Raw genomic sequence first — 55,728 nt, 5'->3', positions numbered from 1 at the left:
GGGCAGTAGGTATAGCCGAAGAACAGCAACGACCACTTGCCCTTGAGCTGGTCCAACACCAGCGGCTGGCCGTTCTGGTCGGTCATGGTCACGTCCGGCACGGTGCGGCTCTGCGGCAGCAGGATGATGCCGGCGTCGATCAGCTCGGTGGGATTCAACTGACCACGGTCGTTGAGCACCTTGTTGACGGTCAGGCCCATGATCAGCGCGACCAGGGCAACGAGGATGAAGACGGTTTTCTGGGTTCGGGTCATAGGTTCAGCAACAGGTAGTGGTCTACGAGCAACGCGATGAACAAGGCGAACAGGTAGCCGATAGAGTACTTGAACGTCTTGATCGCCGCGTGCGGCCGGGTGCCACGGTACAACACCCAGGCCCAGTGCAGGAAGCGCAAGCCCAGGACCATGGCACAGGCCAGGTACAACGGTCCGCTCATGTGGATGGCATAGGGCAACAGGCTCACCGCCAGCAATATCAAGGTGTAGAGCAGGATGTGCAGGGCCGTGTAGCGCTCGCCGTGGGTAACGGGGAGCATGGGAATATCAGCTTTTGCGTACTCCTCCTTGCGATGAATCGCCAGGGCCCAGAAGTGCGGTGGCGTCCAGGCGAAGATGATCAGCACCAGCAGCAGTGGTTCGGCGCCCAGGTGCCCGCTGACCGCCACCCAGCCCAGCAACGGCGGAGCCGCTCCGGCCAGGCCACCGATCACGATGTTCTGCGGCGTGGCACGCTTGAGAAAGCCGGTATAGAGCACCGCGTAACCGAGCAGCGAAGCCAGGGTGAGCCAGGCGGTGAGGGGGTTGGTGAAGGCCAGCAGCAGGGCCATCCCCGCCACGGCCAACAGCAAGGCGAACAGCAAGGCCGGCAAGGGCGCGACCCGGCCCTGGGCCAGCGGGCGCTTGTGGGTGCGGGCCATCAGTGCATCGACGCGGCGGTCGACCACGTGGTTGACCGCCGCCGCGGCCCCCGCGCACAAGCCAATCCCCAGGTTGCCGAACAGCAGGACGCTCCAGGCCACCCCCGCGCGGGTGGCAAGAAACATCCCCACCAACGAGGTGATCAGCATCAGCACCACCACCTTCGGCTTGGTCAGCTCCATGTAGTCGCGCCATCCGGCGCGCTGGCGTTCCGTGCTCAGAAGCGTCGCCACGAATCGTTCCTCATTTGATGGGAAAGGTGCACGCCGGTCACCGGCGTCAGGCGCCAGCCGTGGCCCACACGGACCTTGTCGACCACGCGGATGCGGTAGTTGACCAGTACCATGCACATCAGCAGCAAGGCGCCACCAGCGTTGTGCGCGACAGCCACGCCCAGGGGCAGGTGGAACAGCACGTTGCTGATGCCCAGGCCCAGTTGCAGCGCCAGCGCCAGCAACACCAGGCGAGCCAGGCCACCCAGGCCGTGGCGGTGCAGCTTCCAGCTCAGGGTCAGCAACACCAGCATGACCAGCAGCGCGCCCAGGCGATGGCTGATATGAATCGCGGTGCGCGCGTCACTGTCCAGTTGCCCACCGAGGTAATTGGGGCCGACGTGCTGGGTCAGGTGGAAGCCGTTGCTGAAGTCGGCCGCAGGCCACCACTGGCCATGGCAGGTGGGCAGGTCGATGCAGGCAACGGCGGCGTAGTTGGCGCTGACCCAGCCCCCCAGGGCGATCTGGCCGATGACCACCAGCAGCGCCAGCGCGGCGATGCGGCGCAGGCTCAGCGGCAGTTTCGGCAATGGCGCAAAGGCCCGGGATAGACGCAGGGAAAGCAGGAAAAGCAGGCTCACGGTGGTGAATCCGCCGAGCAGGTGCGCGGTGACTACCTGGGGCCAAAGCTTCAAGGTAACCGTCCACATGCCGAACGCCGCCTGGGCCAGCACCACGCCCAGCAGCAACACCGGCAGGCGGTAGGGCTGGCCGTCGCGGGCATGCCGGCGCACGGCCTGGAAGGCGAGCAGGGCGATCACCAGCGCCAGGGTGCCGGCGAAATAGCGATGGACCATCTCGGCCCAGCCCTTGGCTTCTTCCACCGGGTGCTCGGGGAAGTGCAGCTCGGCATGGGCCAGCTGGGCATCGGTCTTGGGCACGCTGATGAAGCCATAGCACCCCGGCCAGTCGGGGCAGCCCAGGCCGGCATGGGTCAGCCGGGTATAGGCGCCGAGCAGCACCACCAGCAGCGCCAGCAGGGTGGCGAACACAGCGAGACGGAATCCGGGTCTGGCCATGGCGGCCTCCTAGCCGATGTTGGACAGCTTGAGCAGGTGACGCAGGTCGTCCAGCACATGCTTGCCGTTGACCTTGGCGTCGTAGCGCAGCACCAGGTTGCCGTGGGGGTCGACGATCCACAGCTGCGGGCCCACTTCGCCGACCTTCTGGACATAACGCTGAACATCCAGCGGGTAGCGCCGCAACTGCGGGTATTCGCGGCCCAGCAGGGCCTGGTAGTCGGCGGTCAGCGGTTGGGCCGCCGCCAGGGCATGGCTGGCGCGGCTGGCGTCGCGACCCAGGCCGACCTGGATCTGCCGGGCCAGGTACACCAGTTGCCGGCACTCCTCGGCGCAGGCCTCGGGGGCGCTGACCAGCAGCTGCCAGCGCTCGTCCTGGGCATCGATGCCGATGTCCGCGCGGCCCTCGCCATTGCCGATCATCACGCCGTGATAGCTACGCCCTTCCGGCACCCAGAACTTGAGCTTGTACATGAAGGTGGCAAGGATCATCGGCCCGAGCACGACGAACAGGATCAGCAACAGTTGCATACGCCCCCGGGGCTTGCGGTGGTCAGGCGCGTCCAGTGGACTCGTGGCGGCGGCCATGGCGGTTCTCCTTGTCGTTGTGATGCCAGCCGAAGTACAGGTAGAGCAGCACCAGCGTGGTGGCCAGGGCGAACCACTGCACGGCATAGCCCTGGTGCTTTTCCGGCCCCATGGCGACCACCGGCCAGTCCAGGCGGTAGGCGGCCGGACCGGGCTGCAGGCGCAGTTCCTGGGCGAAGCCTTCGCGGCCCAGCTGCTGCCAGAGCCCGGCCGGGTCGATGGCCGTCAGCAGTTGCGGCCAGCGGCCATCCGGATTGTCCGGGTGCAGTTGGAAGGTCTTGCCCGGCGCCACGTATACCGTGGTGTCCAGCGCCAGGGCCTGGTCCGGGGTGTCGAAACGCACCGGCACCCGACGGTCGGGCCAGGGCAGCCAGCCGCGGTTGACCAGCAGCCACAGCCCGCTGGCCTGGTCGTGGAAAGGTTGCAGCAACTCGACGCCGGCCTTGCCGTCGCGCATCTGGTTGTCCAGCAGCAGGCTGTGGGTGGCGTCGAAGCGGCCATACAAATGCACGGGATAGAACGCCGGATCCGGCAGCTGGCGCAGTTGATCGACAGCGACCGGCGCCTCGATCTGGCGCTCGGTGTACGCGGCGAGCAGGTCGCGCTTCTCATCGGCGCGGCGCAGTTGCCAGCAGCCGAGCGCGATCAGGCCCGGCAGCAGCGCGAGCACCACCAGGGTCGGCAACAGGCCGGGGCGAAACGGCCTCACCAGGGCCTCGTCAGGTCGAGCGCTATACTTGTACTCATCACCGCATCCCCCTGGAGTTACGCCATGCTCAAGGCCGCGATTGTCCTGATGCTGCTGGCCACCATCGCCAGCCTGTTCAGTGGCCTGGTGTTCCTGGTCAAGGACGACGACCAGTCGACCCGCCTGCTCAAGGCCCTTACCGTACGTGTCGCCCTCGCCACCCTGACCATCGCGCTGGTGGCCTGGGGCTTTATCAGCGGGCAGTTGGTCTCCCACGCGCCGTTCTGAATTACCTCGATCCCTGTAGGAGCGCGCCGCCCTTCAAAGCACATACACGAATATGAACAACCCCACCCACACCACATCCACGAAGTGCCAGTACCAGCTCGCCGCCTCGAAACCGAAGTGCTTGTCCGGCTCGAAGTGCCCGCGCATCACCCGGCAGAACATCACGAACAGGATCAATGTCCCCAGCGTCACGTGCGCGCCGTGAAAGCCGGTGAGCATGAAGAACGTCGCGCCATAGATCCCCGACCCCAGGGTCAGCCCCAGCTTGTTATAGGCCTCGTGGTACTCGTAGGCCTGCAGCGCAAGGAACCCCAGCCCCAGCAGGATGGTCAGCCCCAACCACAGTTTCAGCGGGCCACGATGGCCTTTGCGCAGGGCATGGTGGGCGATGGTCACGGTCACACTGGAGCTAACCAGCAGAATGGTGTTGATCAGCGGCAGGTGCCACGGGTCGATCACTTCCTTCGGCGGCGGGAACAGTTTCGGGTCCGGTGTGTGCAGCAGCGGCCAGACGAACTCGAAGTTGGGCCAGAGCATGTGCGCCACGCCCTTGGCTCCATCGCCCCCCAGCCACGGCCCGGCCAGCACCCGCACGTAGAACAGCGCGCCGAAAAAGGCCAGGAAGAACATCACCTCGGAGAAAATGAACCAGCTCATGCCCCAGCGGAAGGAACGGTCCATCTGCGCGCTGTATAGGCCGGCATGGCTCTCCTTGACCACCGCGCCGAACCAGCCGAACAGCATGTACGCCAGGAACAGCCCCCCGATGAAGAAGATCAGCGGCCCGTGGGACTCCGGGTGGCCGGCCTTGAGATCGTTGAACCAGGTGCCCAGGCCGAACACGGTGATGAACATGCCGATCGTGGCGATGATCGGCCACTTGCTCTGCGCCGGGACGTAGTAGTGCTCGTGGCTTGCCATGCTTGATCTCCTTCCCTCAACGGGCGGCCTCGGTCGCGACATGGGCGACTGGCGGGTGGCGAGCGGTGATGTCGAACAGGGTGTAGGCCAGGGTCAGGTGCTTCACCGACTCCGGCAGGTCGCGGTCGACGATGAAGCGCACCGGCATTTCGATGCGCTCGCCCGGCTGCAGCACCTGCTGGGTGAAGCAGAAGCACTCGGTCTTGTGGAAGTACGCCGCAGCCTCGGCCGGGGTGATGCTGGGGATGGCCTGGGCGCTCATCGGCTGGTTGGTCGGATTGCGGGCGATGAAGATCATCTGGTTCACCGCCCCCGGGTTGACCTCGATCTGGTCGGCGGTGGAATGAAATTCCCAGCTCATGTCGCCTGCGTTGGTGGACATGAACTGCACCCGCACCGAACGCGACGGGTCGCTCACCTGGGTGCCCGCGTACTGCCCGCCGGTCTTGCCGTTGATGCCGAAAGCCTTGCACATCACATCGTAGATCGGCACCAGGGCGAAGCCGAAGGCGAACATCACCACGGTCAGCATCAGCAAGCGGCTGACCAGGCGTTTGAGCGACAGGCCGTCCATGGGCAGGCTCCTACTTCACTTCCGGCGGGGTCTGGAAGGTGTGGTAGGGCGCCGGCGAAGGAATCGACCACTCCAGGCCCTCGGCGCCGTCCCAAGGCTTGGCCGGTGCCGGCGCGCCACCGCGGATGCACTTGATGACGATGAACAGGAAGAAGATCTGCGTGGCGCCGAACATGAACGCGCCGATCGACGAGACCATGTTGAAGTCGGCGAACTGCAGGTTGTAGTCCGGGATCCGGCGTGGCATGCCAGCCAGGCCGACGAAGTGCATGGGGAAGAAGGCCAGGTTCATGCCAACGAACGACAGCCAGAAGTGCAATTTGCCGAGGGTTTCGTCATACATGTGGCCGGTCCACTTCGGCAGCCAGTAGTAGGCCGAGGCAAAGATGCCGAAGATCGCCCCGGGCACCAGTACGTAGTGGAAGTGGGCGACCACGAAGTAGGTGTCGTGGTACTGGAAGTCCGCAGGCGCAATGGCCAGCATCAGGCCGGAGAAGCCACCGATGGTGAACAGGATGACGAAGGCGATGGCGAACAGCATCGGTGTCTCGAAGGTCAGCGAGCCTTCCCACATGGTGCTGACCCAGTTGAACACCTTCACCCCGGTGGGCACGGCGATGAGCATGGTCGCATACATGAAGAACAGCTCGCCTACCACCGGGATGCCGACCACGAACATGTGGTGGGCCCAGACGATGAACGACAAGAAGGCGATGGCCCCGGTGGCGTAGACCATCGAGGTGTAGCCGAACAGCGGCTTGCGCGAGAACGCCGGGATGATCGAGCTGACCGCGCCGAAGGCCGGCAGGATCATGATGTACACCTCGGGGTGGCCGAAGAACCAGAACACGTGCTGGAACAAGACCGGGTCGCCACCGCCGGCGGCGCTGAAGAAGCTGGTGCCGAAGTGAATGTCCATCAGCATCATGGTCACCACGCCGGCCAGCACCGGCATCACCGCGATCAGCAGGAACGCGGTGATCAGCCAGGTCCAGACGAACAGCGGCATCTTCATCAGGGTCATGCCCGGGGCGCGCAGGTTGAGGATGGTGGCGATCACGTTGATCGCGCCCATGATCGAGCTGATGCCCATCAGGTGGATGGCGAAGATGAAGAAGGTCACGCTCGCCGGGGCGTAGGTGGTCGACAGCGGGGCGTAGAAGGTCCAGCCGAAGTTCGGACCGCCACCGGGGCTGAACAGGGTCGAGACCAGCAGCAGGAACGCCGCCGGCAGCAACCAGAAGCTGAAGTTGTTCATCCGCGGCAGGGCCATGTCCGGGGCACCGATCATCAGCGGGATCATCCAGTTGGCCAGGCCGACGAACGCCGGCATCACCGCGCCGAACACCATGATCAGCCCGTGCATGGTGGTCATCTGGTTGAAGAACGCCGGCTCCACGATCTGCAGGCCGGGCTGGAACAGCTCGGCGCGGATCACCATGGCGAACGAGCCGCCGAGCAGGAACATGGTGAAGGCGAACCACAGGTACATCGTGCCGATGTCCTTGTGGTTGGTGGTCAGCACCCAGCGCATCAGGCCTTTGGCCGGGCCGTGGGCGTGTTCATGACCGTGGGCGTGGTCGTCGATCACTGCACTCATGTCCTGTCTCCTGCAACCCTAAGGCACCGGTTCATTTGCTTTCCGCCTGCTTGAGCGCCAGCACGTCCTTCGGCGTGACCATGTCGCCCTTGTTGTTGCCCCAGGCGTTGCGTTCGTAGGTGACCACGGCGGCGATATCGACTTCCGAGAGTTGCTTGCCGAACGCCGCCATGGCGGTGCCGGGCTTGCCGTGGAAGACGATGCCCAGGTGGGCTTCCTTGGGCCCGGTGGCGATCTTCGAGCCCTTGAGCGCCGGGAACATCGGCGGCAGGCCCTGGCCTTCGGCCTGGTGACAGGCCACGCAGGTGGTGTGGTAGACCTTGTCGCCGCGTGCCACCAGCTCTTCGAGGGTCCAGTCCTTGCTGGTCAGCTCCTTGAGCTTGGCCGCCTCGGCCTTGCGCTCGCCAAGCCAGGTGTCGTAGTCGGCCTTGGACTTCACCTCGACCACCACCGGCATGAAGCCGTGGTCCTTGCCGCACAGCTCGGTGCACTGGCCACGGTAGATGCCCGGCTTCTCGACCCGGGTCCAGGCCTCGTTGACGAAACCGGGGATGGCGTCGCGCTTGACCGCGAAGGCCGGCACCCACCAGGAGTGAATGACGTCGGCGGCGGTCACCAAAAAGCGCACCTTGGCGCCCACCGGCAGCACCAGCGGCTGGTCGACCTCGAGCAGGTAGTGCTCATCCTTCGGCGATTTGTTGTGGATCTGCTCGGCGGGGGTGGCCAGGTTGCTGAAGAACTCGACGTCCTGGCCCAGGTACTTGTAGTGCCACTTCCACTGGTAGCCGGTGACCTGGATGTCGATGTCCGAGTCGCTGGCGTCGTAGATGTCGATCAGGGTCTTGGTGGCCGGAATGGCCATGGCCACCAGGATCAGGAAGGGAACCACTGTCCAGAGGATCTCGACCCAGGTGTGCTCGTGGAAGTGCGCGGCCTGCTGCCCGGTCGAGCGGCGGTGGATGACCATCGACCAGAACATCGCGCCGAACACCACGATGCCGATGATCACGCAGATCCAGAAGATGGTCATGTGCAGGTCGAACACTGCGTGGGAGACTTCCGTCGCCCCGGGCGCCATGTTCACCGTCCATGCTGCCTGTGCCTGACCGAACAACGACCACAGCAACAGGCCCATCCAGACATGTGGATGTCGCATCATTGCGGGTTCCCCTTATCGTTCTTGTAGTCCCGGAGGCGTGGACGACCTGCTACGACAAAGGGGGGAACGGTGGCCAAGACTGCCTGGCTTCGACGACCGAGCCCCCTGCTTAAGGCAGTCGGGCCTCATCAACGAATCACGTTTCACCCGGAGTATAGACACCGACCAATGGTGCGCAACGCAGCACTTGAAATGATCTTGGCTCAACCAAACGTTTGCTCTGAAAGCCTCATGAATACTGGGCCGGGACACAATAATGGCACTTTGATATAGCCAATTTCCTACACGCACGTGAGAGATATAACAAATGCGTCTTAGCCATTCTCGTAAGCAAGCTAACTTAGTGTCTTCCGTTTGTAACGCCATGTCCCTGGAGTTGTCATGAACATCGCTGCTGTACGCGAGCAGATCGAAAATGCCCATCAACATGAGAGCCGTACAGGCCAACTGAAAGCCCGCCTCGAACTGCAACTGCCACACCTGCATCCATCGATCCAACTACCCCAGCAGGATGCCCAGGGTACCCTGGCGCGCTTTGTCGGCGCCTACATCAACGAGGTTCCGGAACTGCTCGAAGCCGCGCACAACGTGGCGCTCGAAGCCGGCATCGAGACGCAGATCAAACCGGTACTGAAAATTGCCGAGGCCTACTTCCTGCAGCCGCCGAGCGTGATGGCGGGGCAGGTCGGGCTGGACTGCCTGCTGGACGAGGCCTACCTGGCGCATCGCCTGGTCGAGGAGGTCAACGACCTGTATATCCGCCATTTCCAGCAGCCGCTGATTCCGGTGGATACCACGGTCGCCAACCTGATCGCCCATCAGCTGATCGGCGAGACGTTTGCCAACCAGCTGGATGAGGTGGTGCATCATTCGGTGGATGAGATGCTTGATGACGAGAGCTTTGCCGTGGAATCGGTGGAGGCCTACCGCGACAAGCTGTCGAGCCCGGAAACTGGCGCCGCGTGGAAACGCTGGCCGTGCCTTTCGCGCCAGCTTGGTGTGGAGCTGGGGCAATCGGCCTGAGCAAACCTCAAAATTGCCGGGGCCGCTTTGCGGCCCTTTCGCGACACAAGGCCGCTCCCACAGGTTCAGTGCATGATTCAATTTCTGCGCTGTATCTGTGGGAGCGGCCTTGTGTCGCGAAAGGGCTGCGCAGCAGCCCCAGGATCCTCAGATCAGACTAGGCCCCAACCCCCGCCGTAGTCCGCAGCCGTCCCTCGACCCGCCGCTTCAAACGCCGCTGCTCCAGCACCAGCCGCGAGCCCTTGGCCGCGCCACTGCGCCCCCAGTCCTCCAGCAGTTCCAGGCAGGAATGGTCGATATAATTCAGGTTGCCCAGCGGCACATGCAACGTGGTCCCTTCCGGTACCGTGTCCAGCACCTGGGTCAGCGCCGGCACCTTGAGGAAGGTCGCCGCCCCGCTCAGGCGCAGCTCCATGTGCCCCGGCACGTCCAGCGCCACCAGGTTGATCTTCAAACGCGCCGCCTTGAACGCCAGCTTCAGCAGGGTGAGGGCAAAGCCCAGCAACACGCCGGTCAACAGGTCAGTAAAGATGATTGCCAGTGCAGTCGCCGCATAGGTGAACATCGGCATCCGTCCATAGCGGCCAAGACCACGGAACGCCCTGAAGTCCACCAGCTTGACGCCGGTATAGACCAACACCCCAGCCAGGCTGGCCACCGGGATCTGCTGCAGCACGCTGCTCAGCGCCACCACGAAGGCCAGCAGCCAGATACCGTGGAAGATCGCCGAGGCCCGTGTCTGCGCGCCGGCCTGGACGTTGGCCGAGCTGCGCACGATCACCCCGGTCATCGGCAGCGCACCAAGCACCCCGCAGAGCATGTTGCCAACACCTTGCGCCGACAACTCACGGTCGAAGTCCGAACGCTGGCCGCTGTGCATGCGGTCGACGGCTGCGGCGGACAGCAAGGTCTCGGCACTGGCGATGAAGGCCAGGGCGAAAGCCGCCACCAGCAGGGTCGGGTCGGCCAACTTGAGCAGGTCATCCGGACGCAACCAGTCGATGGCCTCGGACAGATCGGCCGGCACCTGAACGCGGTTGACCGGCAGCGCCAGCCACAGGCTGACGGCCGTCATCGTCGCCACCCCAAGCAGGGCACCGGGGATGAAGCGCAGCCGCTGCGGGCGCAGGCGCTCCCAGCCCCACATGATGGCGATCGTGCCCAGCCCGAGCGCGCCGGCTTGCCAGCCGTTGCCCGCGCTTTCCAGCGGCAGGGCCGAAGCCAGCGTCGCCGGGAAGCCCAGCAGGTTGTCCACGCCCGAGGGTTGTGGCGCCGTGTCGAACATCACATGCACCTGGGACAGCACGATCAGCACGCCGATCCCGGCGAGCATGCCGTACACCACCGCCGGCGCCGTGACCCGGAACCAACAGCCCAGGCGTAGGCGCCCGGCCAGCAGTTGCAGCAGGCCGGCCAGCAGCAGGATCGGCCCGAGCATCGCCACGCCATGCTGGCGCACCAGTTCGAACACCAGCACTGCCAGCCCCGCCGCCGGGCCGCTGACCTGCAATGGCGAGCCGGCAAGAAAACCCACCACGATACCGCCAATGATGCCGGTGATCAGTCCTTTGGCCGGTGGCATGCCCGAGGCGATGGCAATGCCCATGCACAACGGCAGGGCGACCAGGAAAACCACCACCGAAGCCAGCAACTCGCGCGGCAGGGCCGCCTTTATCTGTGTCATGTTCACCATGTAGCTCCTTTCTAGATTCACGGCCATTCCGCTGGCCGCCAGCACGGGGAACCCTGAATGACGCGCAGGCGCGAGCCGCCAGCAGGTCTGCCGGCAAGGCATTCAGGGAGATTCAAGGCAGGCGAAGGCCGCGCCGCACCCGTTGGGTGCAGCCGGCAATCAAGGCTTGTTCAGCGTGTTCGGGTCGCTTAGTAGCGGCCTCTCGGTGTGGCAGAGGGGATCGGCTCGCCGGCGGTCAGCGGCAGGAAGCGATCGCTGGCGGCATCGTAGGCTTCGATCTGGCTGGTTTCGATGTCGTAGATCCAGCCATGGATGTGCAGCTGTCCGGCGGCCAGGCGCGAAGCGACCGACGGATGGGTACGCAGGTGGTGCAGCTGGGCGATGACGTTTTCCTTGGTCACCAACTGCATGCTTTCGTGCTCGCTGCCGCAGGAGCAGTTGTCCTCGATCACGGTCCGCGCCACTTCGGCATGGCGCAACCAGGCGGAAACGGTCGGCATCTTGCTCAGCGACTGTGGGTTGAGCACCGCGCGCATGGCGCCGCAGTCGGAATGACCGCAGACGATGATGTGGTGCACGCCCAGCGCCAGCACCGCGTATTCAATGGCGCTCGACACACCGCCGTTCATCTGGCCATACGGCGGCACGACGTTGCCGACGTTACGGGTGACGAACAGGTCGCCCGGCGAGCTCTGGGTAATCAGCTCAGGCACGATGCGCGAGTCGGCGCAGGTGATGAACATGGCGCGCGGCTTCTGCGCGGTGGCCAGTTTCTTGAACAGCTCTTGCTGCTCGGGGAAGACTTCGGTGTGGAACCGCAGGAAGCCGTCGACGATATGCTTGAGGGCGGCATCGGCGCTTTCGGCGGGTGCGGCCGGGACAACCTTGGATGGGTCCTTGACGGGCATGATTCATCCTCTTGACGGTTTGAAAGTGAATGCCATGTTACCGGGGAAAGATTGGGGTGACGCGGGGATTTAGATGACGCGCACGGGTAAATAATCACAGTCACTGCTGACTCATGACTCACGCTAGCGTAGGAAACTTAACTGAAACTTAATTGCGCAGGCTCTAGAACGGGCGTTCTAGATGAGCGAGGGGAGTGCTGGATAATAGCAAAAAAGCATCAGATGCCAAGGGTCATGAGTGAAATTACAGGGTTGTTTTAGTTGCGCTGATGCAGTGCATGCCGTGCCAGGCGCCTAGCCGCGTGGGAAATGCAGTCAAAAACCCAAGGAGACGCTCTACTGCGAGCTTTCTGACAACATTCATGTCGCTCTTCCGATTTTTTAGAGGCACTTCGCCAGTATAGGATGCGCGTCCTTCGTCACCGCCAGACACGGACCGTCATGCGCCTCCGCAATACCTTGATCCACACCACCTTCCTGGCAGGCCTGATCTTGTGCACGCCATTGCTTGCCGAGCCGCAACGCGCCGAACTGCTGCAGGTCTATCAACACGCCGTCGAACAGGATGCGCGTCTGAGCGCCGCCCGCCACGAGTTCCAGGCACTCAGCGAACGCGTGCCGCAAGCACGGGCGGGGCTGCTGCCAACCCTCAATGCCGGCGCCACCTTCGAAAGCACCCGCCTGCAGCGCGACGAGCCCGCGCTCACCCGTACCCGCAGCGGCATGGTCTACCAGGCCAACCTCAACCAACCGCTGCTGCGCCTGGATCGCTGGTACGCCCTCAAGGCCGCCGAGGCCGGTACGGCGCAGGCCGGCCTGGACCTCGCCGCAAAGGAACAGTCGCTCATCCTGCAAACCGCAGAGGCCTACTTCGATACCCTGCGCGCGCTCGATGCGCTGGCCGCGGCCAAGGCCGAAGCCAAGGCCCTCAAGCGCCAGCAGGAACAGGCCCAGGGACGTCTGGCCAACGGCGCCTCCAGCATCACCGATGTGCTCGATGCCCAGGCAGCCTACGACAACGCCAGCGCCAACCGCCAACTGGCGCAACGCAAGGTCGACGACGCCTTCGAGACGCTGTACCGCCTGACCCGCCAGGACTATGCGCAGATCGCCGGCATCGCCCACCAGCTGCCGGTCCAGGCGCCGGTGCCCAACGATGCCAGCACCTGGGTCGAGCAGGCGGTGCAGAGCAACCTCAGCCTGCTGTCCAGCGGACACGCCGTTGATGCCGCCATGCAGGCCAATCGCCAACGCAAGGCCGGACATGCTCCCACCCTGGATGCCGTCGCGTCCTATCGCAAGGGCGACAACGACCGTTTCGGCTACAGCAACCCGACCGACTTCGGCCGCAACGGCTACCGCGACGACATTGCGCAGGGCACCTTGGGGCTGGAGCTGAACATTCCACTGTACGCAGGTGGATTGACCAACTCGCAGGTCCGTGAGGCAGGCGAACGCCTGGCCCAGAGCGAAGACGAACATGAGGATCGCCGCCGCGAGGTGGTGCTGCAGACCCGCAACCTGCACCGCGCGGTCAACGCCGATGTGGAACAGGTCCAGGCCCGCCAGCAAAGCATCCGCTCCAGCCAGGCGTCGCTCAAGGCCAACCTGGTGGGCAGGGCACTCGGCTCACGCAACACCGCTGATGTGCTCAATGCCGAACGCCAGTTGTACCGCGCCGTGCGCGAATACAACGACGCCCGCTACGACTACATCATCGACTCGCTGAAGCTCAAACAGGCCGCCGGCAGCCTGGCCCCCCAGGACCTGCTTGAGCTGTCCCACTACTTGAGCCGGGACTACGACCCGGATCGCGACTTCCTGCCGCCAGAGGCCAGGCGGCCTGTCGCCGGCTAAACAATCGAATGAAATAACAATCATCTGATGATGGCAAAATGATTACAAAGTTTTGCAAAACTTCGCTAACCTATTGAAATAGGTGGCTTTACCAGGCCATACCAGCCTGCATGGACGCGTTATGAGTGAACACCAAACAGGCACCCCGGACACCGGGCTGATCTGCCTGCTGATGCTGGCCCGTTTCCACAACGTGGCAGCCTCCGGCGAACAGCTGGCCCACGAATTCACCGATGGCCAGCAAGCCTTCACCACCCCGCAAATACTGCTGGCTGCGCGCAAGCTCGGGCTCAAGGCCAAACGCGTCGAGAGCCGCGCAGAGCGCCTGACGCAGACGCCACTGCCGGCGATCGCCGCCGACCGTGAGGGCGGCTTCTTCATCATCGCCCGCATGGACCAGGGCAAGGTGCTGATCCAGGATCCGCGTGCCGAGCGACCCGAGGTCATCGACCTGGCCACCCTCGAGCAACGCTGGAGCGGCGAGTTGCTGCTGATGCGCAGCGAAGCACTGGCCCCCGGCGAATCCTCGCGCTTCGACTTCACCTGGTTCATCCCGGCCATCGTCAAGCACCGCAAGCTGCTCGGCGAAGTGACCCTGGTGTCCTTCGTGCTGCAGATCTTCGCCCTGCTGACACCGCTGTTCTTCCAGGTGGTGATGGACAAGGTGCTGGTGCACCACGGCCTGACCACCCTGGACGTGATCGCCATCGGCCTGCTCGGCATCATGCTGTTCGAAACTGCCTTGAGCGGCCTGCGCAGCTTCGTCTTCGCCCACACCGCCAGCCGCATCGACGTCGAACTGGGCTCACGCCTGTTCCACCACCTGATCCACCTGCCGCTGGCCTACTTCCAGGCGCGCCGGGTCGGCGACTCGGTGGCGCGGGTGCGCGAGCTGGAGAACATCCGCAACTTCCTCACCGGCAACGCCATCACGCTGGTGATGGACGTGTTGTTCTCGGTGGTGTTCATCGCCGTGATGTTCTACTACAGCGGCTGGCTGACCTTGGTGGTGGTGGCTTCGCTGCCGCTCTACGCGCTGGTTTCGCTGCTGATCACACCGGTGCTGCGCCAGCGCCTGCAGGACAGCTTCAACCGTGGCGCCGAGAACCAGGCGTTCCTGGTCGAGACGGTCAACGGCATCGACACCCTCAAGTCGATGGCCGTCGAGCCGCAAGTCCTGCGGCGCTGGGACAACCAGCTGGCGGCCTATGTCGCCGCGGGCTTCAAGACCCAGACCCTGTCGACCCTGGCCAACGAAAGCGTCGGCCTGATCGGCAAGCTGGTGACCGTCGCCACCCTCTGGCTCGGCGCACGCCTGGTGATCGACGGCCAGCTCACGGTCGGCGAGCTGATCGCCTTCAACATGCTGGCCGGGCGCGTGGCCCAGCCGATCATGCGCCTGGCCCAGCTGTGGACCAGCTTCCAGCAGACCGGCGTGTCGGTGCAGCGCCTGGGCGACATCCTCAATACCCGCACCGAACTGTCGTCCTCGGCCCGCAGCGCACTGCCGCCGTTGCAAGGTGGCATCGAGTTCGACCAGGTGCATTTCCGCTACCGTGCCGACGGCTCGGAGATCTTGCGCGGGGTCAGCCTGCGTATCGCGCCGGGCGAAGTGATCGGCGTGGTCGGCCGCTCCGGCTCCGGCAAGAGCACCCTGACCCGCCTGCTGCAGCGGTTGTATGTGCCCGAACGCGGCCGGGTGCTGGTAGACGGCATGGACCTGGCCCTGGCCGATGCCTCTTCGCTGCGCCGGCAGATCGGCGTGGTGCAGCAGGACAACCTGCTGTTCAACCGCAGCATCCGCGAGAACATCGCCCTGGCCGACCCCGGCACCCCGTTGGAAACCGTGATGCAGGCGGCGCGCCTGGCCGGTGCCCACGACTTCATCCTCGAACTCGCCGAAGGCTACGACACGATGGTGGGCGAGCACGGCGCCTCGCTCTCGGGCGGGCAACGCCAGCGCATCGCCATTGCCCGGGCGCTGATCGGCGACCCGCGCATCCTGATCTTCGACGAAGCCACCAGCGCGCTGGACTACGAGTCCGAACGCATCATCCAGCAGAACATGCGTTCGATCTGCCAGGGGCGCACGGTGATCATCATCGCCCACCGCCTGTCCGCCGTGCGCGATGCCAACCGCATCGTCGTGGTGGACCGTGGGCAGATCGTCGAACAAGGCAGCCACGCCGAACTGCTCGCGCACCAGGCCGGGCACTACGCCAGGCTGCACCGCCTGCAACAGGGCTGATCCTCTCACCACCTCATACCAAGGAGAGGCCATGTCCGCCTATTCCAGCCTCTGGCAGCGCTACCGCGAGGCCTGGCAGCACGCCTGGCGCCAACGCAAGGCGCTCGACGCGCCCCTGCGCGCCGCCCACGAAATCGAGTTCCTGCCCGCCGCCCTGGCCCTGCAAGAGCGTCCACCGCACCCGGCGCCGCGGGTGTTCGTCTGGAGCATCATGGGCTTTGCCGCCCTGGCCCTGCTGTGGGCCTGCCTCGGTCATATCGACGTGGTCGCGGTGGCCTCGGGCAAGGTGGTGCCGAGCGGGCGCACCAAGCTGGTCCAGCCCAGCGAGACCGCGGTGGTCAAGGCCATCCACGTCAGCGATGGCCAGCGCGTGAAGGCCGGCGAGTTGCTGCTCGAACTCGACCCGACCACCGCCGACGCCGATGTGCGTCGCAGCGAAAGCGAACTGTTGGCCGCGCGCATCGACGTGGCACGCAGCAGCGCGATGCTCCAGGCCATCGCCAGCGGCCAGCCTCCGCAGGGGCTGCAAGGCGACATCGAGCATGCCGACGCGCTGCAGGTGCAGGATGCCGAACGCTGGCTGCAGGGGCAGTACCAGGAATACCGCAACAACCTCGACCAGGTCGATGCCGAGATCCAGCAGCGCGGCGCCGAGATCCAGGCCGCACAGGTGCAGGTGGCGAGCCTGCGCAAGACCCTGCCGATCGCCACGCAGCTGGCCCGGGACTACCAGAACCTGCTGGAGCAGCAGTACGTGGCCCGCCACGAATACCTCGACAAGGAACAGGCCCGCCTCGACCTGGAGCGCCAGCTGCAGGTGCAGCAAGCCAGCGTGCTGCAGTCGACCGCCGCGCAGTCCGAGGCCCGCCGCCGCCGCGAGGGCGTGGTGGCCCAGGCCCGGCGCAGCCTGCTCGACCTGCAGCAGACCGCCGGGCAGAAAGTCGCCAGCCTGCGCCAGGAACTGGCCAAGGCGCGCTACCAGGAAGCCCGCACGCAACTGCTGGCCCCGGTCGACGGCACCGTCCAGCAGCTGGCGGTGCACACCGTCGGCGGCGTGGTCACCCCGGCCCAGGCGTTGATGGTCATCGTGCCCGGTGACCAGCCGGTGGAGGTCGAGGCACTGCTGGAGAACAAGGACGTCGGCTTCGTCCAGGTCGGGCAGGCAGTCACGGTCAAGGTCGAGACCTTCACCTACACCCGCTACGGCACGGTACAGGGCGAAGTGCTGAGCGTGTCGCGCGACGCCATCGAGGACGAACGCCGCGGGTTGGTGTACAGCAGCCGCATCCGCCTGGCCAGCGACCACCTGCAGGTCAATGGCCAGGCCGTGGCGCTGACGCCGGGCATGGCGGTGAGCGCCGAGATCAAGACCGATCAGCGGACGGTGATCGATTACTTCCTGAGTCCGTTGCAACAGCATGCGCAAGAAAGTTTGCGGGAACGATAACGCTTGAGACCTGGGCTGGCTTATCCAGAATTCGAGCACATCCATTAAACATCCAAGTACGCCGAATATGGCAACCCAGGAATCACTCCAATGACGCCGGCTCGATTAATCCCAATAGTTTTCTTGTATCTGTTTTCCAGTGCCAGCATCGCCTGTACGTTTCGTGACACTCGTAACAATGCCGTCTACGAGTTGAATCTGTCAGAGGCTGAATGCCGTACGATCTCGTATATTGATGGGCCCATCATCCCGATGCGCCTCAGCTATCCGGAAGGTAAAGTCGTTGACTCGGCATGGCGGGGGGAGACCATTCACCTCCTTCTATACCATGTCGACTCGACGCATCGGTTAGATCGCATGCTTGACGGGGCCTCTTACATCCGAAGCATCGGCGACCTGGATGTCTATAAAGACTCGAGCGAAGAATTTTATCTGCTCAGGGGTAGTGATAGCGCGCGCATTGTTATCAAAGAACGCGGCTATACGTGGCTTGCGAAGCGCATGTATAGCGGGGTGTTGATCCAGTATCAATACGACCGCCGACTCACGAACTTTGCAACAATTGACAATCTCATAATGGCTGCGCTCGAGCACATGCTCGGGCGCCAGGGTGAACAATGATTAGGCTCAAGTCATACCGCCGCCCCAGCATTCTAAATCCAGTTTGTTTTTTGCTGGCGGCTTGTCTACCCCTTACTGTTATCGCCGACTGCAGGCCAAACGTGGGTCCTGCGCCGTCCCGCTTGGCGCACCTTGAGCTGAGTGATCAAGAGTGCAGGACACTCGAACGAATGGGATCGCCACAAATTTTTATGACATTGGACTTCCCAACGGGCGAAGTCGTTGAGCAAACCCCGCGTAACCGAAAGATCAGAGTCCGCATTCGTGAGGCCGGTCCATATTTCAATTTGATGGCCGCGTTCGCAACACTTAAGCCAACACGCGAGGAACCTGGCATTACGATATATGGCAGCGATGACGATGCCACCTATCTTCTGACGGGGTCCGACGGTGAAAAATTTTACGTGACAGCCATCGTGGAGACCTGGGTAGCCCATAGGACTTACAAGGGGCTCGACGTGAACTATCAATACAGTCGAAACATAAAAAACTTTAAACAAATGGACGATGCGGTGCTCAAGCTTCTGAACAGAGTTTTCATCAAAACCCAGGAGTAGAAAACACACATAACATGATTAGGCTTCTTTTCGCCGATCAGGGAGCGCGCCAGCGCAAACTCACTCATCTGCGAGAATCCTCTCGTACGCACTCAAATTAAGGTTAAAGGATGAACATGATAAACATGACAGCTGAGCAGCTGTCAGAACTCACACGCCTGCGCGATAGCAAACGCTACCCCGACATGTATCGCTATATGCTCGAGGTCGTGACTGCGCAAAAAACTATCACTCACGATGCTCAAGCGCTAGACGATTTGACTACTGCTCAGACGTGGTTGAATGTAGCTATCAGCGTCAACTCGAATGATGGTCAGTTTCCAAACCAGATGGTCCGCGGGTCAATGCAGTTCGCGGCGGCAAGTAAAGGTAAACCTCTTTCCGACACTGAATTTCAAAAAGGCTCCGATAAGCTCGCCTGGAATATTGCGGACAGTATCATAAAAAATGGTGGTTTCCCCCCGATCAACGACATCATGAAGGATGATCGGGATATGACTGTCGATGCGTTTGGCCTCGAATCATGGCAATGGCCTGGCACCATCGCCGATACCTTCCCCCCTCTGCTGGGAGGTCTCAACCGCGAGGTTTCGACCATCCCGGGCCAAGGCGAAACCTACGCAAAGCACCTCAGGCTCGCTGTCATGCAGAACCTCGCCGGGGTCAGTCGGTACATTTCCAGCTTCACCGAATTGGACATGCTTCCCGCATGGAAATATGCCAATGAGCTAAGGCGCTTCGCTGCGGACAACACCTACAAGATGTTCCAGTGGTTCGGTGCCGGTGACGACACTCCCGTCCAGCCCGATACCAACCAGTCGATCCAGATCCACATCGACGCCTCGCCCAAGCCACAGCAGCACATCCAGGGCGAAGACCAGGCACGCCAGGACGTGAGCAACGGCTATGTGCAGAACGCCGCGACCCACAACGTGTTCGCCCTCGGCGGTATTCTCAACAAGACCGACTTCGCCTCCACGCAGATGGCCAGCCTGACCTCGGGCGGCATCCGCCCTGGCGAAATGCAACTGGACCCGAACGCCCGCCCCAACAGCCACCTGTCGAAGTTCTACCTCGACCAGCCGAGCACCAGCGGTTTCGATTTCAGCCTGCGCAACGCGGTGACCCTCAACGGCCTGTCGGCCATGACCACCCGCAACACCTACGTCGACCCACTGCTGCTCGACCTGGGCGGCGAAGGCGTGCGCATGACCGACCTGAGCGACGCCGTGCTGTTCGACACCGACCACAGCGGCACGCTCAAGCGCAGCGCCTGGGCCGACCGCAAGACCGGCATGCTGGTGATCGACGATGGCAGCGGCCAGGTCAAGGACGTCAGCCAGATGTTCTCCGAGTACTACAAGGGCAAGGCCGGCGTGAACGGTGCGGCCGGCGAGGCCCGTTTCAAGGATGGCTTCGCCGCGCTGGCCAGCGAGGATGGCAACGGCGATGGCATCATCGATGCCCGTGACCCAATCTGGAACCGGCTGCGTGTGTGGGTGGATGCCAGCCATGACGCCCGTGTCGACGGCGGTGAGCTGAAGACCCTGGCCGAACTGGGCATCACCCAGATCAACGTGCGCGCCGCTGGCACGCCGGGCGAGATCCGCGATGGCAGCCGTGTGCTGGCCCGGGGTTCGTTCACGATCGGCGGCGCCAGCCGGGAAGCGCTGGCCGTGGACTTCCTGGGCGACCCGGTAAGCAGCACCACCACCCGCCAGGGCGATGGCATCCGCGTGGTATCAAACAGCGACGGCGCCACCACCATCGCCTACAGCAGCACCAGCAACCAGGGCGAACAGCTGGACGCTACGACCCTTGGGGTGAACAACCTGTATGGCGGCAGCGGCAACGACCAACTCACTGCTACGGCCAGCGGCAGCTGGCTGGTCGGCGGTGCTGGCAGCAATACCTACATCGGTGGTGCCGGCGACGATGTCTTTGTCATCAGCGCCAGCGACGACCCACAGAACATCCACGGCAACGGTGGCCGCGACACGGCGCTGATCGTTGGAGACCAGGGCGTAGAGCTGAACATGGCCAAGGCCGGGCTGACCATTGCCCAGGGCGGTCGCGGCGACGATGTGATCCGTAGCGGCGGTGGCGCCGGCGTGTTCATCAAGGGTGGGGAGGGCAGTGCCACCCTGATCGGCGGCGCCGGCAACGATGTACTGGTCGGCGGTAGCGGCCACAACACGCTCATCGGCGGCAGTGGCAAGGCGGTGATCTATGCAGGGCCCAACGGCGACCTGATCTACGCGTCCGCAGGCGGCAGCATCATCCACGCCGGTGGCGGCAACGATGTCATCCACGGCGGTGCGGCCGACGATGTGATCGAGGTCGGTCACGGCAACGCACAGATCGACGGCGGTGGCGGCACCAACCTGGTCACCCTGCACGGCAAGTACGGTGAGTACCGCATCACCCATACCAGCAACGGCTACCAGGTAGCCGACAACGTGACCGGTCGCGACGGTACCGTGCAACTGCGCAATATCCAGAAGCTCAACTTCGCCGATATTTCCGCCGTCGACCTGTCCAACCCCAACGCCATGCCGGTGGCCGATGTGCTGCGCCTGGACAAGGACGGCCAGCGTTTCGACCGCCAGCGCACGCACCTGATCGCCGCCTCCAGCCTGCTGGCTAACGACCTGCTGCTCGACAGCAAGGGCGGCCTGCGCATCGACAACGTCGGCGATGCCACCGGCGGCTCGGTCAGCCTCACCGCCCAAGGTGACGTGCTGTTCACCCCGCTGGCCGGCTACACCGGCATGATGGGTTTCAAGTACGGCATCATCGACGCCCAGGGCAACAAGTCGGCCTCGGTGGTCGACCTGGGCAGCGGCCAGACCGCGCCGATGCGCGCCAGCGTGACCCTGCTCGACGCCGGCATGCCAAACGACCCGCTGGCCGCGCAGCAGTGGTACCTGAGCGACACCAACGTGCTGCCGGTATGGCAGGACTACACCGGCAAGGGCGTGCGCATCGCCATGTTCGAACCGGGCGGCGAGTTCGCCACGGCGCCGGAAATCTTCGACATCCAGCACCCGGACCTGGCCGCCAACGTCGACCAGGCCTGGCTCAAGACCCAGCGCGACAAGGGCGTGCTGCCAGAGCTGGCCTCCAACCACGCGACCATGGTCGCCGGGGTGATGGTGGCCGGGCGCAACGACCAGGGCGGCGTGGGCGTGGCCTATGACGCCAAGCTCAGCGGTTTCTACCTGGCCAACAAGGGCGACGACCTGACTGGCCTGGGCAACATGGTCAACTATGACGTCGCCAACCACAGCTGGGGCTTCCAGAACGACTTCGCCATCAGCAACCTACAGAACGGCGCCATCGACACCGCCAGCGCCCTGGCGGCAAACGCCCGCTATGCCGCGCACAACGGTCGCGGTGGCCTGGGCACGGTGATCGTCACCGCCGGCGGCAACCAGCGCGCCCACGGCGGCAGCGCCCAAGGCTCGCTGACCAACAACAACCGCTTCTCGATCGAGGTCGGGGCGATCAACGCCCAGGGCGACCTGTCGACCCTGCAGATCGGTTCGACGCCGTTCTCCAACCCCGGCGCCAGCCTGCTGGTCTCGGCCCCGGGCAGCAACGTGCTGTCCACCAGCCGCCTGGTGGAGACCGAGCGCGGCTCGACCTTCGGCAACGACTACACGAGCATGCAAGGCACCAGCTTCGCCGCGCCGATCGTCTCCGGCGTGGCCGCGCTGATGCTCGAAGCCAACCCCAACCTGGGCTACCGCGACGTGCAGCAGATCCTTGCGCTGTCGGCCCGCCGGGTCAACGACAGTGCCACCCGCTGGGACGACAACGGCGCGCGCAACTGGAACGGCGGCGGCATGCACACCAGCCACGACTACGGCTTCGGCGAAGTGGACGCCCGCGCGGCCGTACGCCTGGCCGAAAGCTGGATGACCCGCAGCACCGGTGCCGACGAAAGCGTGTTCAGCGCCAGCAGCGGCGCCCTGGGCAAGACCCTGAGCGGCGGTGGCAGCCTGAGCACCTCGCTGCAGATGGACGCCGGGCTGAACGTCGAGCACGTGGAGATCGACCTGGACGCCAGCGTCGGCCGCCTCGGCGACCTGACCGTCACCCTGGTCTCGCCCGATGGCACCCGCAGCATCCTGCTCGACCGCACCGGCAAGGTGCCGCAGGGGATGGCCGGCGCCAGCGACGCCGACATGGGCAGCACGCGCTCCGGGCCCTTCAAGTACAGCTTCATGAGCACCCGTGACTGGGGCGAACGCTCGGCCGGCACCTGGACCCTCGAGGTCAAGGACGCCAGCAACGGCCAACCGGTGACCCTCAACAACTGGGCCCTGCGCCTGTATGGCAGCAAGGCCGGTGCGGACGACACCTACTTCTACACCGACGAGTACCTCAAGGCGGTGCAGGGCCAGGCCAGCCGCGGCGTGCTGGATGACGCCGGCAACGGCACCGCGGGCGGGCGCAATACGCTCAACGCAGCGGCGGTCAGCGGTGATGTCCAAGTCAACCTGGCCACCGGCGTGGCCAGCATCGGCGGCGCGGCGCTGACCTTGCGCAACCCGAACGGCGTGCACAACCTCATCAGCGGTGACGGCAACGACACCCTGGTGGCCGGCAACGCCGATGCCCTGCTCGACGGTGGCCGAGGCAACAACAGCCTGACCGGCGGCAACGGCAAGGACTTCTTCGTGGTCCATCGCCGCGAGGGCGGCCAGGACACCGTGCACCGCTTCGAAGCGGCAAAAGGGGAGGTCATCGACCTGGTCGGTTTCACTGGCAAGACCTTCGCCGACCTGACCCTGCAGCAGCAGGGCGCGGATGTCCGCGTCGACCTGGGCAACGGCCAGCACATCCTGCTGAGCGGACAGTCGCTGGGCAACATCAGCGCGGCGAACTTCCAGTTCCAGGACCGCTTCGTCGCCCCGGCCAACTATGTCGACAGTAGCCGACCAAACGTGGACACCGGCACCGTCGCCGGCACCGTGGTGCTCAGCGGCGGTGGCGAGGGCGTAAGCTTCAGCAGCGGCGCCGACGGCCAACTGATCGCCGCGCTGGCGGGCAAGGTGTACAGCCACGACAGCGCCACCTCGGACCGCTTCATCATCAGTCACCAGCTCAATGCCAGTGACTACCACAATGCCTTGCGCGGCTTCCGTCATGGCATCGACAAGATCGACCTGAGCCAGGTCGGTGTCACCCGTTTCGAAGAGCTGAGCATCGTCCAGAAGAACCGCGGCACCATCAATGGCCTGTCGCAGATCCATGGCGTTGAACTGAGCACCAACGTGCTGCGCGGCGCGAATCAGCCGGTCAACCTGGCTTACCTCGACGCCATCGAAGTGGCCCAGCTCGATGCCGGCGACTTCATCTTCGCCAGCGCCCATCTGCCGGTGGAAACCGGCCAGCCCCCGCTGCCGCCGACCCGCCTGCCGGGGATCGACCTGTCGCTGCCGGACCGGGTCAAGCCCATCGAGATCCCCGACCGGCTCACGCCGATCGTCGAGCGTCCCGACATCAAGATTCCCGATGTCCGGGTTCCGGACTTCAGCATTCCGGATCACCGGATCCCGGATCTGAACGACCTGCTCAATCGCGGCACGGACGACTGGCGCAAGCGCTTCGATGACCATCCGGGCGTACCGACGCGGCCTGTCGAGATTCCTGACATCCGGCCATCGCCCATCGAGATCCCGGAAATCAGAATCCCTGACCGACCTACGGTCGACCTGCGTCCAAGTACCGATATCAACTCGATCCTCGAAGAAGCGAGGCGTCGACACGAGCAGATCATGGAGGAAAGCAACCGCCGCACGGACGAATTGCTCAAGCCGACCGGACCTGTCGAAATCCCCGACTTTCGGCCAACGCTCATCGAAATCGCTGATCGACCTGCGGTCGACCTGCACACAAGCACTGATGTCGACTCGATCGTCGAAGAAGCAAGGCGCCGGCACAAGCAGATCATGGAGGAGGTCCACAACGACCGGTTCGAGCACAAGCCGGTGACACTGCCGGACATCAATGCCAGCGACTACCTCAAACACCCCACGTCCTCCGACGCCACCCCGGCATCGAAGCCACAGGCCAGCACCTCACCAGCGCAGGCCTATCAGTTGATCGTCGCCGGTCAGGCCTGGAGCGCTGGCTCCTTGAGCGGGCTATTCGGCATGGCGCTCAAGGACCAGGCACCGGTTTACCAGGTCAGCCTTGCCGACGGCTCGCCGCTGCCAGCCTGGATGAGCTTCGACTCGGCTCAGGCGTCGCTGGCAGGGATACCTGAGGCCGGTCTCGCCGGCACCTTCGATATCAAGGTGAATGCCGGCAGCCAAACTAGTGCCGTGCTGCACCTGATGGTCCAACCGACGGTGATGACCGTGCCGATGTTCAGCAGCGTCACCCTGGCAGACGACCAGTACGCGGTGAACCTAAGCAATTCGTTCACCAAGGTCACCGCCAGCGGCGGCCGTCATCTGGCACTGCTCGGCAGCGGGGCCAAAGCCACCCTGCTGGGCAGGGACGACCAGCAGGTCTTTGCCACTGGCTCGCGGGCAGAGGTAACCCTGGGTGATGGTAACAACACGGTCAAGGGAGGGGTCGGCACGCTGGTAGCCGGTCATGGTGACAACCTCATCGAAACGACCGGATCGTCTACCAACCTCACGCTGGGCAACGGCCACAACACCATCAAGGGTAGTCTCGACAAGCTGGTGGCCGGCAATGGCGACAACTTCATCGAAACCACCGGCTCATCCGCCGACGTCACGCTGGGCGATGGCCGCAATACCATCAACGGCAGGCTCGACAAACTGGTTGCCGGTAATGGCGACAACCATGTCGAAAGCTCGGGCTCGTTCGCCGAGATCACCCTGGGCAATGGCGGCAACTCGATCAAAGGCGAATTCCGCAAGCTGGTGGTCGGCGATGGCGACAACCGCATCGAGACGTCATCGTCGTTCACCAAGATCAAGCTGGGCAAAGGCCACAACAACGTCGTGGTCGAAGGCAGCATGGCCGATGTGGAAGTCGGTGAAGGTCATACCGAGGTTGCATTCCGGGGTTCCATGAGCACCTTGAACTTCGGCAAGCCCGTACTGCCCGAACAGCTGTGGTTCCAGCACCAGGGCGATGACCTGCTGATCAGCCGTATCGGCAGTGCGCAGCAGGTCACCCTGCATGACTGGTATGCCAGCTCGCCAGCCCGGGTCCGCGACATCGTTGCCGGTAACGGTCAGCACTTGTCGGACCGCAATGTCGAGCAACTGGTCCAGGCCATGGCGGCGTTCGCGCCGCCCGGCGCGGCTGCTACCAGCTTCGACGCGGCGCAGGCGCAAGCCTTGCAGCCGGTCCTCGCCGCCAACTGGCGCTAACGCCTGGCACCTGGAGGCTTGCGAGCCTCCAGGTGACGGCATCCTGATCAAAACAACGCCATCTGCCCGCCCGGCGGGCAGAATGCGCTGCAGTCCAGCGCCAACACCTCCCGCCCTTCGAACCCCAGCCGCCTGGCCGCCTTGCGAAAGCGCTGCGCCAGCAATTCGGCGAACACGCCTTCACCGCGCATCCGCGCACCGAAGCGGCTGTCATACAACTCGCCCCCCCGGCTCTGGCGAATCAGGCTCAGCACATGCGCGGCCCGCTGTGGGTAGTGATCCTGCAGCCACTGCTCGAACAACGGTGCGACCTCCAGCGGTAGGCGCAGCATCATGTAAGCCGCGCTCTGCGCACCGGCTTCCTTCGCCGCCTCCAGCAGGTGCTCCAGCTCACTGTCGTTGATCATCGGGATCATCGGCGAACACAGCACGCCCACGGGAACGCCGGCCTCACGCAGCACGCGGATCGTCCGCAGGCGCGCCTTGGGTGCGGCCGCACGGGGTTCGAGGGTGCGCTTTAGCTCATCGTCGAGAGTGGTGAGGCTGATCATTACCCGCACCAGACGCTGGCTGGCCAGTTCGCTGATCAGATCAAGGTCGCGCAGTATCAGCGAGCCCTTGGTGACGATGGTCACCGGGTGGCGGTAGCGCAGTAGCACTTCGAGCAAGCGTCTGGTGAGCTGATGCTCGCGCTCGATGGGCTGGTAGGGATCGGTGTTGGAACCCAGATTGATTGGCGCACATACGTAACCGGGCTTGCTCAATTGCTGTTCAAGTATCTCGGCGGCATTGGTCTTGGCAATCAGCTTGGTTTCGAAATCGAGGCCGGGGGAGAGGTCCCAGTAGGCATGGCTAGGACGGGCGTAGCAGTAGATGCAGCCGTGCTCGCAACCGCGGTAGGGGTTGATGGAGCGGTCGAAGGGCAGGTCGGGGGAGGTGTTGCGGGCGATGATGGTCTTGGCCGTCTCGATCCGCACCTCGGTGCCCTGGGTGAGTGGGACTTCCTGGTACCAGCCATCGTCCTCGACCACTGAAACGCTCGGGGCGAAGCGGTTGTGGGGGTTATCGGCGGTGCCGCGGCCACGAATGGGGGCTGGTTTCATGATGAGAACCCGGATTACTGTACATGCATACAGTAATCCGGGTTCAGCAGGATAGCTACAACCGATTATCGCGGGGCAAGCCCGCTCCCACGCTTGCCGCGTGATTTACCTTCAATCCTGCGGCTTCTTCAGCTTCGGATTGGGGAAGAACTGCACGGTCTGCACCTTGGCCGGCGCCGCCTTGGGCGCCAGGTGGTTGACCCGGGTGCCGAGCTCGCTGGGTACCGACAGGCCTTGTTCGTTCAAGGTGTCAGTGAACCCGCAGGCCACGCACTCTCGGTGCGGCACGCCGTCCTCGTTCCACATCATCAGCTTGTCCATCTCGCTGCATGCCGGGCAGACCGCCCCGGCGATGAAACGTCGTTTGCTCGTGCTCACGGCTACCTCGCTCATGCCGCCGCGTCCTCGGTAAGGCCACTGTGGCGCAGCAATGCATCGATGGAAGGCTCACGGCCCCGGAAGTCGACGAACAGCACCATCGGCTCGCGGGAACCACCACGGGCCAGGATGGCTTCGCGGAAGGCGCGGCCCGTCTCGGCGTTCAGCACACCTTCTTCCTCGAAGCGCGAGAAGGCGTCGGCCGACAGCACTTCGGCCCACTTGTAACTGTAGTAACCCGCCGCGTAGCCGCCGGCGAAGATGTGCGCGAAGCTGTTGGGGAAGCGGTTGTAGGCCGGCGGACGCATCACCGAGACCTCGTCGCGCACGCCTTCGAGCACCTGCAGCACGCTGCGGCCGTCGCCGTGGGTGGCGTGCAGCTCGAAGTCGAACAGCGAGAACTCCAGCTGGCGCACCATCATCATGCCGGATTGGAAGTTCTTCGCCGCCAGCATCTTGTCCAGCAGGTCCTGGGGCAGCGGTTCGCCGGTCTCGTAGTGGCCGGAAATCAGCGCCAGGCCCTCGGGCTCCCAGCACCAGTTCTCCATGAACTGGCTCGGCAGCTCCACCGCGTCCCAGGCCACGCCGTTGATGCCGGACACACCGGCATGCTCGATGCGGGTCAACAGGTGGTGCAGGCCGTGCCCGAACTCATGGAACAGGGTGGTGACTTCGTCGTGGGTCAGCAGCGCCGGTTTGCCGGGCGTGGCCGGAGTGAAGTTGCACACCAGGTTGGCCACCGGGCTCTGCAGCGCGCCAGCGGCGGTGCGGCGATGGTCGCGGGCACCGTCCATCCAGGCGCCGCCACGCTTGTTGGCACGGGCATAGAGGTCGAAGAAGAAGCGACCGACGTGCTGGCCGTCTTCCTTGATCTCGAACAGGCGCACGTCCGGGTGCCAGCTGTCGAAGCCCCTGAGCTCGGCGATCTCGATGCCGTACAGGCGCTGGACGATGGCGAACAGGCCGGAGAGCACCTTGTCGATCGGGAAGTAGGCGCGCAGGGCTTCCTGCGACACGCTGTAGCGCTGTTCGCGCAGCTTTTCGCCGAAATAGCCGGCGTCCCAGCTGGCCAGCTCCGGAGTGCCCTGCTCGGCGGCGAAGGCCTTCAGCTGCTCCAGGTCCTGGGCGGCGAACGGCTTGGAACGCTTGGCCAGGTCACGCAGGAAGCTCAGCACCTGGTCGCTGGACTCAGCCATCTTGGTGGCCAGGCTCAGTTCGGCGAAGTTCGGGTAGCCCAGCAGCTTGGCCAGCTCCTGGCGCAGGTCGAGGATCTCTTCCATCACCGGGCCGTTGTCGAACTGGCCGGCGTTCGGGCCCTGGTCGGAGGCGCGGGTGCAGTAGGCGGCGTACAGTTCTTCGCGCAGGGCGCGGTCGTCGGCGTAGGTCATCACCGCGTAGTAGCTGGGGAATTCCAGGGTGATCAGCCAGCCGTCGAGGCCCTTGGCCTGGGCGGCGGCGGCCATCTGCGCCTTGGCCGAGTCGGTCAGGCCGGCGAGGGCGGCCTCGTCGGTGACGTGCTTGGTCCAGGCCTGGGTGGCATCGAGCAACTGGTTGGAGAAGCGGCTGCCCAGCTCGCTGAGCTTGCTCTGCACTTCGGCATAGCGCTGCTGCTTGTCGGCCGGCAGGTCGATGCCCGACAGGCGGAAATCGCGCAGGGCGTGATCGATGATGGTCTTCTGCGCCACATCGAAGCCGGCAGCCTCGGGGCTGGCGGCCAGGGCTTCATAGGCTTCGAACAGGGCACGGTTCTGGCCCAGCTCGGTGGAATAGGCGCTCAGGGCTGGCAGGCACGACTCGTAGGCCTCGCGCAGTTCCTGGCTGTTGCACACCGCGTTGAGGTGGCTGACCGGGCTCCAGGCGGCGCCCAGGCGGTCGTTGAGTTCGTCCATCGCCAGCACCAGGCCGGCCCAGGTCGGGTTCTTGCCCTGCTTTTCGAGGATCTCGGCGATGGCCTTGCGGTTGTCGGCGAGGATCTGCTCGATCGCCGGCAGCACATGCTCGGCACGGATTGCCGAGAAGGGCGGCAGATCATGGGACTGCAGCAGCGGGTTGTTCGCACTCACGGTTCGGGTACCTTGGCAGGAGAAACACGGGACCATCTTAATTACAATCGACGCCGACCGCAGCAGGCAGCCTGCCTATCGGCATTGCAGAGGAACACTATCATGGCCCTCCGGACCTTCCAGCAACACACGCCGAAAGTGGGAGCACGGGCCTTCGTCGACCGCTCGGCGGTGGTCATCGGCGACGTCGAGATCGGCGAGGACAGCTCGATCTGGCCGCTGACCGTGGTGCGCGGCGACATGCACCGCATCCGCATCGGCGCGCGCACCAGCGTGCAGGACGGCAGCGTGCTGCACATTACCCACGCCGGGCCGTTCAACCCCGACGGTTTTCCGCTGATCATCGGCGACGAGGTGACCATCGGTCACAAAGTCATGCTGCATGGCTGTACCCTGGGCAACCGCATCCTGGTCGGCATGGGCAGCACCATCATGGACGGCGCCATCGTCGAGGACGAGGTGATCATCGGCGCCGGCAGCCTGGTGCCGCCGGGCAAGCGCCTGGTCAGCGGCTACCTGTACATGGGCAGCCCGGTGAAACAGGTGCGCCTGCTGAGCGAGCAGGAGCACGCGTTCTTCCCCTACAGCGCCGGCAACTACGTGAAGCTCAAGGACCAGCACCTGGCCGAAGGCTACGACCGACCGCAATGACGCCATCGCGGGGCGGGCAAGCCTGCTCCCCCGACCTTTGCATACCCCGCGATGGCATCCAGATGAACAGCAGAGTGAACAGCTCCATGCACCAGCAGAACATCCTTTTCGACCTCGACGGCACCCTGACCGACCCGCGCTCAGGGATTACCCGCTCGATCCAGTACGCCCTGGCCAAGCTGGGCATCGACGAGCCAGACCTGACCCGCCTCGAGCACTTCATCGGCCCACCCCTGTTGCAGGCCTTCATGCAGTTCTATGACTTCGACGAGGCCAAGGCCTGGGACGCGGTGAACTTCTACCGCGAGCGCTTCAAGGTCACAGGGCTGTACGAGAACCGGGTGTTCGAGGGTGTGCCGCAGCTGCTGCAGGCGCTCAACGGCCAGGGCCGCACCCTGTATATCGCCACGTCCAAGCCATGGGTCTATGCCCGCGAGATCGCCCGGCATTTCGAATTCGACCACCACTTCAAGGTGATCTACGGCAGCGAGCTGGACGGCACCCGTACCAACAAGGTCGAGCTGATTCGCCACCTGTTGGATGAAGAGGGACTGGACCCGGCACAGACTCTGATGATCGGCGACCGCAAGCATGACCTGATCGGTGCGCGCAGCAATGGTGTGCAGGCGGTGGCAGTGGGCTATGGGTTCGGCAGCCGGGAGGAACTCGAGGCCGAGACGCCGGCGTTCCATTTCGAGACGCTGGCCGAGTTGCATCAGGCGTTCATCAAAGGCTGATATGTATCGGGGCTGCAAAGCAGCCCCTTTATCTCAAGGCCTTGCCATCAACCGTCCAAGCACCGCCTTGCGCTGTTCGATCGGCATCCGCCCCAGCGCCTCGACCCGCTCGTAAAACAGTCCCCAGTCTCCTCCAACCTCATCGAACAGCTTCGAAAACGCCGGGACCCACTGGTCATAAAGCCCAAAAGGCAGCAACTTGGCATTGTTCAATGGAGCAAAGATCCAGGCATCGAAACGCCGATCCCCACCCCAATCGCGGTCCCGCACCTCGCGGTACTCCCGCCGCAACCGCTCGAACTCAGCCTGCTTGGCCGCCCGCTTGCCCCCCTCATCCAACGGCCCGGCATAAATTGTCTGCAATCGCTCGCGGCTGGCCAACACCAGCCGGGTGAACTGTTCGCGCTGCCGGGCCCCGACCTCCTCGATGGCAGCCAACCCACGTGCCGCGCGCCATTGCCGTGTTCCCTCCTGCTCGACAAAGGAGGCGAACGACTCGTTGAACTCGGTATCGTCCTGCACGTAGAAGCGCTGGTGCGCCAGCTCATGAAAGATCACCGTGGCCAGGCGCTCATCGCCCCAGCCGGCCATGGTCGACAGGATCGGATCGTCGAACCAGCCCAGGGTGGAATAAGCCTCCACACCTCCCACATAGACATCCAGGCCCTCCTGGCGCATCAACGCCGCCGCGCCGCGGGCCGCGCCCTGCCGGTAATATCCTCGATAGGCCACGCAGCCGGCGATGGGGAAGCAATGGGTCACCGGCTGCAACGACAGCTCAGGGGTCGCGAACACATTCCATACCACATACGGTCGCCCCAAATCGGCGTAGACCCGGTAACTGCCGTTGTCCGGCAACTTCAACTGCGCGCTGGCGAAGGCCCGGGCCTTTTCGGCAAACAACAGGCGCTGGCGCAACACCGGGCTGGTGGCAGGACTCTCGATAACCCGGTCCAGCGGCTGGCGTGCCCGCAACAGCTGCCACTGGCCCTCCGCCAGTTGGCCGTAGTAGCTCACGCTGGAGCAACCGCTCAGCAGAACGCCCAGCGCCACGGGAACCAACCCGGTGAAAACGCGGTCGAGAACCCGACGGCTGCAGCGCATGAAAAGAAAAAGTCCAAACATCGAGGCTGTCTATCTCGCTCGTCGGCCGAATGCGACCAAGACTATCTCGCAAAGGGGAAGCTTCGCCATGCGTACTCTGCTGTTTGCCGCCGGCACGCTCGTGCTGCTGTCCGGTTGTGCCTCATTCCTGCCCAGCGCCGACCCGAACCAGGCCTGGATCGACCTGGCCCCGGGTGACAACGACTCGCTGCATGCCTTGCAGGTTGATGAGCGCGCCTGGGCCGACACCCGCTATTTCGAGGTGCAGCCCGGCAATCACGAGCTGACCGTGCGCTACCAGTTCGCCGTGACGCCCAGCAACATCGGCCCGGTGGACGAGCCGCTGTGGCGCGACTGTCAGCTCAATCTCACCTACAAGGACTTCACGGCCGGGCAGCGCTATCAGATGCAGGCCGGCAGTATCGGTTTCCGCCCCTGGATCAAGCTTTACGACCAGCAGCAGAAACTGATCGGCCAAGGCGAGCCGGCAGGCTGCCAGCGCACCTGAACCCCGCGAACGGCGCTATGCTTGTAACCTGTGAACCGCGAGCGGGAGTTTCACCATGCGCCAGCCCATGATGCTGATGGCCCTCAGTGCCCTGGGGGCGTGCGCCAGCCCCTTGCCGCCCGTTGACCCAGGCAAGGCCTGGGTCGATCTCTACACCATCACCCCCGGCAGAACCATCATGGCCGACCGTCTGGACGGCCAGCGCCTGGATGACGGCCGCTACTTCCAGGTGACACCTGGCAAGCATGAGCTGGTGGTGCGCTTCGACTACGAGATCTATTCCGGCGGTTTCAGCACTGACCCCACCGAGCGAACCTGCTATCTCACCGTGCGCTACAACGATTTCAAGGCCGGCCAGCGTTATCGCCTGGAGGCGCGGGCCCCGGCGATGCAGCCGCAGGTGCTGTTGTACGACGCCAACCGAAAGGTGGTCGTGAACGAGCCGAGCAACGTCACCTGTATTCCTTGATCGATGACGGGGCTGCCGTGCAGCCCCGACCGTCGAGCCTTACCGATCGTTCTTCTGGTAGATGATCTTCTTCGTGCCGCCCTCGCAGCTGCCAACGATCATGTTGGGATCACTGACCTCGGCATTGGGCACGATCTCAAGCGTGTAGGAGGAAACCTTGTTCGCCTGGATCTTCGCTTCGATCTCGGCCTTCAGTTCCTCGCACGGCTTGGGCGCGGCCAGTGCGGCGGTGGCCAGCAGGGAAGCCAGCACACCAAATGCAACGCGGATCATGGAACGGCTCCTGGGGCAGGGCAGACGAGCTGCCAACGCTGTTTAGACTACAGGAAACCGCCGCCGTTGCGCCGCCTAGGACAGCAGGGTGGCGTCCAAGCTGATCGTCGCGTTGAGCACCTTGGACACCGGACACCCAGCCTTGGCCTTGTTGGCGATCTCCTGGAACTGCGCCTCGCTGGCCCCAGGCACGGTGGCCTTGAGGGTCAGGTGAACGGCGGTGATGGCAAAGCCATCAGCCTGCTTGTCCAGGCTTACCTCGGCGTGAGTGTCGATCCGTTCAGGCGTGAATCCCGCCTCGCCCAACATCATCGACAACGCCATGGAGAAGCAGCCGGCATGGGCAGCGCCGATCAGTTCCTCCGGGTTAGTCCCAGGCGTGCCTTCGAAACGGGTGTTGAAGCCGTAGGGCGCTTGCTTGAGCGCGCCGCTTTCAGTGGAGATCTGGCCCTTGCCATCCTTCAGGCCACCTTGCCAGACCGCCGATGCTGTCTTCTTCATGCTGCCTCCTGTCACAGGGTTGGGGTGTCTATGGTTCTGAGGACCAAGCCCACGCCAAGTTCAGATCAATCCGCAGGAAGGCATTGAATCCGGCGAATATGCCCATACAGAGTCCAGAAGGCCATGGCCAATCACCTGAAGCGGAGGCTCCAATGACGCACCTGCGAGACCTGAAGATATCCACCCTCGACCTGGTGCCCGTGCGCGCCGATGGGAGCCCCGCGCAATCACTGCGCAACTCGCTGGACCTGGCCCGGCACGTCGAGCGCTTCGGCTACAACCGCTTCTGGGTCGCCGAACACCACAACATGGACGGCATCGCCAGTTCGGCCACCGCCGTGCTGATCGGCTACCTGGCCGGCGGCACCTCGAGCATCCGCGTCGGCTCCGGCGGGGTGATGCTGCCCAACCATGCACCGCTGGTGATCGCCGAGCAGTTCGGCACCCTAGCCAGCCTGTACCCGGGGCGTATCGACCTGGGCCTGGGCCGCGCCCCGGGCTCCGACCAGATGACCGCCCGCGCCCTGCGCCGTGAACGCTCCGGCAGTGCCGACGACTTCCCCGACGATGTCGAGGAACTGTCGCGTTACCTCGGCCCGCGTACAGATGATCAGAAAGTGATCGCCGTACCTGGCCACGACACCGAGGTGCCAATGTGGTTGCTCGGCTCCAGCCTGTTCAGCGCCCAGCTGGCAGGCATGCGCGGCATGCCCTATGCCTTTGCCTCGCACTTCGCGCCGCGCTACATGCACGAGGCGATCCGCATCTACCGCGACCATTTCAAGCCGTCCACCACGCTGGACAAGCCTTACGTGATGCTCGGCATCCCGATGGTGGTTGCCGAGACCGACGAGAAGGCCGAGTACCTGGCGACGTCGGTGTACCAGCGTATCCTCGCGCTGATCCGTGGCCAGAGCCTGATGCAGCGCCCGCCGGTCGAAAGCATGAATGGACTGTGGCTGCCCCATGAGCGCGATGCGGTGAGCAGTTTCCTGGGCCTGGCGATGATCGGCAGCCCACAGAAGGTGCGGGCGAAGGTGGAGGTGCTGCTGGAACAGACCGGGGCGGATGAGCTGATCTTCACCAGCGACCTGTACGAGCATGCCGACCGGATCAGGTCCTATGAGCTGATGGCTCAGGCCTTGAAGACCGGTTAAAGGTCATCGCGGGGCAAGCCCGCTCCAGGGTACGCTCTGTGGGAGCGAGCTTGCCCCGCGATGGAGCCACAATCAGTCACGGCTATAGGCAATTACCTTGGTCCCAGCCTCGCAGGTACCCACCACCTTGTCGGCAGGATCACCCTTGGGGGCGATCGTAAGCTTGTAACCCTTCACCCCCTTGGCATCCAGCTTCGCCGCAATCTCCGCCTTGAGCTCCTCGCACGGCTTGCCCGCCGCCAGCGCACCACCGGCCAACGCCATCAGCCCCACGGCCAGAATCAACTTCTTCATCGATCGCTTTCCTTGTACAGATCCAAGACGAAAAGGGCGCGAAGCTCGCGCCCTGCAACCTTATTACCCGATCAGGCCGGGCAAGCCTAGCCCAGCTTCGTTTCAGCTGTTGGCGATGCGGAAGCCCACCTTCAGCGTCACCTGGAAGTGCGCGGCCTTGTTGTCGCGGATATGCCCGCGGGTATCGACCACCTCGAACCATTCCAGGTGCTTGATGCTCTTGCCGGCCTCGGCCAGGGCATTGTTGATCGCTTCTTCGATGCTGGTGGGGGAGGATCCGACCAGCTCGATCTTCTTGTAGGTGTGATGATCCGACATGAGTGCTCTCCTGGGTTGGGTAGTCCGTTGAGCCTAGCAGCGCAGGCCCGGTTTACCTGCGAGCGATCGGCGCAGGAGAAAGTTCGACTGCACTTTCTCAGCGCCGCGCAGTCGCATTCCTAACAGCCCATACCGCGAAGGAGAGTCAACATGCCACGCAATTCCCTGCGCCAAACCTCCCTGGAAAGCATGGAAGCCGAGATCGAAAGCCTGCTCAAGACACTGGAGCACCTCAAGCACGATGCCTCGGAGGAGTCCCACAAGACCATGAAGGCGCTGCGCGGCAATGCCGAGAACGCCCTCAAGCATTCGCGCAGCCTGCTCAGCGATGCCTACGAGGAAGTGAAGACCCGCACCCGCCAGACCGGTGTTGCCACCCGAGACTATGCCCAGGAACATCCCTGGACCACTGCGGGTGTGGCAGTTGGCGCCCTCGGCCTGCTGGCCGCCTACCTGATGTGCCGGCGTAATAACTAGCCGACCTGCTGCAGCTCCCGGCGCAGCCATTGCGCCAGCTGCTCGGCGCGCCCGTCCGCGGCGCGCCGGGGCACCCACAGGGCCAACGCAGCGTGGGTCGGGGAGAATCCCCAAGGCGCAGCCAGCCGCCCGGCCTTCAGGTCGTCCGCCACCAGCGGCTGTGGCGCGATGGCCACGCCAAGGCCGGCCACCGCCGCTTCCAGCAGGTAGTACAAATGCTCGAATGCCTGGCCGTAACTCAAAGTGCCAGGCTCGATGCCATGCTGCTGCGCCCAGGTCGGCCAGGCCTGTGGCCGCGAAGTCGTGTGGAGCACGGCCTCGCGTTGCAACGCCACGGCTGGCGCGGCTTTCAAACGATCGAAGCCTTCGAAGCGCGGACTCATCACCGGACCGATCCACTCTTCGGCGAGCACATGCACCTGCATGTCCGCCGGCCATGGCGGCTCGGCATAGACCAGCAACGCATCCAGCCCCGGGCGCCGCGGATCGAGATCGCCTTCACCCGCGGACAGGTGCAGGCGCAACTCCGGCAGGTCGGCCTTCAGGCGCCCCAGCCGCGGAATGAACCAGCGCGCCAGCAGGCTGCCAGAACAGCCGAGCACGAAGGGTGCTTCGTCGGCATCGCGGGAAAGCTCGGCGCAGACACCGCGCAGCCGGTCGAACGCCTCGAAGCTGGCATCACGCAGGCGCACCCCGGCATCTGTGAGTTTGACGCCACGCCCATCCTTGCCGAACAGGGCCACGCCCAGATGCTCCTCGAGCACCTTGATCTGCCGGCTGACGGCACCATGGGTCACATGCAGCGCCTCGGCAGCCTGGCTGACACTGTTCAGCCGGGCGGTCGCCTCGAAAGCCCGCAGGGCGTTGAGGGGGGGAAGGTCATGGGCCATTTGAGTTGTGAGTTTTCCTGACAGGTTTGCGCAATCTTATCGGTTTTCAGCCGGCCACGTCGTGGTTAGAGTAAAGCCCATCACTCATCCATTACGCCCTGGAGCGCCCCATGACCCAGACCCAATACCGCGCCGGCCCCGATGCCAACGGCCTGTTCGGCTCGTTCGGCGGCCGCTACGTGGCCGAAACCCTGATGCCCCTGGTGCTGGACCTGGCCCGCGAATACGAAGCGGCCAAGGCCGACCCCACGTTCCTCGAAGAACTGGCCTACTTCCAGCGCGACTACATCGGCCGCCCCAACCCGCTGTACTTCGCCGAGCGCCTGACCGAGCACTGCGGCGGCGCGAAGATCTTCTTCAAGCGTGAAGAGCTCAACCACACCGGCGCGCACAAGGTGAACAACTGCATCGGCCAGGTGCTGCTGGCCAAGCGCATGGGCAAGAAGCGCCTGATCGCAGAGACCGGCGCCGGCATGCACGGCGTGGCCACCGCCACCGTCGCCGCGCGCTTCGGCCTGCCCTGCGTGATCTACATGGGCGCCACCGACATCGAGCGCCAGCAGGCCAACGTGTTCCGCATGAAGCTGCTGGGTGCCGAGATCGTCCCGGTGACCGCCGGCACCGGCACCCTGAAGGACGCCATGAACGAGGCCCTGCGCGACTGGGTCACCAACGTCGAGGACACCTTCTACCTGATCGGCACCGTGGCAGGCCCGCACCCGTACCCGGCGATGGTCCGCGACTTCCAGTCGATCATCGGCAAGGAAACCCGCGCCCAGCTGCAGGAGAAGGAAGGGCGCCTGCCCGACAGCCTGATCGCCTGCGTCGGCGGCGGCTCCAACGCCATGGGCCTGTTCCACGACTTCCTCGATGACGCCAGCGTGCAGATCATCGGCGTCGAAGCCGGCGGCCACGGCGTGCACACCGACAAGCACGCGGCCAGCCTCAACGGCGGCGTGCCGGGTGTGCTGCACGGCAACCGCACCTACCTGCTGCAGGACGACGACGGCCAGATCACCGACGCCCACTCGATCTCCGCAGGCCTGGACTACCCCGGCATCGGCCCGGAGCACGCCTACCTGCACGAAGTGAAACGCGTGGAGTACGTCAGCATCACCGACGACGAGGCCCTCGACGCCTTCCACGCCACCTGCCGCCTGGAGGGCATCATCCCGGCGCTGGAAAGCTCCCACGCCCTGGCCGAGGCGATCAAGCGCGCGCCGAAGCTGCCCAAGGACCACCTGATGGTGATCTGCCTGTCCGGTCGCGGCGACAAGGACATGCAAACTGTGATGAACCACATGGCCGCCCAGGAGAAACAGGCATGAGCCGTCTCGAACAACGCTTCGCCGAACTGAAGGCCGAAGGCCGTTCCGCCCTGGTCACCTTCGTCACCGCTGGCGACCCGGGCTACGACGCCTCGCTGGAGATCCTCAAGGGCCTGCCGGCCGCTGGCGCCGATGTGATCGAACTGGGCATGCCGTTCACCGACCCGATGGCCGACGGCGTGGCCATCCAGCTCGCCACCCTGCGCGCCCTGGAAGCCGGCCAGACCCTGGCCAAGACCCTGCAGATGGTTCGCGAATTCCGTGTGGATAACCAGACCACGCCCATCGTGCTGATGGGTTACTACAACCCGATCCACCGCTTCGGCGTGGAGCAGTTCGTCGCCGAGGCAAAAGAAGCGGGCGTCGATGGCCTGATCATCGTCGACCTGCCACCGGAACACGACGCCGAACTGGCCACCCCGGCCCAGGCCGCAGGCATCGACTTCATCCGCCTGACCACCCCGACCACCGACGATGCGCGCCTGCCGCGCGTGCTGGAGCGCAGCTCCGGGTTCGTCTACTACGTGTCGGTGGCAGGTGTGACCGGTGCGGGTTCGGCAACCACCGAGCATGTGACCGAGGCCATTGCCCGCCTGCGTCGGCATACCGATCTGCCGATCAGCGTCGGTTTCGGCATCCGCACGCCGGAGCAGGCTGCTGCCATTGCCCGCCTGGCCGATGGCGTGGTGGTCGGTTCGGCGCTGGTCGACAAGATCGCCCAGGCCAAGGATGCCGGTCAGGCAGTGAACGATGTGCTGAGCCTGTGCTCGGCGCTGGCCGAAGGCGTGCGCGCCGCCCGCAACTGATCCGCGCAGCAGGTGTATTTGTGGGAGCGGGCTTGCCCCGCGATAACGATGGTGGACTCACCGCCGCTGTCGCGGGACAAGCCCGCTCCCACGTTGCATCAAGCACCAAATATCGACAGATCCAACGGCCTGATCGCCCCCATCCAGATCGCATGATCGCGGTGATCCGCCAGCTCATCCCCGGTTTCCGGGTGCAGGAACACCACCAGCCCCTTGCGATACAGCGCCAGCCACGGCAACACCACACCCACCACCTCCGGCCCGAAGGCCAGCTGACAGCTACAGTCAGGGTGCGGCCCGACCGGTTTCTGGTGCATGCGTCCCATGGTCACGGGAAACAGCCGCGTTGCTTCCTCGCATAGTTCACGGGCCTGCTCCATGGTCGATGCGTCGTAGTACACGTGGGCGTGATAGCCCTTGATCCTTTGCACGATGGCTCCTGATTGCAGTAATGCGAACATCTTGAAGTCTACGCCATCTCATTACAGACGCTCCTGCTCCAGCCAATCCACAAACCGCTCGATCAACGCCCCACGCCGCTTGCGTGGCGGCAGCACCACGTAATACCCCCGCTTCGAGCGCAAGCTGCCTTCCAGCGGCCGGCACAGCAGCCCCTGCCCGACCAGCCCGTCCACCAGATGCGCCCAGCCGATCGCCACGCCTTGGCCAGCAATCGCCGCCTGAATCAGCAGGGTGTAGTTGTCGAACCGCAGTTGACCGGACGGAGGAGGGCTGTCCACACCAAGACCACGGAAGACACCGGCCCAATCGAACCAGCGACTGGCCTGCTCGCCCTTCAGGTGCAACAACGGCAATCGTTGCAAAGCCTCGGCTGACAAGGGTTTGCCATGAGTCAGCCGTGGGCTGCAGACCGGGAAGACCTCCTCGTCGAACAACCAGCGACTCTCGCCCTGATGGAAACGCCCATCACCAAACAGCACCGCCACATCGATGTCCGGGCGCAACATCCCCTGGCTGCGCTCGCCGGTCACCAGGCTCACGTCCACCTGTGGATAAGCGTCGTGGAAACGCTGCAAGCGCGGCATCAGCCAGAACGCCGCAAAGGCGAAGTCCGTAGCCACCTGCAGCACCTCGCGCTGGCCGCGCCCGCTGGCTTGGGCGACGCCATCGTCCATCGCCTGCAAGCCCTGGTGCACCTGTTCGAACAATAGCAACCCCGCCTCGGTCAACTCGATGCCCCGGTAGATCCGGTCGAACAACCGCGTGCCCAACTGCGCCTCCAGGCGCTTCATCTGCTGGCTGACCGCCGGCTGGGTGGTGCCCAGCTCCACGGCCGCAGCCGTGAAGCTACGCAAGCGCGCGGCGGACTCGAACACGCGCAATGCGTCCAGAGACAGGTCGGCAAGGTGTTCAAACATAAGCATGGCTAATCCCAGTCATTGCCCGACGTGGGCTTTACCCACCTTATCCACAGCTCCATGCTGTATTGCAAGCGTTCACCATAACTCTCGACGATGGAAGGGCACCATGAAGCAACCCAATATCCTGTTCATCATGGCCGACCAGATGGCCGCGCCGCTGTTGCCGATCTACAGCCCGTCGCCGATCAAGATGCCCAACCTGGCGCGCCTCGCCGAGCAGGCCGTGGTGTTCGACTCCGCCTACTGCAACAGCCCGCTGTGCGCGCCCTCGCGCTTCACCCTGGTCAGCGGCCAGTTGCCCAGCCACATCGGCGCCTACGACAACGCCGCCGACTTTCCCGCCGACATTCCGACCTACGCCCACTACCTGCGCCGCATCGGCTACCGCACCGCGCTGTCGGGCAAGATGCATTTCTGCGGCCCGGACCAGTTGCACGGCTACGAAGAGCGCCTGACCAGCGACATCTACCCGGCCGACTATGGCTGGGCGGTGAACTGGGACGCGCCTGACGAGCGCCCGAGCTGGTACCACAACATGTCCTCGGTGCTTCAGGCCGGGCCGTGCGTGCGCACCAACCAGCTGGATTTCGACGAGGAGGTGGTGTTCAAGGCACGCCAGTACCTCTATGACCACGTGCGCGAAGACGATGGCCGGCCGTTCTGCCTGACCGTGTCGATGACCCACCCGCACGATCCGTACACCATCCCCAAACGCTACTGGGATCTCTACGAGGCTGTGGATATCCCGCTACCCCGCGACGTGATCGCCCAGAGCCAGCAAGACCCGCACTCGCAGCGCCTGCTCAAGGTCTATGACCTGTGGGACAAGCCGCTGCCCGTGGACAAGATCCGCGATGCCCGCCGCGCCTACTTCGGCGCCTGCAGCTATATCGACGACAATATCGGCCTGCTTCTGCAGACGCTGGAAGACTGCGGCCTGGCCGACGACACCCTGATCATCTTCTCCGGCGACCACGGCGACATGCTTGGCGAGCGGGGGCTTTGGTACAAGATGCACTGGTTCGAGATGTCGGCGCGGGTACCGCTGCTGATCCACGCGCCCAAGCACTTCAAACCTGCGCGCATCAGCGCCAGCGTTTCCACCTGCGACCTGCTGCCGACGTTGGTCGAGCTGGCTGGCGGTGCTGTGGATAAAGATCTGCACCTGGACGGCCGCTCGCTGCTCGGCCACCTGCAAGGGCAGGGCGGGCATGACGAGGTGATCGGCGAATACATGGCCGAAGGTACCGTCGGCCCGCTGATGATGATCCGCCGCGGCGCCTACAAGTTCGTGTACAGCGAGGACGACCCCTGTTTACTCTACGACCTGAGCCGCGACCCGCACGAGCGGGAGAACCTCACCGGCAGCCCCGACCACCAGGCGCTGCTGCAGGCATTTGTCGATGAAGCCAAGCTGCGCTGGGATATCCCCAGCCTGCGCCAGCAGGTGCTGGCCAGCCAACGCCGCCGCCGCCTGGTAGCCGAGGCGCTGGCCATCGGCACGCTGAAAAGCTGGGACCACCAACCGCTGGTGGACGCCGGCCAACAGTACATGCGCAACCACATCGATCTCGACGACCTCGAGCGCAAGGCACGTTATCCACAGCCCGCACCCCTGGATTGAGAAGAGAGGCCGCCATGCAGAAGTTCTCCACCGCCGTACTTGCCCTGGCCCTGAGCCTGGGCACGGCCCACGCCGCCGACGGCGACGCGCAATGCAGCACCGTGAAACTGGCCGACCCCGGCTGGAGCGATATCGCCAGCACCAACGCCGTCGCCCGCCTGCTCCTGGAAAGCCTGGGTTACCAGGTGAAGATCGACAGCCTGGCCGTGCCGATCATCTACGGCGGCCTGAAAGATGGCCGGGTGGATGCCTTCCTCGGCAACTGGATGCCGGCGCAGCAGGGTTTTCATGACAAGTTCATCGCCAATGGCGACGTGCAACAGCTGGCGCGCAACCTGGAGGGCACCGAGTTCACCCTGGCGGTGCCCGATTATGTCTGGAAGGCCGGCGTGAAGGACTTCGCCGACCTGCACAAGTACGCCGACAGGTTCGACAAGAAGCTCTACGGCATCGGCTCCGGCGCACCGGCCAACCTGTCGCTGAAGGCGATCATCGACAAGAACGACTTCGCGCTTGGGCAGTGGAAGCTGGTCGAATCCAGCGAACAGGCGATGCTGGCCCAGGTGGATCGGGCGGTAAAGAAGCAGCAGTTCATCACCTTCCTCGGCTGGACACCGCATCCAATGAACGTGAAGTTGAAGATGCATTACCTCACGGGTGGCGAAAAATGGTTTGGGAGCAAAGGTGATGTGTACACGCTGACTCGCAAGGGATATCCACAGGCTTGCCCGAATGCGGCGAAGCTGTTGAGCAACCTGACGTTCACGCTGGACATGGAGAACAGCATCATGGCCGAGGTTGTGGACAAGAAGGTGAGCTTTGATGAGGCGGCCAGGGCTTGGGTGAAGAAGCGCCCAGAGTTGCTGGATGGTTGGTTGGCTGGAGTGACTACCAAGGCTGGTGGGGACGCAGCAGAAGCGGTTAAAGCCAAACTCTGATTTTTGTCTGTTAGGCTGCCGGGGCCGCTTTGCGGCCCTTTCGCGACGCAAGGCCGCTCCCACAGGGATTCGCGCTCTTCTGTGGGGGCGGCCTTGTGTCGCGAAACGAGGGCAAAGCCCTCGCCAGCGATACTGAACAGGAATGACGCATGCCTCGTCTCCACCACCTGCTGCCCTTCCTCACCTGGCTCCCCCGTCAATCGGGCCGCAGCCTGCGCCAGGACCTGCTGGTAGGCCTGAGCGGCGCTATCCTTGCCCTGCCGCAATCGATCGCCTACGCCCTGATCGCCGGTCTGCCCGCCGAGTACGGCCTGTACGCCGCCATCGTGCCGGTGCTGGTGGCCTGCCTGTGGGGCTCGTCCTGGCACCTGATCTGCGGCCCCACCGCCGCCATCTCCATCGTTCTCTCCGCCAGCATCAGCCCGCTGGCCGTGGCCGGCAGCGACGACTACGTGACCCTGGTGCTGCTGCTGACCTTCCTCGGCGGCGTCTTCCAGCTCATGCTGGGGCTGCTGCGCTTCGGCGCGCTGGTCAACTTCGTCTCCCATTCGGTGGTGCTGGGCTTCACCCTCGGTGCCGCCGTCGTCATCGCGCTGGGGCAACTGCCCAACCTGCTGGGCCTGGACCTGCCAAGCCAGGCCACGGCTCTGAAGACCGTGCAGGAATTGGCCGGTCATATTGGCGAGGTGGACATGCCATCGCTGGTTCTGGGGCTGAGCACCCTGGCGATTGGCGTGCTGTTGAAACTGTGGCGGCAACGCTGGCCGAGCCTGTTGATAAGTCTGCTGCTGGTCAGCCTGGCGGCCTGGCTGTTGCCCGGCGTGTTCGGCCATGTGCCGCGTGTGCCCGCCTTCGTCGGCCAGTTGCCACCGCTCAGCCCACTGCCGTTACTCGATGTGGAACTGATCCTGCGCCTGCTGCCCAGTGCCGTGGCTGTCGGCATGCTTGGGCTGGTCACCAGCCTGTCCATCGCCCGTTCCCTGTCCGCACGTTCCGAGCAACTGATCGACGCCAACCAGGAGATTCGCGCCCAGGGCTTGTCGAACATCATCGGGGCATTGTTCTCCGGCTACCTGTCCTCCGGCTCCTTTACCCGCTCCGGGCTCAGCTACGACGCAGGGGCCCGCTCGCCGTTGGCCGGGGTGTTCTCGGCGCTGTGGGTGGCGCTGTTCGCGGTGGCGGGGGCCGGGCTGATCGCCCATCTGCCGATCCCGGCGATGGCGGGCAGCATCTTGCTGATTTGCTGGGGGCTGGTGGACCATCGCGGCATCCGCGCGCTGTTCCGGGTCAGCCGTTCGGAGTTCCTGGTCATGGCGCTGACCGCCGCCGCGACCCTGCTGCTCGAGCTGCAGACGGCGATCTACGCCGGGGTGCTGGCATCGCTGTTCTTCTACCTCAAGCGCACCTCGAGGCCGCGAGTGCAGCAGAGCCGGGAAGGGGAGGCGGACGTGTTGCGGGTGGGCGGGTCGATCTTCTTCGGCGCGGCGCATTACCTGCAGCTGCGCTTGCAGCGCTGCGAGGGGCCGCATGTGGTGATCGATGCGCGGCAGGTGAACTTCATCGATTATTCGGGTGTGGATATGTTGCACCGCGAAGCGCGGCGGTTGAAGCGTAATGGCGGGAGCCTGACGTTGCAGCGGGCAAGGCCGCAGGTGATCGAGGAACTGCAGAAGCTGGAAGGCATGGCGAGTTGCCCGATTCGCTTCGAGGACTGATGGTCAACTGGCATTTCTGTCAGTTGCGAACAGCGTGCAGGCGATGAAAGAGTAAACAACGCTCATTCACTGCGGAGCACGCCATGAGTAGTTGCGTTCATCTCGCCCTGGCACTCGTGCCATTACTAGCTGCTCAAGGCAGCGGCGCTGTGGATAACTGCTGGAGCGTTGCCGATGCTCAAGTACGGATTGCCCGGCTGGAAAGCGACATGACCGCTCGCGATCCCTACACTGGCGAAACGCAATCCACAGCCAAACTCGCTCACTACCAGCAGCAAATCGACCTGGAACGGCAATTCATCCAACAGCGCCCCGAAGTCAACTGCGCGCCAGTTGCCGACGCAACTCATCCAGCACAGGCACCGTGTCAGGACGCACCCCCCGCCAGATAAAGAACGCCTCGGCCGCCTGCTCGGCCAGCATCCCCAGCCCATCCAGCACCTTGGCCGCACCCAGCTTGCTGGCCCACTGGCAGAAAGGTGTCGGCTCCTTGCCATACATCATGTCGTAGCAGACGGTGCGCCCCGCCTCGACCAGGCTGTCGGCAATCGGCGGCAGTTCGCCAGACAAGCTCGCAGAAGTAGCGTTGATGATCACGTCCACCGGCTCCTGCAACCAGCTGAAACCACTGGCCACCACCGGCCCCAGCTCATCGAACTCCCGCGCCAGCTGCTCGGCTTTCTCGACGGTACGGTTGGCGATCACCAGCGACTGTGGCTTGTGCGCCAGGATCGGCTCCAGCACACCCCGAACAGCACCGCCGGCGCCAAGGATAAGGATGCGCTTGCCAGCCAAGGTCACCCCGGCGTTCACCGTCAGGTCACGCACCAGCCCGGCGCCGTCGGTGTTGTCGCCTTGTAAGGTACCGTCGGCCAGCTTGGTCAGGGTGTTCACCGCGCCAGCACGTTGCGCACGCGGGGTGAGGCTGTCGCACAGACGATAAGCCTCTTCCTTGAATGGCACGGTGACGTTGGCGCCGCTGCCTTGCTTGAAGAAGCCTGTGGCGCAGTCGCTGAACTCGTCCAGTGGCGCCAGCAGGGTGGCGTACTCCAGGTCCTGGCCGGTCTGGTCGGCGAACAGGCGGTGGATCAACGGCGACTTGCTATGGCCGATGGGGTTGCCGAATACGACGTACTGGTCCATGGGAGCTCCTCGGTTATCCACAGGCTTACTGGGCGAGCCAGTCGCGGTCCTGCAGGAAATAGTCGGTCAGGCGCGCTTCTTCGCTGCCAGGCTCCGCTTTCCAATCGTAGCCCCAACGCACCTGCGGCGGCAGCGACATCAGGATCGACTCGGTACGACCGCCCGACTGCAAACCGAACAGCGTGCCACGGTCGTAGACCAGGTTGAACTCGACGTAGCGGCCACGGCGGTATTCCTGGAATTCACGCTGCTTGGCAGTGTACGGCGTGTCCTTGCGGCGCTGGATGATCGGCAGGTAGGCATCGACGTAGGCGTCGCCGATGGCGCGCATGAAGGCGAAGCAGGTGTCGAAGTCCCACTCGTTCAGATCATCGAAGAACAGGCCGCCGATGCCGCGCGGCTCGCCGCGGTGCTTGAGGTGGAAGTAGCGGTCGCACCAGGCCTTGTAGCGCGGGTAGACGTCGGCGCCGAACGGCGCGCAGGCCTGCTCGGCGACGCGGTGCCAGTGCACGCAGTCTTCTTCGTTGCCGTAGTACGGGGTCAGGTCGAAGCCGCCACCGAACCACCATACCGCCTCTTCACCCTCTTTTTCGGCGATGAAGAAGCGCACATTGGCGTGGGAGGTCGGCACATGCGGGTTGTGCGGGTGGATCACCAGCGACACGCCCAGGGCCTCGAAGCCACGGCCCGCCAGCTCCGGGCGGTGGGCACTGGCCGACGGCGGCAGGCCGGCGCCGAACACGTGGGAGAAGTTCACCCCGCCTTTCTCGATCACCTTGCCCTCGCCGATCACCCGCGTGCGACCACCGCCGCCGGCATCGCGCACCCAGGCATCCTCGACGAAGCGGGCGCCGCCGTCTTCGGTTTCGAGGGCAGAGCAGATGCGGTCTTGCAGGTCGAGCAGGTAGGCTTTTACGGCCTCGGTGCGGCTGGTCATCGGGTCACCTGGAAGGAGCGGGAAAATTCGCCGCGTAGCATACCACCGGCCGACGCCGCGTCGCAGTTGACGGCGGTCAAGCAAAGGCGTCCGATAGAAGGCCTTTGCGACCCTCGACGACAGGAGTATGTGATGGCCAAGCGTATCCAGTTCAGCCAGCATGGCGGCCCGGAAGTCCTGCAACTGGTGGAGTTCGACCCGGCACCGCCCGGCCCGCAGCAGGTGCGGGTGCGTAACCATGCGATCGGCCTGAATTTCATCGACACCTATTTCCGCAACGGGCTGTATGCGCCGCCTGCGCTGCCTTCCGGGCTGGGCACCGAAGCGGCCGGCGTGGTCGAGGCGGTGGGCGAGGGTGTCAGCCGGATCAAGGTCGGCGACCGCGTGGCCTATGCCGGTGGGCCGCTTGGGGCCTACAGCGAGGTGCATACGCTGCCGGAGGCCAACCTGGTGAAGCTGCCGGAGGCGATCAGCTTCGAACAGGCGGCGGCGGTAATGCTCAAGGGGCTGACCACGCAGTATTTGCTCAAGCAGACCTATGCCCTGCAGCCGGGGGACTTCGTGCTGTTCCATGCCGCCGCCGGCGGTGTGGGGTCGCTGGCTTGCCAGTGGGCCAAGGCGCTGGGCGCGAAGCTGATCGGTACCGTCAGCTCTGCTGAGAAAGCCGAACGGGCCAAGGCCCTCGGCGCCTGGGCGACCATCGACTACAGCCATGAAGACGTGGCCAAGCGTGTGCTGGAGCTGACAGACGGTCAGAAGTGCGCGGTGGTGTATGACGGCGTGGGCGCCGATACCTGGCTGACTTCGCTGGATTGCCTGCGGCCGCGCGGTTTGATGGTCAGCTTTGGCAATGCCTCCGGCGCGGTAACCGGGGTCAACTTGGGGATCCTGTCGCAGAAGGGGTCGTTGTATGTCACCCGGCCGACGCTGGCGAGCTACGCCAACAATGCCGAGAACACCCAGGCCATGGCCGATGACCTGTTCGCGATGATCGCCAGCGGCAAGCTGGTTGTGGATATCCAGCAACGGTATCCGTTGAGCGAGGCGGCCAAGGCGCAGGCGGAGTTGTCGGCGCGGCGGACCGTTGGCTCGACTGTGCTTCTGCCTTGAAGCCCCTATCGCGGGGCAAGTCGCAGCGACGCACCGCCGCTCCCACGCTGGATCGGCGTTGATCTCGTGGGAGCGGCGGTGCGCCGCTGCGACTTGCCCCGCGATTGCGTCAGCTCAGCCGGTGGATTTCTTGACTGCTGGCGCCGACTCGATGCCATCGAGCATCGCCTCCACCAACCCCTCCGCCATTTCCAGCGAATGCAGGCTCGACCAGTACATGCCACGCCCCTCGTCGCGCAGGTGGTCGAGGGCCTTGATGCCGGTGTCGTAGGCACAGCGCAGGTAGAGCGCGACGTGCACCAGGGCGTCGTGGGCTTCGATGTTGGGGTTTACGGTGAAGAGTGGAGGGTGGCCGGCGTCGCAGCGGCCGAAGGGGTGGGTTGTGGTGTTAGGAAGTGGTGGATCGGGGACAATCTACTTGTTCATGGCAACCTCTACCAGAGTAGGGCTGACACCTCGTCCGTTACCACACGAATGGGTGGCAGCTGTACACGGGGTGGTAAACCGGGGAGGTACCAGACCCGGCAGGCTCGAAAGCCTCCCGCGCACAGCCGCCATAGACGACTCTGATACCTTCCTGTTACCGGGTTACCACACCCGATCGCCAAGTTATTCGGCGACGGTTTGGAGCCTAAAGGCAGGCGTTCCCACTGAGAAGGTAATGGCAGTCGACAGACTGCGTAGGATATTTCTCTGAATTCAGAATGGGCAGCCATCTGGATGCAAATCAGAAAAATCGGCGGGAATTCTGGGGCCGCTTTGCGGCCCTTTCGCGGCACAAGGCCGCTCCCACAGGTTACAGCGCCAAGCCTGAGAGCTGCGCTGTACCTGTAAGAGCGGCCTTGTGTCGCGAAACGAGTGCGAAGCCCTCGCCAGCGGTATCAGCCCGGGCGCACAACCTCGCCGGTCGCCAGGTCGCGAATCAGGCTCGGGTTCTTCCGCCCACCCAACGCCCCACCCAGCACCATGTCCAGCTGCTTGTGGAAATACTGCTCCACCCGCAACCGGCTCTTGGCCGCCGGGCGCCCAGCCGGGTTGCAAGAGGTGGAAATCAGCGGCCCCACCAGCGCGCACAGCTCGCGCACCTGTGGATGATCGCTGACTCGCAAGGCCACGGTGTCATGCTGCCCGGTCACCCACTCGGGCAGCAGACCCTGGTGCGGCACCAGCCAGGTGTTAGGCCCAGGCCAGGTGGCGCTCATGCGGTCGATCCAGTCCTGGGGGAAATCCTCGAACAGAAAGTCGAACTGGCGAATGTTGTCGGCGACCAGGATCAGCCCTTTATCCACAGGCCGCGACTTGAGCGCCAGCAGGCGATACACCGCGTCCTCGTTCCACGGGTCGCAGCCCAGGCCCCAGACCGCTTCCGTCGGATAGGCGATCACCGCACCCGCCTTCACCTCGCGCGCGGCTTGTTGCACACGCCAACTGCTCACCATTTTCCGTCTCTCCGCATTAACGCCGTGCGCGCAGTGTACTTAGCCCGCACGGGCAAACCAACGCCCGGCTTCATTGCTCACCCGGCCTTCGAGCTCCAGCTCGGTAAGGCTGGCCAGTACCTGGGCCAGTGGCAGGCCGCTGCTGCTGGCCAGGCCCTCGGTGGTCTGGGGTGCGGCGTGGAGCAGGTCGATCAATGGATGAGCGGGTTTATCCACAATCGCAGGCGGCAGGTTCTGCCACCCACGCAGGCTGTCGAGGATCTGCTCCACGCTTTCCACCAGCAGCGCACCGTCGCGGATCAACTGATGGCAGCCCTTGGCGCCGGGGTGATGAATGGACCCGGGAATCGCGTACACCTCCCGCCCCTGTTCGGCGGCAAGCCGTGCGGTGATCAACGAACCGCTGGCCAGGCTGGCCTCGACCACCAGCACACCCAGCGACAAGCCGCTGATGATCCGGTTGCGACGCGGGAAGTTGCCGGCCAGCGGGCCGGCATCCAGCGGGTACTCGGAAACCAGCGCGCTGCCACTGTCGAGCATTGCCCGTGCCAGGTCACGGTGGCGCTGTGGATAAAGTTTTTGCAACCCCGTGCCGAGCACCCCGATGGTGTGCCCGCCGGCCTTCAAAGCGGCCCGATGAGCGGCACCGTCGACGCCCAGCGCCAGCCCGCTGGTGATGGTGAAACCAGCCTGGGAAAGGCATCGGGAAAACGCGCCTGCGGTATCCAGCGCCGGGGGTGAAGCACGCCTGCTACCCACGATCGCCAGTTGCGGTTGTTCGAGTAAATCGGGGTCGCCCGCGACGAACAACAGCGGCGGCGGATCGTCTATCTCGGCCAGCAACGCCGGGTAGCCAGGCCCGTCCCACATCAGTAAATACTGGCCCGGACGCTCTAGCCAGCGCATTGCAGCCAATGCGCCATCGCGCACTTGCGGGCTGCGCCGGGCGTCTATACTGGCAACCTTCAGTCCCAACGCCTGCCAGGCACTGGCCGGCGCGCTGAGTGCCGACGAGGCACTGCCGAACGCTTCGATGAGGGTATGGAAACGACGCAAGCCAATCTCCGGAAGGCTATGAAGACGCAGCCGCGCCTCCAGTTCCGCAGGCGGACAAGGCGACGAACGGGATGGGTTCATGGTGGATCATCCTTGATCGACAGGGGGCCAGATACGTGGCACAGCCTGTGGATAACTTTGTGAGTAACACTTTGAAAAGCTGTCCATGAAATGGCAGCTATCAAGCCCATAGAGACCCTAGCCAAGCTTCACAGGTGCCGAACGCCCCATTTCCCTTTATTATGTGTGCTCAGTTTTCAACCGACCGCACAGTGACTGCCTGACCGCCATGGCTATTTTGAACATTCTCGAATTTCCCGATCCGCGCCTGCGCACCATCGCCAAACCGGTGACGGAGTTCGACGACGCCTTGAGCCAGCTGATCGACGACATGTTCGAGACCATGTACGAGGCGCCCGGCATCGGCCTGGCCGCGACCCAGGTCAACGTGCACAAGCAGGTCGTGGTGATGGACCTGAGCGAAGACCGCAGCGAGCCGCGCGTATTCATCAACCCCACGGTCGAGGAGCTGACCCACGACATGGGCCAGTACCAGGAAGGCTGCCTGTCGGTGCCCGGCTTCTACGAGAACGTCGATCGCCCGCTGCGCGTGCGGGTCAAGGCCCAGGACCGCGACGGCAAGCCCTACGAACTGGAATGCGAAGGCCTGCTGGCCGTGTGCGTGCAGCACGAGTTCGATCACCTCAACGGCAAGCTGTTCGTCGATTACCTGTCCCAGCTCAAACGCGATCGGATCAAGAAGAAGCTGGAAAAGCAGCACCGCCAGCAAGCCTGATCCCCACCTTCCAGAAGGCTTGCTCCGGCAAGCCTTTTTCTTTTTGAACAAGCGAGAACTCCATGCGCATCGTCTTCGCAGGCACTCCAGAGTTTGCCGCCGAACACCTCAAGGCCCTGCTCGACAGCCCGTACGAGATCGTGGCCGTCTACACCCAGCCCGATCGCCCGGCCGGCCGTGGCCAGAAGCTCATGCCGAGCGCAGTCAAGGCGCTGGCCGTGGCCCACGACATCCCGGTGTACCAGCCGCAGACCCTGCGCAACGCCGAGGCGCAAGCCGAGCTCGCCGCGCTCAAGCCGGACCTGATGGTGGTGGTCGCCTACGGCCTGATCCTGCCGCAAGTGGTGCTGGATATTCCGCGCCTGGGCTGCATCAACAGCCACGCATCGCTGCTGCCACGCTGGCGCGGGGCGGCGCCGATCCAGCGCGCCGTGGAAGCCGGCGACGCCGAGAGCGGTGTGACCGTGATGCGCATGGAAGCCGGCCTGGATACCGGCCCGATGCTGCTCAAGGTGGTCACCCCGATCAGCGCCGAGGACACCGGTGGCACCCTGCATGACCGCCTCGCCGAAATGGGCCCGCCTGCTGTAGTCCAGGCAATCGCCGGCTTGGCAGACGGTTCGCTGCAAGGTGAAGTGCAGGACGATGCCCTGGCCACTTATGCCCACAAGCTGAACAAGGACGAAGCCCGCATCGACTGGAGCCGCCCGGCCGTCGAGCTGGAGCGCCTGATCCGTGCCTTCAACCCCTGGCCGGTGTGCCACAGCACCCTCGACGGCGAAAGCGTGAAGGTGCTGGCCGCCAACTTGTCCACAGGCAAGGGCGCCCCCGGCGAAATCCTCTCCGCCAGCAAGGACGGCCTGGTGGTCGCCTGCGGTGACGGCGCACTGAGCCTGACCCGCCTGCAACTGCCAGGCGGCAAGGCCCTGGCCTTCAGCGACCTGTTCAACAGCCGTCGCGAGAAGTTCGCCGGTGGCAAGGTGCTCGGCCAATGAACCCACGCCTGGCCGCCGCCCGTGCCCTTGCCGCTGTGCTCAGCGGCAAGGCTTCGCTGAACAGCTCGCTGCCGGCGCAGCTGGACAAGGTCGAGGAGCGCGACCGCGGCCTCACGCAAGACCTGGCCTTCGGCACCGCCCGCTGGCAGCCACGCCTGGACCTGCTGGCCGCACAACTGCTGCAGAAGCCATTCAAGGCCGCCGACGCCGATGTGCAGGCGCTGCTGCTGGTCGGCCTGTACCAGCTGTTCTACACGCGCATCCCGGCCCACGCCGCCATCGGCGAAACCGTGGGTTGCGCCGACAAACTCAAGAAGCCGTGGGCCAAGGGGCTGCTCAACGCCGTTCTGCGCCGCGCCCAGCGTGAAGGCGAGGAACTGCTCGCCAGCATGGAACGCGACCCGGTGGTGCGTACCGCCCACCCGCGCTGGCTGCAGAAATCGCTGAAAGCCTTCTGGCCGGAACAATGGGAAGCCATCTGCGCCGCCAACAACGCCCACCCGCCGATGATCCTGCGGATCAACCGCCGCCATCACAGCCGCGATGCCTACCTGGCGCTGTTGGCCGAGGCCGGCATCCAGGCCAGCGCCTGCCAGTACAGCCGTGACGGCATCGTCCTGGCCGAGGCCTGCGACGTGCGCGGCCTGCCGGGCTTCGCCGACGGCTGGGTGAGCGTGCAGGACGAAGCCGCGCAGCTGTCCGCCGACCTACTCGAACTGGCCCCCGGCCAGCGCGTGCTCGACGCCTGCTGCGCCCCGGGCGGCAAGACCTGCCACCTGCTGGAAGCCGAACCTGGCCTGGCCCACATGGTCGCCATCGACCTGGAAGCCAAGCGGCTGGCCCGCGTGCGCGAGAACCTCGACCGCCTCAAGCTCGACGCCGAGCTGATCGCCTGCGACGCCCGCGATACCGCCAGCTGGTGGGACGGCAAGTCGTTCCAGCGCATCCTGCTCGATGCGCCCTGCTCGGCCACCGGCGTGATCCGCCGCCACCCCGACATCAAGCTGACCCGCCAGGCCGAGGACATCCCGGCCCTGGCCACGCTGCAAGGCGAGCTGCTCGACGCCCTGTGGCCGACCCTGGAAGTGGGCGGCATGCTGCTCTACGCCACCTGCTCGAGCCTGCCGACCGAGAACACCGAAGTGATCGACGCCTTCCTCGCCCGCACCCCCGGCGCCCGCGAACTGGACCTGGCCACCGAGGCCGGCCTGCGCCAGCCCCACGGCCGCCAGTTGCTGGCCCAGGAAGGCGGCCACGACGGTTTCTACTATGCCAAGCTGATCAAGATTGCCGCCTCGCGCGGGTAAGAACAAGAACCTAGGGAGTAGCGGATGAAGATCATCATCCTCGGCGCAGGACAGGTCGGCGGCACGCTGGCGGAGCATCTGGCCAGCGAAGCCAACGACATCACCGTGGTCGACACCGATGGCGACCGTCTGCGCGACCTGGGCGACCGCCTGGACATCCGCACCGTGCAGGGCCGCGGCTCGCTGCCGACGGTGCTGCGCCAGGCCGGCGCCGACGACGCCGACATGCTGGTGGCGGTGACCAACAGCGACGAGACCAACATGGTCGCCTGCCAGGTCGCCTATTCGCTGTTCCACACCCCGACCAAGATCGCCCGGGTGCGCGAGTCGGCCTACCTGACCCGCGAAGAGCTGTTCGACAACGACCATATCCCGGTGGACGTGCTGATCAGCCCTGAACAGGTGGTGACCAACTACATCAAGCGCCTGATCGAACACCCCGGCTCGCTGCAGGTGATCGACTTCGCCGAAGGCAAGGCCCAGCTGGTGGCGGTCAAGGCCTACTACGGCGGCCCGCTGGTGGGCCAGCAACTGCGCCAGATCCGTGCCCACATGCCCAACGTCGATACCCGCGTGGCGGCGATCTTCCGTCGCGACCGGCCGATCACGCCTCAGGGCGACACGGTGATCGAGGCCGACGACGAGGTGTTCTTCATTGCCGCAAAAAAGGATATCCGCGCAGTGATGGGCGAGCTGCGGCGCATCGACGAGACCAACAAGCGCGTGGTCATCGCCGGCGGCGGACAGATCGGCGAGCGTCTGGCCGAGGCCATCGAGAGCCGCTACCAGGTAAAGATCATCGAGATGAACCCGGCGCGCTGCCGCTACCTCTCCGATACCCTGGAGAGCACCGTGGTGCTGCAGGGCAGCGCTTCTGATCGCGACCTGATGCTCGAAGAGAACATCGCCGACGCCGACATCTTCCTGGCCCTGACCAACGACGACGAAGCCAACATCATGTCGTCGCTGCTGGCCAAGCGCCTGGGCTCGCGCAAGGTGATGACCATCATCAACAACCCGGCCTACGTCGACCTGGTGCAGGGCGGCGAGATCGACATCGCCATCAGCCCGCAGCTGGCCACCATCGGCACTTTGCTGGCCCACGTGCGCCGCGGCGATATCGTCAGCGTGCACTCGCTGCGCCGGGGCGCGGCCGAGGCCATCGAAGCGGTGGCCCATGGCGATTCGAAATCGAGCAAGGTGGTGGGCAAGGCCATCGAGGACATCTCGTTGCCACCGGGCACCACCATCGGCGCGATCATCCGCGACGAGGAAGTGCTGATCGCCCACGACGACACGGTGATCGAGTCGGGCGACCATGTGATCCTGTTCGTTGTGGATAAAAAGCATATTCGGGACGTGGAGAAGCTGTTCCACGTGGGCCTGAGTTTCTTCTAGGAGGGAAGGACATGCGCGAATCGCTGGAGAAGATGCTGGCCAAGGGTGTGGATAACCCGCTGCTGAGATTCGGGCTGGGCAAGGCCTGGCTGGACGAGGGCAATGGCGCGCAAGCGGCGGTGCACCTGTCGGCTTGTGTGAAGCAGGATCCGAAGTACTCGGCTGCGTGGAAGCTGCTGGGGAAGGCGTATCAGTTGAGCGGGGATCTGGACGGCGCGCGCAAGGCCTGGGAAGAGGGGATCGTCGCGGCGCAGGCCCATGGCGACAAGCAGGCCGAGAAAGAAATGACCGTTTTTCTCAAGAAGCTAAACAAGGCTTGAGATCGCCGGGGCTGCTTTGCAGCCCATCGCGACACAAGGCCGCTCCTACAGAGGATTGCGGTCGCCTGTAGGAGCGGCCTTGTGTCGCGAAAGGGGCGCAAAGCGCCCCCAACAATCTCAATACCAGCGCGCCTCACCCGCCGGACGCTTCTTGAAGCGCTTCATGCTCCACATGTACTGGCTCGGATACTCGCGCACATAACGCTCGACCACCTTGCTCATGGCCGCCGCCGATTCAGTCACATCGGTGCTGTACATCGCTTCCGGCGCCGCTTCCAGGAACACCTTGAAACCCGAGCCATCCGGCAACCGCAGGGCATGCAGGAAAACCCCCACCGCCTTGCCGCCAGCCAGCATGTTCGGCACGAACTTGCTGGTCAGCGCCTGGGTGCCGAGGAACGGCACGAACACACCCGCGGACTCGGCCGGCTCCGGGTCGGCCGGAATCCCCACCTGGCCACCCCGGCGCACTTCCTTGATCACGCTGAGGATGCCTTCCTTGGTCGAAGGCGCCACGCGGTTGCCCATCTGCACCCGCTGTTCACGCAGCAGGTCATCCACCGCCTTCAGCTTGGGCGGGCGGTAGAAGATGATCGGTTTGCACTGGTTGCAATAGAAGTGGTTGAGCACTTCCCAGTTGCCCAGGTGGCTGGTGATGCCCACCACGCCCTTGCCCGAGGCCAGGGCCTGCTCCAGCACTTCAAGGCCGTGCACTTCCTTGACCAGCTCCAGCGAGCGCTGCGGCGGCCAGATCCAGGCACAGGCGC

53 protein-coding genes (2 of these 53 cut by a window edge) are annotated in these 55,728 nt (G+C 64.4%); 25 read left to right on the top strand and 28 right to left on the bottom strand.

What is annotated here, in order from left to right:
- The 5 genes in view from AC25MA_RS10080 to AC25MA_RS10060 are tightly spaced (at most 9 nt apart) and all read right to left on the bottom strand, a layout consistent with a single transcriptional unit that may run on beyond the window.
- Positions 1-254 carry the 5' portion of an SCO family protein gene (locus AC25MA_RS10080; RefSeq protein WP_028688687.1) on the bottom strand. Its footprint begins 379 nt before the window's first position, so 254 of the gene's 633 nt are visible here — the first part of the coding sequence; the start codon lies at positions 252-254; its stop codon lies beyond the left edge, outside the window.
- Positions 251-1,150 carry a heme o synthase gene (gene cyoE, locus AC25MA_RS10075; protein WP_028688688.1) on the bottom strand — a complete coding sequence of 300 codons (900 nt, stop codon included), beginning with the start codon at positions 1,148-1,150 and terminating at the stop codon, positions 251-253. Before cyoE ends, AC25MA_RS10080 begins: the two co-directional genes overlap by 4 nt.
- Positions 1,135-2,208 carry a COX15/CtaA family protein gene (locus AC25MA_RS10070; RefSeq protein WP_028688689.1) on the bottom strand — a complete coding sequence of 358 codons (1,074 nt, stop codon included), beginning with the start codon at positions 2,206-2,208 and terminating at the stop codon, positions 1,135-1,137. The genes cyoE and AC25MA_RS10070 overlap by 16 nt, the downstream gene beginning before the upstream one ends.
- A 9-nt stretch (positions 2,209-2,217) precedes the next feature.
- A complete protein-coding gene (locus AC25MA_RS10065) occupies positions 2,218-2,796 on the bottom strand; it encodes a hypothetical protein (protein ID WP_486971992.1) in 579 nt (192 codons plus the stop codon).
- Entirely contained in the window at positions 2,762-3,505 is a 744-nt protein-coding gene (locus AC25MA_RS10060; RefSeq protein ID WP_088851674.1) for an SURF1 family protein, read from the bottom strand. The genes AC25MA_RS10065 and AC25MA_RS10060 overlap by 35 nt, the downstream gene beginning before the upstream one ends.
- A 63-nt stretch (positions 3,506-3,568) precedes the next feature.
- Here AC25MA_RS10060 and AC25MA_RS10055 point away from each other — a divergent pair, with 63 nt between their 5' ends.
- A complete protein-coding gene (locus AC25MA_RS10055; RefSeq protein WP_028688692.1) occupies positions 3,569-3,772 on the top strand; it encodes a twin transmembrane helix small protein in 204 nt (67 codons plus the stop codon).
- Positions 3,773-3,805: 33 nt separating this feature from the next.
- Here AC25MA_RS10055 and AC25MA_RS10050 read toward each other — a convergent pair whose 3' ends face one another.
- Genes AC25MA_RS10050 through coxB form a run of 4 tightly spaced genes read right to left on the bottom strand, consistent with a single transcriptional unit; the run spans position 3,806 to position 8,026 of the window.
- Positions 3,806-4,693: a cytochrome c oxidase subunit 3 gene (locus AC25MA_RS10050; RefSeq protein ID WP_028688693.1), complete on the bottom strand. Its 888-nt coding sequence runs from the start codon at positions 4,691-4,693 to the stop codon at positions 3,806-3,808.
- 16 nt (positions 4,694-4,709) lie between these two features.
- On the bottom strand, positions 4,710-5,267 hold the full coding sequence (locus AC25MA_RS10045) for a cytochrome c oxidase assembly protein (RefSeq protein WP_028688694.1): 558 nt from the start codon (positions 5,265-5,267) through the stop codon (positions 4,710-4,712).
- A 10-nt stretch (positions 5,268-5,277) separates the two neighbouring features.
- Positions 5,278-6,867 (bottom strand): cytochrome c oxidase subunit I, encoded by a 1,590-nt coding sequence (ctaD, locus tag AC25MA_RS10040; RefSeq protein ID WP_023628965.1) that lies wholly within the window; start codon positions 6,865-6,867, stop codon positions 5,278-5,280.
- Between the two features lie 31 nt (positions 6,868-6,898).
- Positions 6,899-8,026, bottom strand: a complete 1,128-nt coding sequence (gene coxB / locus AC25MA_RS10035) for a cytochrome c oxidase subunit II (RefSeq protein ID WP_028688695.1) — start codon at positions 8,024-8,026, stop codon at positions 6,899-6,901.
- A 381-nt stretch (positions 8,027-8,407) separates the two neighbouring features.
- Between coxB and AC25MA_RS10030 the strand changes: the two genes are divergently transcribed.
- The gene (locus tag AC25MA_RS10030; protein WP_486971991.1) at positions 8,408-9,049 is read left to right on the top strand and encodes a hypothetical protein; all 642 of its coding nucleotides are present in this window, start codon (positions 8,408-8,410) and stop codon (positions 9,047-9,049) included.
- 157 nt (positions 9,050-9,206) lie between these two features.
- On the opposite strand, the gene AC25MA_RS10025 is transcribed toward AC25MA_RS10030, so the two are convergent.
- Both AC25MA_RS10025 and AC25MA_RS10020 read right to left on the bottom strand, forming a co-directional pair.
- On the bottom strand, positions 9,207-10,742 hold the full coding sequence (locus AC25MA_RS10025) for a SulP family inorganic anion transporter (RefSeq protein ID WP_220467265.1): 1,536 nt from the start codon (positions 10,740-10,742) through the stop codon (positions 9,207-9,209).
- Positions 10,743-10,930: 188 nt separating this feature from the next.
- Positions 10,931-11,650 carry a carbonic anhydrase gene (locus AC25MA_RS10020; RefSeq protein WP_028688698.1) on the bottom strand — a complete coding sequence of 240 codons (720 nt, stop codon included), beginning with the start codon at positions 11,648-11,650 and terminating at the stop codon, positions 10,931-10,933.
- Between the two features lie 441 nt (positions 11,651-12,091).
- Here AC25MA_RS10020 and AC25MA_RS10015 point away from each other — a divergent pair, with 441 nt between their 5' ends.
- The 6 genes from AC25MA_RS10015 (at position 12,092) to AC25MA_RS09990 (ending at position 25,744) form a co-directional block, all read left to right on the top strand.
- On the top strand, positions 12,092-13,507 hold the full coding sequence (locus AC25MA_RS10015) for a TolC family outer membrane protein (protein WP_486971990.1): 1,416 nt from the start codon (positions 12,092-12,094) through the stop codon (positions 13,505-13,507).
- Positions 13,508-13,628: 121 nt separating this feature from the next.
- Complete coding sequence (locus AC25MA_RS10010) at positions 13,629-15,755, top strand: type I secretion system permease/ATPase (protein ID WP_486971989.1); 2,127 nt, start codon at positions 13,629-13,631, stop codon at positions 15,753-15,755.
- A gap of 31 nt (positions 15,756-15,786) precedes the next feature.
- On the top strand, positions 15,787-17,202 hold the full coding sequence (locus AC25MA_RS10005) for an HlyD family type I secretion periplasmic adaptor subunit (RefSeq protein WP_069015946.1): 1,416 nt from the start codon (positions 15,787-15,789) through the stop codon (positions 17,200-17,202).
- Between the two features lie 90 nt (positions 17,203-17,292).
- Positions 17,293-17,823, top strand: coding sequence for a hypothetical protein (locus tag AC25MA_RS10000; protein ID WP_028688702.1), 531 nt, complete (start codon positions 17,293-17,295; stop codon positions 17,821-17,823).
- A 170-nt stretch (positions 17,824-17,993) separates the two neighbouring features.
- Complete coding sequence (locus tag AC25MA_RS09995; RefSeq protein ID WP_028688703.1) at positions 17,994-18,380, top strand: hypothetical protein; 387 nt, start codon at positions 17,994-17,996, stop codon at positions 18,378-18,380.
- 644 nt (positions 18,381-19,024) lie between these two features.
- Complete coding sequence (locus tag AC25MA_RS09990) at positions 19,025-25,744, top strand: S8 family serine peptidase (protein WP_486971988.1); 6,720 nt, start codon at positions 19,025-19,027, stop codon at positions 25,742-25,744.
- 47 nt (positions 25,745-25,791) lie between these two features.
- On the opposite strand, the gene AC25MA_RS09985 is transcribed toward AC25MA_RS09990, so the two are convergent.
- The 3 genes from AC25MA_RS09985 to prlC form a co-directional block, all read right to left on the bottom strand.
- Positions 25,792-26,847 (bottom strand): PA0069 family radical SAM protein, encoded by a 1,056-nt coding sequence (locus tag AC25MA_RS09985; protein ID WP_486971987.1) that lies wholly within the window; start codon positions 26,845-26,847, stop codon positions 25,792-25,794.
- A gap of 111 nt (positions 26,848-26,958) precedes the next feature.
- Complete coding sequence (locus tag AC25MA_RS09980; RefSeq protein WP_028688705.1) at positions 26,959-27,240, bottom strand: YheV family putative zinc ribbon protein; 282 nt, start codon at positions 27,238-27,240, stop codon at positions 26,959-26,961.
- Positions 27,237-29,324, bottom strand: coding sequence for an oligopeptidase A (gene prlC / locus AC25MA_RS09975; RefSeq protein ID WP_028688706.1), 2,088 nt, complete (start codon positions 29,322-29,324; stop codon positions 27,237-27,239). Before prlC ends, AC25MA_RS09980 begins: the two co-directional genes overlap by 4 nt.
- A 66-nt stretch (positions 29,325-29,390) precedes the next feature.
- Here prlC and AC25MA_RS09970 point away from each other — a divergent pair, with 66 nt between their 5' ends.
- Together AC25MA_RS09970 and AC25MA_RS09965 are read left to right on the top strand one after the other, a co-directional pair.
- Positions 29,391-29,939: a gamma carbonic anhydrase family protein gene (locus AC25MA_RS09970; RefSeq protein ID WP_028688707.1), complete on the top strand. Its 549-nt coding sequence runs from the start codon at positions 29,391-29,393 to the stop codon at positions 29,937-29,939.
- 86 nt (positions 29,940-30,025) lie between these two features.
- Entirely contained in the window at positions 30,026-30,676 is a 651-nt protein-coding gene (locus tag AC25MA_RS09965; protein ID WP_028688708.1) for an HAD family hydrolase, read from the top strand.
- Positions 30,677-30,709: 33 nt separating this feature from the next.
- On the opposite strand, the gene AC25MA_RS09960 is transcribed toward AC25MA_RS09965, so the two are convergent.
- On the bottom strand, positions 30,710-31,780 hold the full coding sequence (locus AC25MA_RS09960) for an aminopeptidase (RefSeq protein WP_349738374.1): 1,071 nt from the start codon (positions 31,778-31,780) through the stop codon (positions 30,710-30,712).
- Positions 31,781-31,868: 88 nt separating this feature from the next.
- Between AC25MA_RS09960 and AC25MA_RS09955 the strand changes: the two genes are divergently transcribed.
- On the top strand, positions 31,869-32,288 hold the full coding sequence (locus AC25MA_RS09955) for a PA0061/PA0062 family lipoprotein (RefSeq protein WP_028688710.1): 420 nt from the start codon (positions 31,869-31,871) through the stop codon (positions 32,286-32,288).
- A 55-nt stretch (positions 32,289-32,343) separates the two neighbouring features.
- Positions 32,344-32,757, top strand: a complete 414-nt coding sequence (locus tag AC25MA_RS09950; protein WP_028688711.1) for a PA0061/PA0062 family lipoprotein — start codon at positions 32,344-32,346, stop codon at positions 32,755-32,757.
- Positions 32,758-32,796: 39 nt separating this feature from the next.
- Here the strand turns inward: AC25MA_RS09950 and AC25MA_RS09945 are convergent, their stop codons facing one another.
- Together AC25MA_RS09945 and AC25MA_RS09940 are read right to left on the bottom strand one after the other, a co-directional pair.
- Positions 32,797-33,030 (bottom strand): DUF1161 domain-containing protein, encoded by a 234-nt coding sequence (locus tag AC25MA_RS09945; RefSeq protein ID WP_028688712.1) that lies wholly within the window; start codon positions 33,028-33,030, stop codon positions 32,797-32,799.
- A 75-nt stretch (positions 33,031-33,105) separates the two neighbouring features.
- Entirely contained in the window at positions 33,106-33,531 is a 426-nt protein-coding gene (locus AC25MA_RS09940; RefSeq protein WP_028688713.1) for an OsmC family protein, read from the bottom strand.
- Positions 33,532-33,683: 152 nt separating this feature from the next.
- Between AC25MA_RS09940 and AC25MA_RS09935 the strand changes: the two genes are divergently transcribed.
- Positions 33,684-34,688 (top strand): LLM class flavin-dependent oxidoreductase, encoded by a 1,005-nt coding sequence (locus AC25MA_RS09935; RefSeq protein ID WP_028688714.1) that lies wholly within the window; start codon positions 33,684-33,686, stop codon positions 34,686-34,688.
- A 72-nt stretch (positions 34,689-34,760) separates the two neighbouring features.
- On the opposite strand, the gene AC25MA_RS09930 is transcribed toward AC25MA_RS09935, so the two are convergent.
- The gene (locus AC25MA_RS09930) at positions 34,761-34,982 is read right to left on the bottom strand and encodes a DUF1161 domain-containing protein (protein ID WP_028688715.1); all 222 of its coding nucleotides are present in this window, start codon (positions 34,980-34,982) and stop codon (positions 34,761-34,763) included.
- Positions 34,983-35,084: 102 nt separating this feature from the next.
- Positions 35,085-35,300, bottom strand: coding sequence for a dodecin (locus AC25MA_RS09925; RefSeq protein ID WP_011531496.1), 216 nt, complete (start codon positions 35,298-35,300; stop codon positions 35,085-35,087).
- A 150-nt stretch (positions 35,301-35,450) separates the two neighbouring features.
- Between AC25MA_RS09925 and AC25MA_RS09920 the strand changes: the two genes are divergently transcribed.
- Positions 35,451-35,777, top strand: coding sequence for an ElaB/YgaM/YqjD family protein (locus AC25MA_RS09920; protein ID WP_028688716.1), 327 nt, complete (start codon positions 35,451-35,453; stop codon positions 35,775-35,777).
- Here AC25MA_RS09920 and AC25MA_RS09915 read toward each other — a convergent pair.
- Positions 35,774-36,667: a LysR family transcriptional regulator gene (locus AC25MA_RS09915; RefSeq protein ID WP_028688717.1), complete on the bottom strand. Its 894-nt coding sequence runs from the start codon at positions 36,665-36,667 to the stop codon at positions 35,774-35,776. The genes AC25MA_RS09920 and AC25MA_RS09915 overlap by 4 nt on opposite strands.
- 110 nt (positions 36,668-36,777) lie before the next feature.
- On the opposite strand from AC25MA_RS09915, the gene trpB reads away from it, so the two are divergent.
- Together trpB and trpA are read left to right on the top strand one after the other, a co-directional pair.
- Positions 36,778-37,995 (top strand): tryptophan synthase subunit beta, encoded by a 1,218-nt coding sequence (gene trpB / locus AC25MA_RS09910; RefSeq protein WP_028688718.1) that lies wholly within the window; start codon positions 36,778-36,780, stop codon positions 37,993-37,995.
- The gene (gene trpA, locus AC25MA_RS09905) at positions 37,992-38,801 is read left to right on the top strand and encodes a tryptophan synthase subunit alpha (protein WP_028688719.1); all 810 of its coding nucleotides are present in this window, start codon (positions 37,992-37,994) and stop codon (positions 38,799-38,801) included. Before trpB ends, trpA begins: the two co-directional genes overlap by 4 nt.
- Positions 38,802-38,899: 98 nt before the next feature.
- On the opposite strand, the gene AC25MA_RS09900 is transcribed toward trpA, so the two are convergent.
- Positions 38,900-39,232, bottom strand: coding sequence for a DOPA 4,5-dioxygenase family protein (locus AC25MA_RS09900; RefSeq protein ID WP_486972010.1), 333 nt, complete (start codon positions 39,230-39,232; stop codon positions 38,900-38,902).
- Between the two features lie 51 nt (positions 39,233-39,283).
- Positions 39,284-40,180 carry a choline sulfate utilization transcriptional regulator gene (locus tag AC25MA_RS09895; protein WP_028688721.1) on the bottom strand — a complete coding sequence of 299 codons (897 nt, stop codon included), beginning with the start codon at positions 40,178-40,180 and terminating at the stop codon, positions 39,284-39,286.
- A gap of 109 nt (positions 40,181-40,289) precedes the next feature.
- Between AC25MA_RS09895 and betC the strand changes: the two genes are divergently transcribed.
- From betC to AC25MA_RS09880, 3 genes are all read left to right on the top strand, one after another.
- Positions 40,290-41,807 (top strand): choline-sulfatase, encoded by a 1,518-nt coding sequence (betC, locus tag AC25MA_RS09890; RefSeq protein WP_486971986.1) that lies wholly within the window; start codon positions 40,290-40,292, stop codon positions 41,805-41,807.
- A gap of 14 nt (positions 41,808-41,821) precedes the next feature.
- Positions 41,822-42,745: a choline ABC transporter substrate-binding protein gene (gene choX / locus AC25MA_RS09885; RefSeq protein ID WP_486971985.1), complete on the top strand. Its 924-nt coding sequence runs from the start codon at positions 41,822-41,824 to the stop codon at positions 42,743-42,745.
- Positions 42,746-42,894: 149 nt separating this feature from the next.
- Positions 42,895-44,460 (top strand): SulP family inorganic anion transporter, encoded by a 1,566-nt coding sequence (locus AC25MA_RS09880; protein WP_349738376.1) that lies wholly within the window; start codon positions 42,895-42,897, stop codon positions 44,458-44,460.
- A gap of 318 nt (positions 44,461-44,778) precedes the next feature.
- Here the strand turns inward: AC25MA_RS09880 and aroE are convergent, their stop codons facing one another.
- Together aroE and hemF are read right to left on the bottom strand one after the other, a co-directional pair.
- Positions 44,779-45,603: a shikimate dehydrogenase gene (aroE, locus tag AC25MA_RS09875; protein WP_062360019.1), complete on the bottom strand. Its 825-nt coding sequence runs from the start codon at positions 45,601-45,603 to the stop codon at positions 44,779-44,781.
- A 25-nt stretch (positions 45,604-45,628) separates the two neighbouring features.
- Positions 45,629-46,540, bottom strand: a complete 912-nt coding sequence (gene hemF / locus AC25MA_RS09870; protein ID WP_011531485.1) for an oxygen-dependent coproporphyrinogen oxidase — start codon at positions 46,538-46,540, stop codon at positions 45,629-45,631.
- A gap of 132 nt (positions 46,541-46,672) precedes the next feature.
- On the opposite strand from hemF, the gene AC25MA_RS09865 reads away from it, so the two are divergent.
- Entirely contained in the window at positions 46,673-47,650 is a 978-nt protein-coding gene (locus AC25MA_RS09865) for an NADPH:quinone reductase (RefSeq protein WP_349738377.1), read from the top strand.
- Between the two features lie 114 nt (positions 47,651-47,764).
- On the opposite strand, the gene AC25MA_RS09860 is transcribed toward AC25MA_RS09865, so the two are convergent.
- The 3 genes from AC25MA_RS09860 to dprA form a co-directional block, all read right to left on the bottom strand.
- A complete protein-coding gene (locus AC25MA_RS09860) occupies positions 47,765-48,064 on the bottom strand; it encodes a hypothetical protein (RefSeq protein ID WP_486972009.1) in 300 nt (99 codons plus the stop codon).
- Positions 48,065-48,531: 467 nt separating this feature from the next.
- Positions 48,532-49,089 carry an L-threonylcarbamoyladenylate synthase type 1 TsaC gene (gene tsaC, locus AC25MA_RS09855; protein ID WP_069015955.1) on the bottom strand — a complete coding sequence of 186 codons (558 nt, stop codon included), beginning with the start codon at positions 49,087-49,089 and terminating at the stop codon, positions 48,532-48,534.
- 39 nt (positions 49,090-49,128) lie between these two features.
- Positions 49,129-50,226 carry a DNA-processing protein DprA gene (gene dprA / locus AC25MA_RS09850; RefSeq protein ID WP_486971984.1) on the bottom strand — a complete coding sequence of 366 codons (1,098 nt, stop codon included), beginning with the start codon at positions 50,224-50,226 and terminating at the stop codon, positions 49,129-49,131.
- 208 nt (positions 50,227-50,434) lie between these two features.
- On the opposite strand from dprA, the gene def reads away from it, so the two are divergent.
- From def to AC25MA_RS09825, 5 genes are all read left to right on the top strand, one after another.
- Complete coding sequence (gene def / locus AC25MA_RS09845) at positions 50,435-50,941, top strand: peptide deformylase (RefSeq protein ID WP_028690050.1); 507 nt, start codon at positions 50,435-50,437, stop codon at positions 50,939-50,941.
- Between the two features lie 62 nt (positions 50,942-51,003).
- Positions 51,004-51,936 carry a methionyl-tRNA formyltransferase gene (gene fmt, locus AC25MA_RS09840; protein WP_028690049.1) on the top strand — a complete coding sequence of 311 codons (933 nt, stop codon included), beginning with the start codon at positions 51,004-51,006 and terminating at the stop codon, positions 51,934-51,936.
- A complete protein-coding gene (rsmB, locus tag AC25MA_RS09835) occupies positions 51,933-53,243 on the top strand; it encodes a 16S rRNA (cytosine(967)-C(5))-methyltransferase RsmB (RefSeq protein WP_062360029.1) in 1,311 nt (436 codons plus the stop codon). The genes fmt and rsmB overlap by 4 nt, the downstream gene beginning before the upstream one ends.
- A gap of 24 nt (positions 53,244-53,267) precedes the next feature.
- Positions 53,268-54,641: a Trk system potassium transporter TrkA gene (gene trkA, locus AC25MA_RS09830; protein WP_028690047.1), complete on the top strand. Its 1,374-nt coding sequence runs from the start codon at positions 53,268-53,270 to the stop codon at positions 54,639-54,641.
- An 11-nt stretch (positions 54,642-54,652) separates the two neighbouring features.
- A complete protein-coding gene (locus tag AC25MA_RS09825) occupies positions 54,653-54,961 on the top strand; it encodes a tetratricopeptide repeat protein (RefSeq protein ID WP_028690046.1) in 309 nt (102 codons plus the stop codon).
- A gap of 117 nt (positions 54,962-55,078) precedes the next feature.
- Here AC25MA_RS09825 and AC25MA_RS09820 read toward each other — a convergent pair whose 3' ends face one another.
- A protein-coding gene (locus AC25MA_RS09820; RefSeq protein ID WP_028690045.1) for a lysophospholipid acyltransferase crosses the window boundary here: on the bottom strand, positions 55,079-55,728 show its 3' portion. It continues 238 nt past the right edge of the window; only the last 650 of its 888 coding nucleotides appear in the window; its start codon lies beyond the right edge, outside the window; the stop codon is at positions 55,079-55,081.

The organism is Pseudomonas sp. P65(2024) (genome assembly GCF_057480955.1).
The sequence above is the reverse complement of the archived record's forward strand: the minus strand, read 5'-3'. Positions and strand labels throughout refer to the sequence as shown.

Coding starts and splice junctions, on each gene's coding strand:
- AC25MA_RS10070 (WP_028688689.1), bottom strand. CDS start 2,208: ATGGCCAGACCCGGATTCCGTCTCGCTGTGTTCGCCACCCTGCTGGCG.
- AC25MA_RS10065 (WP_486971992.1), bottom strand. CDS start 2,796: ATGGCCGCCGCCACGAGTCCACTGGACGCGCCTGACCACCGCAAGCCC.
- AC25MA_RS10055 (WP_028688692.1), top strand. CDS start 3,569: ATGCTCAAGGCCGCGATTGTCCTGATGCTGCTGGCCACCATCGCCAGC.
- AC25MA_RS10050 (WP_028688693.1), bottom strand. CDS start 4,693: ATGGCAAGCCACGAGCACTACTACGTCCCGGCGCAGAGCAAGTGGCCG.
- AC25MA_RS10045 (WP_028688694.1), bottom strand. CDS start 5,267: ATGGACGGCCTGTCGCTCAAACGCCTGGTCAGCCGCTTGCTGATGCTG.
- ctaD (WP_023628965.1), bottom strand. CDS start 6,867: ATGAGTGCAGTGATCGACGACCACGCCCACGGTCATGAACACGCCCAC.
- coxB (WP_028688695.1), bottom strand. CDS start 8,026: ATGATGCGACATCCACATGTCTGGATGGGCCTGTTGCTGTGGTCGTTG.
- AC25MA_RS10030 (WP_486971991.1), top strand. CDS start 8,408: ATGAACATCGCTGCTGTACGCGAGCAGATCGAAAATGCCCATCAACAT.
- AC25MA_RS10025 (WP_220467265.1), bottom strand. CDS start 10,742: ATGGTGAACATGACACAGATAAAGGCGGCCCTGCCGCGCGAGTTGCTG.
- AC25MA_RS10020 (WP_028688698.1), bottom strand. CDS start 11,650: ATGCCCGTCAAGGACCCATCCAAGGTTGTCCCGGCCGCACCCGCCGAA.
- AC25MA_RS10015 (WP_486971990.1), top strand. CDS start 12,092: ATGCGCCTCCGCAATACCTTGATCCACACCACCTTCCTGGCAGGCCTG.
- AC25MA_RS10010 (WP_486971989.1), top strand. CDS start 13,629: ATGAGTGAACACCAAACAGGCACCCCGGACACCGGGCTGATCTGCCTG.
- AC25MA_RS10005 (WP_069015946.1), top strand. CDS start 15,787: ATGTCCGCCTATTCCAGCCTCTGGCAGCGCTACCGCGAGGCCTGGCAG.
- AC25MA_RS10000 (WP_028688702.1), top strand. CDS start 17,293: ATGACGCCGGCTCGATTAATCCCAATAGTTTTCTTGTATCTGTTTTCC.
- AC25MA_RS09995 (WP_028688703.1), top strand. CDS start 17,994: ATGGGATCGCCACAAATTTTTATGACATTGGACTTCCCAACGGGCGAA.
- AC25MA_RS09990 (WP_486971988.1), top strand. CDS start 19,025: ATGCAGAACCTCGCCGGGGTCAGTCGGTACATTTCCAGCTTCACCGAA.
- AC25MA_RS09985 (WP_486971987.1), bottom strand. CDS start 26,847: ATGAAACCAGCCCCCATTCGTGGCCGCGGCACCGCCGATAACCCCCAC.
- AC25MA_RS09980 (WP_028688705.1), bottom strand. CDS start 27,240: ATGAGCGAGGTAGCCGTGAGCACGAGCAAACGACGTTTCATCGCCGGG.
- prlC (WP_028688706.1), bottom strand. CDS start 29,324: ATGGTCCCGTGTTTCTCCTGCCAAGGTACCCGAACCGTGAGTGCGAAC.
- AC25MA_RS09970 (WP_028688707.1), top strand. CDS start 29,391: ATGGCCCTCCGGACCTTCCAGCAACACACGCCGAAAGTGGGAGCACGG.
- AC25MA_RS09965 (WP_028688708.1), top strand. CDS start 30,026: ATGCACCAGCAGAACATCCTTTTCGACCTCGACGGCACCCTGACCGAC.
- AC25MA_RS09960 (WP_349738374.1), bottom strand. CDS start 31,780: ATGCGCTGCAGCCGTCGGGTTCTCGACCGCGTTTTCACCGGGTTGGTT.
- AC25MA_RS09955 (WP_028688710.1), top strand. CDS start 31,869: ATGCGTACTCTGCTGTTTGCCGCCGGCACGCTCGTGCTGCTGTCCGGT.
- AC25MA_RS09950 (WP_028688711.1), top strand. CDS start 32,344: ATGCGCCAGCCCATGATGCTGATGGCCCTCAGTGCCCTGGGGGCGTGC.
- AC25MA_RS09945 (WP_028688712.1), bottom strand. CDS start 33,030: ATGATCCGCGTTGCATTTGGTGTGCTGGCTTCCCTGCTGGCCACCGCC.
- AC25MA_RS09940 (WP_028688713.1), bottom strand. CDS start 33,531: ATGAAGAAGACAGCATCGGCGGTCTGGCAAGGTGGCCTGAAGGATGGC.
- AC25MA_RS09935 (WP_028688714.1), top strand. CDS start 33,684: ATGACGCACCTGCGAGACCTGAAGATATCCACCCTCGACCTGGTGCCC.
- AC25MA_RS09930 (WP_028688715.1), bottom strand. CDS start 34,982: ATGAAGAAGTTGATTCTGGCCGTGGGGCTGATGGCGTTGGCCGGTGGT.
- AC25MA_RS09925 (WP_011531496.1), bottom strand. CDS start 35,300: ATGTCGGATCATCACACCTACAAGAAGATCGAGCTGGTCGGATCCTCC.
- AC25MA_RS09920 (WP_028688716.1), top strand. CDS start 35,451: ATGCCACGCAATTCCCTGCGCCAAACCTCCCTGGAAAGCATGGAAGCC.
- AC25MA_RS09915 (WP_028688717.1), bottom strand. CDS start 36,667: ATGGCCCATGACCTTCCCCCCCTCAACGCCCTGCGGGCTTTCGAGGCG.
- trpB (WP_028688718.1), top strand. CDS start 36,778: ATGACCCAGACCCAATACCGCGCCGGCCCCGATGCCAACGGCCTGTTC.
- trpA (WP_028688719.1), top strand. CDS start 37,992: ATGAGCCGTCTCGAACAACGCTTCGCCGAACTGAAGGCCGAAGGCCGT.
- AC25MA_RS09895 (WP_028688721.1), bottom strand. CDS start 40,180: ATGTTTGAACACCTTGCCGACCTGTCTCTGGACGCATTGCGCGTGTTC.
- betC (WP_486971986.1), top strand. CDS start 40,290: ATGAAGCAACCCAATATCCTGTTCATCATGGCCGACCAGATGGCCGCG.
- choX (WP_486971985.1), top strand. CDS start 41,822: ATGCAGAAGTTCTCCACCGCCGTACTTGCCCTGGCCCTGAGCCTGGGC.
- AC25MA_RS09880 (WP_349738376.1), top strand. CDS start 42,895: ATGCCTCGTCTCCACCACCTGCTGCCCTTCCTCACCTGGCTCCCCCGT.
- aroE (WP_062360019.1), bottom strand. CDS start 45,603: ATGGACCAGTACGTCGTATTCGGCAACCCCATCGGCCATAGCAAGTCG.
- hemF (WP_011531485.1), bottom strand. CDS start 46,540: ATGACCAGCCGCACCGAGGCCGTAAAAGCCTACCTGCTCGACCTGCAA.
- AC25MA_RS09865 (WP_349738377.1), top strand. CDS start 46,673: ATGGCCAAGCGTATCCAGTTCAGCCAGCATGGCGGCCCGGAAGTCCTG.
- tsaC (WP_069015955.1), bottom strand. CDS start 49,089: ATGGTGAGCAGTTGGCGTGTGCAACAAGCCGCGCGCGAGGTGAAGGCG.
- dprA (WP_486971984.1), bottom strand. CDS start 50,226: ATGAACCCATCCCGTTCGTCGCCTTGTCCGCCTGCGGAACTGGAGGCG.
- def (WP_028690050.1), top strand. CDS start 50,435: ATGGCTATTTTGAACATTCTCGAATTTCCCGATCCGCGCCTGCGCACC.
- fmt (WP_028690049.1), top strand. CDS start 51,004: ATGCGCATCGTCTTCGCAGGCACTCCAGAGTTTGCCGCCGAACACCTC.
- rsmB (WP_062360029.1), top strand. CDS start 51,933: ATGAACCCACGCCTGGCCGCCGCCCGTGCCCTTGCCGCTGTGCTCAGC.
- trkA (WP_028690047.1), top strand. CDS start 53,268: ATGAAGATCATCATCCTCGGCGCAGGACAGGTCGGCGGCACGCTGGCG.
- AC25MA_RS09825 (WP_028690046.1), top strand. CDS start 54,653: ATGCGCGAATCGCTGGAGAAGATGCTGGCCAAGGGTGTGGATAACCCG.